General features: G+C 72.9%; 45 protein-coding genes and 1 riboswitch (2 of these 46 only partly in view). Of the genes, 26 read left to right on the top strand and 19 right to left on the bottom strand.

The window, feature by feature from the left end; all coding sequences use genetic code 11:
- Positions 1–1,119, top strand: the 3' portion of a protein-coding gene (locus tag OHA99_RS07960; RefSeq protein WP_405694934.1) for a salicylate synthase. The gene continues 309 nt to the left of window position 1, outside the view; the window shows 1,119 of its 1,428 coding nt (coding positions 310–1,428); its start codon lies off the left edge, out of view; it ends in the stop codon at positions 1,117–1,119.
- Positions 1,120–1,218: 99 nt separating this feature from the next.
- Here the strand turns inward: OHA99_RS07960 and OHA99_RS07955 are convergent, their stop codons facing one another.
- The 4 genes from OHA99_RS07955 to OHA99_RS07940 form a co-directional block, all read right to left on the bottom strand.
- Positions 1,219–2,406: a GTP-binding protein gene (locus OHA99_RS07955; RefSeq protein ID WP_405694932.1), complete on the bottom strand. Its 1,188-nt coding sequence runs from the start codon at positions 2,404–2,406 to the stop codon at positions 1,219–1,221.
- A 7-nt stretch (positions 2,407–2,413) separates the two neighbouring features.
- A complete protein-coding gene (gene rpmF, locus OHA99_RS07950; protein ID WP_007387878.1) occupies positions 2,414–2,584 on the bottom strand; it encodes a 50S ribosomal protein L32 in 171 nt (56 codons plus the stop codon).
- 181 nt (positions 2,585–2,765) lie between these two features.
- The gene (locus OHA99_RS07945) at positions 2,766–3,263 is read right to left on the bottom strand and encodes an FBP domain-containing protein (protein ID WP_153177495.1); all 498 of its coding nucleotides are present in this window, start codon (positions 3,261–3,263) and stop codon (positions 2,766–2,768) included.
- Positions 3,264–3,319: 56 nt separating this feature from the next.
- Positions 3,320–4,867: an MFS transporter gene (locus OHA99_RS07940; protein ID WP_405694930.1), complete on the bottom strand. Its 1,548-nt coding sequence runs from the start codon at positions 4,865–4,867 to the stop codon at positions 3,320–3,322.
- 728 nt (positions 4,868–5,595) lie between these two features.
- On the opposite strand from OHA99_RS07940, the gene OHA99_RS07935 reads away from it, so the two are divergent.
- The 3 genes from OHA99_RS07935 (at position 5,596) to OHA99_RS07925 (ending at position 8,182) form a co-directional block, all read left to right on the top strand.
- Positions 5,596–6,258: a DedA family protein gene (locus OHA99_RS07935; protein ID WP_405694928.1), complete on the top strand. Its 663-nt coding sequence runs from the start codon at positions 5,596–5,598 to the stop codon at positions 6,256–6,258.
- Positions 6,259–6,347: 89 nt separating this feature from the next.
- Positions 6,348–7,547: a sensor histidine kinase gene (locus tag OHA99_RS07930; protein WP_405694926.1), complete on the top strand. Its 1,200-nt coding sequence runs from the start codon at positions 6,348–6,350 to the stop codon at positions 7,545–7,547.
- Positions 7,547–8,182, top strand: a complete 636-nt coding sequence (locus OHA99_RS07925; protein ID WP_153181711.1) for a response regulator transcription factor — start codon at positions 7,547–7,549, stop codon at positions 8,180–8,182. The genes OHA99_RS07930 and OHA99_RS07925 overlap by 1 nt, the downstream gene beginning before the upstream one ends.
- Positions 8,183–8,238: 56 nt before the next feature.
- On the opposite strand, the gene OHA99_RS07920 is transcribed toward OHA99_RS07925, so the two are convergent.
- Positions 8,239–8,634 carry a RidA family protein gene (locus OHA99_RS07920; protein ID WP_405694925.1) on the bottom strand — a complete coding sequence of 132 codons (396 nt, stop codon included), beginning with the start codon at positions 8,632–8,634 and terminating at the stop codon, positions 8,239–8,241.
- Between the two features lie 140 nt (positions 8,635–8,774).
- Here OHA99_RS07920 and OHA99_RS07915 point away from each other — a divergent pair, with 140 nt between their 5' ends.
- Positions 8,775–9,749 carry a helix-turn-helix transcriptional regulator gene (locus OHA99_RS07915; RefSeq protein WP_381503217.1) on the top strand — a complete coding sequence of 325 codons (975 nt, stop codon included), beginning with the start codon at positions 8,775–8,777 and terminating at the stop codon, positions 9,747–9,749.
- 148 nt (positions 9,750–9,897) lie between these two features.
- Here the strand turns inward: OHA99_RS07915 and OHA99_RS07910 are convergent, their stop codons facing one another.
- Positions 9,898–11,337, bottom strand: coding sequence for an endo-1,4-beta-xylanase (locus OHA99_RS07910; RefSeq protein ID WP_153177490.1), 1,440 nt, complete (start codon positions 11,335–11,337; stop codon positions 9,898–9,900).
- A 492-nt stretch (positions 11,338–11,829) separates the two neighbouring features.
- Here OHA99_RS07910 and OHA99_RS07905 point away from each other — a divergent pair, with 492 nt between their 5' ends.
- Complete coding sequence (locus tag OHA99_RS07905) at positions 11,830–13,257, top strand: non-reducing end alpha-L-arabinofuranosidase family hydrolase (RefSeq protein ID WP_366472455.1); 1,428 nt, start codon at positions 11,830–11,832, stop codon at positions 13,255–13,257.
- 598 nt (positions 13,258–13,855) lie between these two features.
- Here the strand turns inward: OHA99_RS07905 and OHA99_RS07900 are convergent.
- Entirely contained in the window at positions 13,856–15,061 is a 1,206-nt protein-coding gene (locus OHA99_RS07900; protein WP_366472456.1) for an acyl-CoA dehydrogenase, read from the bottom strand.
- A 25-nt stretch (positions 15,062–15,086) separates the two neighbouring features.
- Complete coding sequence (locus OHA99_RS07895; protein WP_153177487.1) at positions 15,087–16,652, bottom strand: class I adenylate-forming enzyme family protein; 1,566 nt, start codon at positions 16,650–16,652, stop codon at positions 15,087–15,089.
- 189 nt (positions 16,653–16,841) lie between these two features.
- Here OHA99_RS07895 and OHA99_RS07890 point away from each other — a divergent pair, with 189 nt between their 5' ends.
- Positions 16,842–17,438, top strand: coding sequence for a TetR/AcrR family transcriptional regulator (locus OHA99_RS07890; RefSeq protein ID WP_153177486.1), 597 nt, complete (start codon positions 16,842–16,844; stop codon positions 17,436–17,438).
- Here the strand turns inward: OHA99_RS07890 and OHA99_RS07885 are convergent.
- Complete coding sequence (locus OHA99_RS07885; RefSeq protein WP_405694921.1) at positions 17,405–18,871, bottom strand: MFS transporter; 1,467 nt, start codon at positions 18,869–18,871, stop codon at positions 17,405–17,407. The genes OHA99_RS07890 and OHA99_RS07885 overlap by 34 nt on opposite strands.
- 104 nt (positions 18,872–18,975) lie before the next feature.
- Between OHA99_RS07885 and OHA99_RS07880 the strand changes: the two genes are divergently transcribed.
- The 3 genes from OHA99_RS07880 (at position 18,976) to OHA99_RS07870 (ending at position 22,928) form a co-directional block, all read left to right on the top strand.
- Positions 18,976–20,151, top strand: coding sequence for a serine hydrolase (locus tag OHA99_RS07880; RefSeq protein WP_366472459.1), 1,176 nt, complete (start codon positions 18,976–18,978; stop codon positions 20,149–20,151).
- A gap of 228 nt (positions 20,152–20,379) precedes the next feature.
- Positions 20,380–21,792 carry an MFS transporter gene (locus OHA99_RS07875; protein ID WP_153177483.1) on the top strand — a complete coding sequence of 471 codons (1,413 nt, stop codon included), beginning with the start codon at positions 20,380–20,382 and terminating at the stop codon, positions 21,790–21,792.
- Positions 21,789–22,928, top strand: coding sequence for an FAD-dependent monooxygenase (locus OHA99_RS07870; RefSeq protein WP_405694919.1), 1,140 nt, complete (start codon positions 21,789–21,791; stop codon positions 22,926–22,928). The genes OHA99_RS07875 and OHA99_RS07870 overlap by 4 nt, the downstream gene beginning before the upstream one ends.
- On the opposite strand, the gene OHA99_RS07865 is transcribed toward OHA99_RS07870, so the two are convergent.
- Positions 22,915–24,396 (bottom strand): MFS transporter, encoded by a 1,482-nt coding sequence (locus OHA99_RS07865; RefSeq protein ID WP_405694917.1) that lies wholly within the window; start codon positions 24,394–24,396, stop codon positions 22,915–22,917. The genes OHA99_RS07870 and OHA99_RS07865 overlap by 14 nt on opposite strands.
- Positions 24,397–24,553: 157 nt before the next feature.
- Between OHA99_RS07865 and OHA99_RS07860 the strand changes: the two genes are divergently transcribed.
- Positions 24,554–25,165: a TetR/AcrR family transcriptional regulator gene (locus OHA99_RS07860; RefSeq protein WP_153177480.1), complete on the top strand. Its 612-nt coding sequence runs from the start codon at positions 24,554–24,556 to the stop codon at positions 25,163–25,165.
- Positions 25,166–25,312: 147 nt separating this feature from the next.
- On the top strand, positions 25,313–27,610 hold the full coding sequence (locus tag OHA99_RS07855; RefSeq protein ID WP_405694914.1) for a glycosyl hydrolase family 18 protein: 2,298 nt from the start codon (positions 25,313–25,315) through the stop codon (positions 27,608–27,610).
- A gap of 66 nt (positions 27,611–27,676) precedes the next feature.
- On the opposite strand, the gene OHA99_RS07850 is transcribed toward OHA99_RS07855, so the two are convergent.
- Positions 27,677–28,111, bottom strand: coding sequence for a hypothetical protein (locus tag OHA99_RS07850; protein WP_153177478.1), 435 nt, complete (start codon positions 28,109–28,111; stop codon positions 27,677–27,679).
- Positions 28,112–28,264: 153 nt separating this feature from the next.
- Here OHA99_RS07850 and OHA99_RS07845 point away from each other — a divergent pair, with 153 nt between their 5' ends.
- Together OHA99_RS07845 and OHA99_RS07840 are read left to right on the top strand one after the other, a co-directional pair.
- On the top strand, positions 28,265–28,912 hold the full coding sequence (locus OHA99_RS07845; protein ID WP_405694912.1) for a TetR/AcrR family transcriptional regulator: 648 nt from the start codon (positions 28,265–28,267) through the stop codon (positions 28,910–28,912).
- A gap of 144 nt (positions 28,913–29,056) precedes the next feature.
- Positions 29,057–30,676, top strand: a complete 1,620-nt coding sequence (locus tag OHA99_RS07840) for an MFS transporter (RefSeq protein WP_405694911.1) — start codon at positions 29,057–29,059, stop codon at positions 30,674–30,676.
- Positions 30,677–30,707: 31 nt separating this feature from the next.
- Here the strand turns inward: OHA99_RS07840 and OHA99_RS07835 are convergent, their stop codons facing one another.
- The 6 genes from OHA99_RS07835 to OHA99_RS07810 form a co-directional block, all read right to left on the bottom strand.
- The gene (locus tag OHA99_RS07835) at positions 30,708–31,574 is read right to left on the bottom strand and encodes an ATP-binding cassette domain-containing protein (protein WP_228126084.1); all 867 of its coding nucleotides are present in this window, start codon (positions 31,572–31,574) and stop codon (positions 30,708–30,710) included.
- A complete protein-coding gene (cbiQ, locus tag OHA99_RS07830; protein WP_153177475.1) occupies positions 31,571–32,320 on the bottom strand; it encodes a cobalt ECF transporter T component CbiQ in 750 nt (249 codons plus the stop codon). The genes OHA99_RS07835 and cbiQ overlap by 4 nt, the downstream gene beginning before the upstream one ends.
- A complete protein-coding gene (locus OHA99_RS07825; RefSeq protein WP_405694908.1) occupies positions 32,321–32,677 on the bottom strand; it encodes an energy-coupling factor ABC transporter substrate-binding protein in 357 nt (118 codons plus the stop codon). It lies immediately after the preceding gene.
- Positions 32,674–33,378 carry an energy-coupling factor ABC transporter permease gene (locus OHA99_RS07820; RefSeq protein WP_153177473.1) on the bottom strand — a complete coding sequence of 235 codons (705 nt, stop codon included), beginning with the start codon at positions 33,376–33,378 and terminating at the stop codon, positions 32,674–32,676. The genes OHA99_RS07825 and OHA99_RS07820 overlap by 4 nt, the downstream gene beginning before the upstream one ends.
- Positions 33,379–33,407: 29 nt before the next feature.
- Positions 33,408–33,594: riboswitch (cobalamin riboswitch) on the bottom strand.
- 177 nt (positions 33,595–33,771) lie between these two features.
- Positions 33,772–34,344 carry a potassium channel family protein gene (locus OHA99_RS07815; protein WP_153177472.1) on the bottom strand — a complete coding sequence of 191 codons (573 nt, stop codon included), beginning with the start codon at positions 34,342–34,344 and terminating at the stop codon, positions 33,772–33,774.
- On the bottom strand, positions 34,341–35,702 hold the full coding sequence (locus OHA99_RS07810; protein WP_405694906.1) for a chloride channel protein: 1,362 nt from the start codon (positions 35,700–35,702) through the stop codon (positions 34,341–34,343). The genes OHA99_RS07815 and OHA99_RS07810 overlap by 4 nt, the downstream gene beginning before the upstream one ends.
- A gap of 280 nt (positions 35,703–35,982) precedes the next feature.
- On the opposite strand from OHA99_RS07810, the gene OHA99_RS07805 reads away from it, so the two are divergent.
- Positions 35,983–36,447, top strand: a complete 465-nt coding sequence (locus tag OHA99_RS07805; RefSeq protein ID WP_007390148.1) for a hypothetical protein — start codon at positions 35,983–35,985, stop codon at positions 36,445–36,447.
- A 4-nt stretch (positions 36,448–36,451) separates the two neighbouring features.
- On the opposite strand, the gene OHA99_RS07800 is transcribed toward OHA99_RS07805, so the two are convergent.
- Positions 36,452–39,583 carry an FAD-binding and (Fe-S)-binding domain-containing protein gene (locus tag OHA99_RS07800; protein WP_405694905.1) on the bottom strand — a complete coding sequence of 1,044 codons (3,132 nt, stop codon included), beginning with the start codon at positions 39,581–39,583 and terminating at the stop codon, positions 36,452–36,454.
- Between the two features lie 208 nt (positions 39,584–39,791).
- Between OHA99_RS07800 and OHA99_RS07795 the strand changes: the two genes are divergently transcribed.
- From OHA99_RS07795 to fxsT, 10 genes are all read left to right on the top strand, one after another.
- On the top strand, positions 39,792–40,184 hold the full coding sequence (locus OHA99_RS07795) for a cell division protein SepF (protein WP_194279894.1): 393 nt from the start codon (positions 39,792–39,794) through the stop codon (positions 40,182–40,184).
- 177 nt (positions 40,185–40,361) lie between these two features.
- Entirely contained in the window at positions 40,362–41,663 is a 1,302-nt protein-coding gene (locus OHA99_RS07790) for an AAA family ATPase (RefSeq protein ID WP_405694902.1), read from the top strand.
- Positions 41,660–42,019: a nucleotide pyrophosphohydrolase gene (locus tag OHA99_RS07785; RefSeq protein ID WP_153177467.1), complete on the top strand. Its 360-nt coding sequence runs from the start codon at positions 41,660–41,662 to the stop codon at positions 42,017–42,019. Before OHA99_RS07790 ends, OHA99_RS07785 begins: the two co-directional genes overlap by 4 nt.
- Positions 42,020–42,196: 177 nt before the next feature.
- Positions 42,197–42,667: a DUF6099 family protein gene (locus OHA99_RS07780; protein WP_153177466.1), complete on the top strand. Its 471-nt coding sequence runs from the start codon at positions 42,197–42,199 to the stop codon at positions 42,665–42,667.
- Positions 42,668–42,748: 81 nt separating this feature from the next.
- Positions 42,749–43,672: an LLM class F420-dependent oxidoreductase gene (locus tag OHA99_RS07775; protein WP_153177465.1), complete on the top strand. Its 924-nt coding sequence runs from the start codon at positions 42,749–42,751 to the stop codon at positions 43,670–43,672.
- Between the two features lie 164 nt (positions 43,673–43,836).
- Positions 43,837–45,315, top strand: coding sequence for a 3' terminal RNA ribose 2'-O-methyltransferase Hen1 (locus tag OHA99_RS07770; protein WP_405694899.1), 1,479 nt, complete (start codon positions 43,837–43,839; stop codon positions 45,313–45,315).
- Complete coding sequence (locus tag OHA99_RS07765) at positions 45,312–47,885, top strand: polynucleotide kinase-phosphatase (protein ID WP_405694898.1); 2,574 nt, start codon at positions 45,312–45,314, stop codon at positions 47,883–47,885. Before OHA99_RS07770 ends, OHA99_RS07765 begins: the two co-directional genes overlap by 4 nt.
- A 144-nt stretch (positions 47,886–48,029) precedes the next feature.
- Positions 48,030–49,577, top strand: a complete 1,548-nt coding sequence (locus tag OHA99_RS07760; protein ID WP_381608887.1) for an effector-associated domain 2-containing protein — start codon at positions 48,030–48,032, stop codon at positions 49,575–49,577.
- Positions 49,574–50,698 (top strand): AAA family ATPase, encoded by a 1,125-nt coding sequence (locus OHA99_RS07755; protein ID WP_153177462.1) that lies wholly within the window; start codon positions 49,574–49,576, stop codon positions 50,696–50,698. Before OHA99_RS07760 ends, OHA99_RS07755 begins: the two co-directional genes overlap by 4 nt.
- The gene (gene fxsT / locus OHA99_RS07750) at positions 50,699–55,327 is read left to right on the top strand and encodes an FxSxx-COOH system tetratricopeptide repeat protein (RefSeq protein ID WP_405694895.1); all 4,629 of its coding nucleotides are present in this window, start codon (positions 50,699–50,701) and stop codon (positions 55,325–55,327) included.
- A 54-nt stretch (positions 55,328–55,381) separates the two neighbouring features.
- Here fxsT and OHA99_RS07745 read toward each other — a convergent pair whose 3' ends face one another.
- The gene (locus tag OHA99_RS07745; protein WP_405694894.1) at positions 55,382–56,689 is read right to left on the bottom strand and encodes a cation:proton antiporter; all 1,308 of its coding nucleotides are present in this window, start codon (positions 56,687–56,689) and stop codon (positions 55,382–55,384) included.
- 146 nt (positions 56,690–56,835) lie between these two features.
- On the opposite strand from OHA99_RS07745, the gene OHA99_RS07740 reads away from it, so the two are divergent.
- A protein-coding gene (locus OHA99_RS07740; RefSeq protein ID WP_405694892.1) for a hypothetical protein crosses the window boundary here: on the top strand, positions 56,836–57,671 show its 5' portion. The gene runs 346 nt beyond the window's last position; 836 of the gene's 1,182 nt are visible here — the first part of the coding sequence; it begins with the start codon at positions 56,836–56,838; its stop codon lies beyond the right edge, outside the window.

Here is a 57,671-nt window from a genome sequence, read left to right as displayed (position 1 = left end):
GCGCACGACGGCGGACGCCGTCACTTCTACGGCTGGGCGGCCTTCGAACTGGCCCACCTCCTCCACGCCGACCCCGGGGCCGCCGGTGACGGACCTCTGCTGCACGCCCTGATCCCGGCCGTCGAGGTGACCCTCACCGACGACCGGACCGTGGTCCGCGCGGTGGACGAGGCGTGGCTCCGCAAGGTCGCCGACCTGCTGGCGGAGCCGACGCCCCGGCAGCTCCCGCCGGACGGGACGACTCAGGACGGGACCACTCCGGACGGGACCACTTCGGACGTGACCGAGCGGATCGTCGCGGCCGGCACCGCCGCCTACGGCGGCGCGGTGGCCCGAACGGTCGAGGACATCCGTGCCGGGCTCCTGGAGAAGGCCGTCGTCTCCCGGAAGGTCCCGCTGCCCGCCGGACCACCCGTGGACTTCCCCGCGACGTACCTCGCCGGCCGCCGGGCCAACACACCGGCCCGCTCCTACCTGCTGGACCTCGGCGGCCACCGGGCGGCCGGGTTCAGCCCGGAGACGGTCCTGGAGGTCGGGGAGAACGGCCGCGTCAGCACCCAGCCGCTGGCCGGCACCCGCGCCCGCGGCACGGACCCGGCGGAGAACGAGCGCCTGCGCGCGCAACTGCTCGCCGATCCCAAGGAGATACACGAGCACGCCGTGTCGGTACGCCTGGCCTGGGACGAGATGACCGCCGTGTGCCGGCCCGGGTCCGTCGCCGTGGAGGAGTTCATGGCGGTCCGGCCGCGCGGTTCGGTGCAACACCTCGCCTCGCGGCTGACCGGCCGGCTGCGGCCCGAGGCCGGACCGTGGGACGCCTTCGCCTCCCTCTTCCCCGCGATCACCGCCACCGGTGTCTCCAAACGCTCCGCCCTCCAGGCACTGGCCCGCCATGAGCAGGGACCCCGCGGTCTCTACGCCGGCGCGGTCTTCCGGGGGAGCACCGACGGCGACCTCGACGCCGCCCTCGTCCTGCGCACCCTCATCGGTGAGGGCGACGCGACGTGGCTGCGCGCGGGCGCGGGAGTCACCGCTCAGTCCAGCCCCGAACGCGAGATCGAGGAGACCTGCGAGAAACTCCGCAGCGTCGCCCCGTACCTGAGGTACACCACGGGCTGACCGCGGTCCGCCGACGGAGTCGCCGCTGTGCTCCCGTCGAACGGGCCTGCGCGCGAGACCGCCCGGGCAAGGGGCCCGGGCGGTCTCGCGCGGTGGGGTTCAGCGTCCCGTCACGGTGGTGAGGGGGTCGTGCTCGTGCGCGCAGCTCTCGTCGAAGCCGTGCGTGTCCCAGGCGGGGAAGGGGTCGGAAGCGGGCAGGGCTTCGCCTTCCCGGACGAGGCAGTCGGTCAGGGCGGCCCGCAGCGGCTCCGCGTCCAGCCGGGTACCGATGAACACGAGTTCCTGGGCGAAGGGGCTGTCGGCGTCACGTGCGGAGGAGGGCTCGAAGCGCGCCACCGACCCGGCCTGCGACCACAGTCCCGTCACACGGGGCCGGCTGGCGAGGGTGAAGAAGCCCTTGGACCGGAGGACCTGCCCGTAGGCGCCGCCGTCCAGCGACTCCGTCACGAACGTCCACAACCGCCCGGGGTGGAAGGGCGTTCCCGAGCGGAAGACGGTCGACGAGATGCCGTACTCCTCCGTCTCGGGAACGTGGTCGCCGTTGAGCTCCCTGACCCAGCCCGGGGCCTGTTGTGCCCGCTCCAGGTCGAAGCGGCCGGTGCCCAGGACCTCGCCCACCGGTACGCGGCCCCGCACGGCCGGCACCACGCGGGCGGCGGGGTTGAGGCGGGCGAGGGTGGCCAGCAGCCGGTCGGCGGACGCGGTGTCGACGAGGTCGAGCTTGTTGAGGACGATGACGTCGGCGAACTCGATCTGGTCCATCAGCAGGTCGCTGACCGTCCGTTCGTCGCCGTCGTACTGGTCCAGGCCCCGCTCGGCCAGCTCGTCGCCTCCGGCCAGCTCCGGCAGGAAGTTGGCGGCGTCCACGACCGTGACCATCGTGTCCAGCCGAGCCAGGTCGCCGAGGGTGGCGCCGTCGTCCCGGGCGAAGGCGAAGGTGGCCGCCACCGGCATGGGCTCGGAGATGCCGGAGGACTCGATGAGGAGGTAGTCGAAACGCCCCTCGCGCGCCAGCCGGTCCACTTCCTCCAGCAGGTCGTCGCGCAAGGTGCAGCAGATGCACCCGTTGGTCATCTCGACCAGGCGTTCCTCGGTGCGGGACAGGGCGGCCCCGCCGCCACGCACCAGAGTGGCGTCGATGTTGACCTCGCTCATGTCATTGACGACGACCGCGACGCGCAGACCCTCGCGGTTGCCGAGGACGTGGTTGAGCAGGGTGGTCTTTCCGGCGCCGAGGAACCCCGACAGGACGGTGACGGGGAGGCGCCGCGAGGGGGCGTGGGTCATGCCGGGGTCAGCCTTCCGGACGGAGGAGACCGCGCTCGTACGCCTTGGCCAGCCGCTGCGGAACGAGGTACGGCACGCCGTCCACCGTGACCGTCACCAGCTGCGGCGTCGTGGCCTTCCACTGGGCGCGACGGTGCCGGGTGTTGCTGCGCGACATCTTGCGTTTGGGTACGGCCATGGGAACCTCCGGTGCGATCGGTGAGCGAGGCAGAGGCTACATGAAAATGGATGTCATTACGATCGCCGGATCGGCGAGGACCTTCGGACGGGGCCGAAGAAGTGCCGCTCCAGGTTCCGCTGCCCCTTGAGGGCGAGTGGACGGGGGCCCGGCGACGACGGCCGCCGAGCCCCTGCCGGCGTCAGTGGAAGAGCTTCTCCACGAACGCGTCGAGGTTGCCGCGCAGGCGCTCGATCTGCTGCCCGACGGTGAGGGACTCCTCCATGCGTCCGCCCGGGGCGGCCTTCTTCCTGCCCCGTACGTACAGCGAGCAGTCCAGGTCGGAGCAGATGTACAGGCCCACCGAGTTGCCTTCGCGGCCGGCCGGGCCCGCCTTGGCGGCGGTCATGAGGGACACACCGCTGCCGGGATGTGTGGTCAGGCACAGCGAGCACAGGCTGCGGCGCAGGAAGCCGCGGTTGCCCGAAGTGGTGCGCAGGGACAGGCCGACGAGTTCATCGGCGCGTTCGACGACGAGATACCTGCGATCGGGCGCGGAGAGATCGAACCAGCCCAGGAAGTCCAGGTCGTCCCAGTGGTCCAGGTCCGCCAGGTTCTTGGGCAGGGGCATGCGCTTGGCCTCGCCCTTGGAGCAGTTGACGAACGAGGTACGGATGTCGTGCTCGGTCAGGGGTTTCACGGAGGGATCCTTCGAGGGAGTGAGAGGGACGGTGGTGGGACACGGCGCCCGGCTCGCTAGGCCGGTGCGTCGTCTCCGGCGTGGCGCGGCGTCGTCCTGCGCCGCACGACGAGGCCCGCCACCAGGGCGGCGAGCAGCAGGACGCCCGCCGAGCACCGGTAGGCGACGGAGAAGCCGTGCACCATGCCCGCGTCGAGGGCCGCGCCACCGGGGGCCGGATCGTGCGCGTGGACGTAACGGCCGGTGGCGCCGGTGGCGACGGTGTTGAGCAGTACGGTGCCCAGCGAAGCGCCCATCTGCTGAACGGAGTTGAGGACGGCCGAGGCCACCCCGGCGTCCCGCGCGGGCACGCCGGCGGTGGCCGTCGCGTAGACCGGCATGAAGGTCAGGCCCATGCCCAGGCCGAGCAGCAGCAGGGCGGGCAGTACCTGCGGGACGTACCGCGCGTGCACGGTCAGGTTGCTGAGCAGCAGCATGCCGGCGGCGGCCAGCACCATGCCGGACGACATCAGGGCGCGCGGCGCCGTGCGGGGCAGCAGGCGGGCCGCGATCTGGGTCGAGCCGACGACGATACCGGCCGAGATCGGCACGAAGGCCAGGCCCGTCCGCACCGGCGGATAGCCGAGGACGACCTGAAGGTAGTAGGTCAGGAAGAGGAAGACGCCGAACATGCCCACGGTGGCCAGGCCCATCGTCGCGAGCGATCCGGCCCGCACACGGTCCTTGACGATGCGCAGCGGCAGCAGGGGATGCGCCGCACGGCTCTGCCACCGCACGAAGGCGGCGAGCAGGAGCACGCCGGCCACGAGCAGCGTGACCACGGACGGGCTGGACCAGCCGCGGGGTTCGGCCTCGCTGAAGCCGTACACGAGGGCGACGAGCCCGCCGCAGCCCAGCAGCGCGCCCGGCACGTCCAGGTGCCCACCGCGGCGGCCGGAGCGGTCGCGCAGGAAGACCGGTGCGCCGAGCAGGGCGGCCAGCGCGATGGGCACGTTGACGTACAGGGACCAGCGCCAGGTCAGGTACTCGGTCAGCAGGCCGCCCACGACCAGTCCGACCGCGCTGCCGCCGCCGGCCAGCGCACCGTAGACCCCGAACGCCCTGGCCCGCTCCTTGGGGTCGGTGAACGTCGTCGTCAGCAGCGACAGGGCCGAGGGCGCCAGGATCGCCGCGAACGCACCTTGCAGGGCCCGGGCCGCGAACAGCATCCCGGGACCGGCCGCCGCGCCGCCGAGCGCGGAGGCCGCGGCGAACCCGGCCAGGCCGATGACGAAGGTGCGCCTGCGGCCCACCAGATCGGCGATCCGGCCGCCGAGCAGCAGCAGCCCGCCGAAGGCCAGCGTGTAGGCGGTGATCACCCACTGCCGGTCGGCGTCCGACATGCCGAGCGCGCTCTGTGCGGAGGGCAGCGCGATGTTCACGACGGTGCCGTCGAGGATCACCATCAGCTGGGCGAGGGCGATGACGGCCAGCGCCCACCAGCGCTTCGGATCCGGTGCGGGTGCGGGTGCCCCGTGGTCCGGGGAACGGTCGGTGGACGTCGCACCGGTGGCCCTGGGTGCGAGGGACGGGAGGGATTCCCCTCCGGGACGTTTCCTGCTCATGGAGATCACGCACGTTTCGTGTCGAAGTGCCGTCGGGACAGCCGGCCGGGGACGGTCGCGGTGGTGACGACGGGCCGGTGCACACAGCACGGGGACACGGCAGGGCGGTGGGGCAGCGGGAACCGCGGACAGCACCCGGGGCCTGCCTCACCGGCCGTGTGTCGTCCACGCCGGAGCTCTTGACGGCCGTGAGGCGGGAAACGCCGGATCACGGGATCAGCAAGAGAAGGGCCCGTCTTCGGGCACGCGCCCCCGCGGTCGGCGCGGCGACGAACCGCGCGGGCCAGGACGTCTCGTGACGCGGCGTCTCAGGAAGACACCGAGGACAGGAAACGGGAGGGGGGAGGAGTTACCGCGTGCCGCAGAGGAGGGAGGACACACGGCCGGAGACAACTATGGCCGCAACGCAGTCTGCACGGTCCATGTCTCTCGCCTCCTTCCGGGCAGGGCACGCGGTGCGTGTCGACGCCGAGCGCGCCGAGCGGGGCGGCAGTCAACCTGCCGCGCGGAATCCCGCACAGCGTATCCCACCGGCCGAACCGCGCGACCGGATTTTCCGACCGGTCCCGGCACACCCCGAGCCCGCGGAAAACCACAGGGGCCGGGGTGCGGGAAACCGTACGAGTCCGACGGCTACCCGCATACCGGCACTGAGCAGGGACTTCTAGCTTGACCAATGGATCGCGGCACCGGCTCGCGGCGTGCGCTTCGTACTTGGAGACCTCGACATGAACCACATCACCCTGGCGCTGCCACAGGAACCCGCCGACGGCATCGCGGGATGGGCCGCCGACCTGGTGGACGCCATGGGCGGCCCGGGCGCGGGCCTGGCCATCGCCCTGGAGAACCTCTTCCCGCCGCTGCCGAGCGAGGTGATCCTGCCGTTGACCGGTTTTGCCGCCGGACAGGGTGTCATCAGTCTCTTCTCGGCCCTGTTCTGGACCACGCTCGGGTCCGTGCTGGGTGCCGCCGTCCTCTACTGGATCGGTGGGCTGGTCGGCCGTGAGCGGATGTACGCGATCTGGTCCGTGCTGCCCCTGGTCAAGACCTCCGATCTGGAGCGGACGGAGGCGTGGTTCGCCAAGCACGGCACCAAGGCCGTCCTCCTCGGCCGCATGGTGCCGATCTTCCGCAGTCTGATCTCCGTACCGGCCGGCCTCGAGCGCATGCCGCTGCCGACCTTCCTGACGCTGACCGCTCTGGGCAGCCTGATCTGGAACACCGTGCTGGTCATGTGCGGTTACTGGCTCGGCGACCAGTGGGAGACCGTCGGTGACTACGTCGGTGTGGCCAGCAAGGGTGTCCTGGTACTGGTGCTCGCCGCACTGGCCTTCTACGTCGCGGTCCGGTTCCGTTCCCGCGGCACCGCTCAGCACCGCCGTACGTCGTGACCGGCCCCGTTCTCGCACCGACCGAACGATCTTGCCCGGGGTGCGCGGCGCGACTACGCTCGGCGACCGTGCAGGGGGAACCGGCGGACATGACCACCCAGCACTTCCCGACGGCCCCAGGAACCACGCTGCCGGGCGGTGAGACCACGGCGGATCCGTCGCCTGCGCTGCCCCTGCGGGTGGCCGGAGTCCTTCTCGGCTGCCCGACCGCGCTGTTGGGACTGCTGTACTTCGTCGTCGCCGGCACCCTGCTCGGTCCGGCCCTGCTGTGGCCGCGCACCCGGCGGCGGGCGTTCGTCGTCCTCACCGCCGGGGCCCGACGGCTGACGGCCCTCGAGCGGCGTCGCCGTTCCGCCTTCTTCGGGGACCGCTTCCCCGCGCGGCCGGTGCCCGACCAGCGCGTCCTGCGCTACCTGGCCGCCCGCACGTACGCCGGCCTGATCACCGGCGTCGTGGTCGGCCTGCTCGGGTTCGGCGTCCTCCTCGCGGGCCTGCTCGTCGCGTCCCTCGTCCGGGGCACCCTGGGCTGGTGGGAACTGCTCGGCCAGGTCCTGCTCGGCGGGGTGCTGCTCTTCCTGGACGTGCAGGGACTGTTGTCCCTGGGGGCCCTCGACGCGCGGCTGGCCCGGGAGTGCTTCGGCCCCTCGGAGCGCGAGCTGATGGAGCAGCGCATCGACGAACTGGCCACCAGCCGGGCGGCGGTGCTCCAGGCCGTCGACACCGAGCGCCGGCGCATCGAACGGGACCTGCACGACGGGGTGCAGCAGCGTCTGGTGGCGCTGGCCATGCTCCTCGGACGAGCCCGCCGCGGCGGCCGTACGCCCGAACAGGCACGCAGTCTGGTGGAGCAGGCCCACCGGGAGTCGCAGGAGGTCCTGACGGAACTGCGGGAAGTGGCCTGGCGGGTGTATCCGACGGCGCTGGACAACCTGGGGCTCCGGGAGGCGCTGGCCGGGGTGTCGGAGCGGTGCGGCATTCCGCTGCGGACCGAGTTCGCGCTCGACGGGCCCCTGCCCGCCTCCGTGGAGACCGCCGCGTACTTCGTCGTGTCGGAGTCGGTGACCAACGCCGCCAAGCACTCCGCCGCCACGGAGATCCGGGTGAGCGTCCGCACGTACGGGCCGGTCCTCGTCGTCCGGGTCGAGGACGACGGCGTCGGCGGCGCGAGGCCGGAGGGCAGCGGGCTGACCGGGCTGCACAGCCGGGTCCGCGCCCTGGACGGCCGACTGCACGTCCACAGCCCCCTCGGGGGGCCCACCACGATCACCGCGGAGCTGCCGTGCGCGTAATGCTGGCCGAGGACTCGACCCTGCTGAGAGAAGGGCTGGTCCGGCTGCTCACCGAGGAGGGCCACGAGGTCCCCGCCGCGGTGGGCGACGCCGTCGCCCTGCTGCGCGAGGTCGAGGCCCAGCCGCCGGACCTGGTCGTCGTGGACATCCGGATGCCCCCCACCCATACGGACGAGGGCCTGCGGGCGGCGCTGGAGATCCGCGAGCGGTGGCCCGGCGTCGGGGTCCTGGTCCTGTCCCAGCACATGGAGCGCAACTACGCGGCGCAGCTGCTGACGTCGAACGCGGAGCGGGTCGGGTACCTCCTGAAGGACCGGGTCGCCCAGGTGGAGGAGTTCCTCGACGCGCTGGAACGCATCCGGGCGGGCGGCGCCGCGCTCGACCCGGAGGTCGTACGGCAGTTGGTGATCCGTACCACGCACACCGACCCGCTGGCCCGGCTGACCCCCCGCGAGCGCAGCGTCCTGGAGACCCTGGCGCAGGGGCACACGAACGCGGCCATCGCGGAGAAGCTGCACATCTCCCTGAGCGCGGTGGAGAAGAACCTCAACATGATCTTCGACAAGCTCGAACTGGCGCACACCACCGGCTACAACCGCCGGATCCTGGCCGTACTCCGGTACCTGGAGTCCTGACGCCCGGCATGCCGGGCGCACTCGACATGCCGGGCGCCGGAGAGTGGGCGGTCACGTCATGCGACGGCGGTGCCCTCGAGCTCGACCGTCTGGCCGGGGATCGCCAGCCGCGTCACCCCGAGCATGGTGGTGGTCGGCGCGACGCCGGCGGCGCCCAGACGGCCCGCCAGCACACCGTAGTGCTGGAAGAGCAGATCGACGTCGGTCGTGTAGACGTTCAGCCGGACGAGGCTCGAGAGGGTCATGCCCGCCTCGGCGAGCACCGCCTCGACGTTGTCGACGGCCAGCGCCAGCTGCGCCGCCATGTCTCCGTCGTGCTCGGGCCTGCCTTCCTTGCTCATCGCCGTCTGGCCCGAGATGTACAGGGTGCGCGAGTGCCCGGAGACGACCTCGCCCTGGTTGAATCCCATCCCGACCGACCACGACACCGGGTTGACCGCGTTGCGTTGCATCGCCGTATCCGCTCCGTTCTTCTCACGGCACCGCGCATGCCGCCCATCGCTTGGGCGACCGCCGTGCTCTGACGTCGTGCGACGAACCCTGGCAGGAATACGTGACACCTTCGGTCATGTATTTCGCTACGGTTTCCCCCATGCGCGCCGACCGGTTGGTCTCCCTGGTCCTGTTGCTGCGTCAGCGCGGCCGGACGACCGCGGAGACGCTCGCCCGTGAGCTGGAGGTGTCGACCCGGACGGTGCTGCGCGACATGGAGGCCCTCTCCGCGGCGGGGGTCCCGGTCTACGCGGAGCGCGGGCGGCACGGCGGGTTCGCGCTGCTGCCGGACTTCCGGACAGCGCTCACCGGCCTGAGCCACGACGAGGCGCTCGCCCTCGTGGTCGCCGGATCACGGCGCGGTGCGCAGCTGTTCGGTCTGGGATCGGCGCTCGCCTCAGCCGTGCTGAAAGTGGTCGACGCGCTGCCCGAGGGGCTGCGGGACACCGCCGCCGGAGCGGCCCAGCGGCTGCTCATCGACCCGGAGACCGACCTCCTCTCGCGTCGCGTGGTCCCCGAGGAGGTCCCGGACTCCATCGCCGCGGAGGTCCGGCGGGCGGTGTTCGCCGGGCACAGACTGCGCATCTACTACGAGGCAGTCGGCCGGCCCCCGACGTGGCGCACGGTGGACCCGATCGGCCTGGTCACCGTCAGGGACCAGGGCTACCTGCTGGCCAAGCGGGGCACCGAGGACCGCACCTACCGGTTGAGCCGGGTCCTGGCGGCCGAGGAACTCGGCGAAGTCGCGCAGCGTTCGGACACGGTCGACCTGGACCGGGCCTGGCGCGAACGCAACGTGCGGTTCCGGACCGGCGGCGACACCACCGTCGTGGTGGTCCGCGTGGATCCCGCCCGCCGGGAGCACCTGGTCGCGACCGCCCTGGAAGTCCTCTCCGAGGAGACCGACGAGGACGGCCGGCTCCGGCTGCACGTCGTCTTCCAGGACGCACGGCACGCGGAGTGGGCGCTGTGGGAGCACGCCATGGACGCGGAGGTGGAGGCCCCGCAGTGGCTGCGCGCTGCCCTGCGCGACCGCGCGACGGTGATCGCGGCCCGCTATCGGTCACCGACCTGAGCTCTCCCCACCCCTGCGAGGGCGCCATGTTGGTCACCAGCCTGGTGATCGTCAGCAAACCGGCAGGTGCCCAGCCGTGGCTGGACGGCCCCGGGCCACCGCCGCCGTTGCGGCGGTGGCCCGGGGCCGTCAGCGGTGTCGTGCTGGATCAGGTGAGGGTCCAGCGTTGGTTGCTGCCGTTCGTGCAGGAGTAGAGCTGGATCTGCGTGCCGTTGGCGGTGCCGGTCCCGACGGCGTCGAGGCAGAGCCCGGACTGGACGCCGACGATGGATCCGTCGGAGTTGACGCGCCACTTCTGGTTGTCGCCGCCCCAGCAGCTGTAGATCTGGACCTTGGCGCCGTTGCCGGTGCCGGCGGCGTCCAGGCACTTGTCGCCGTAGACCCGGAGTTCACCGGCGTCGGTGTACGACCACTGCTGGTTGCTGTTGCTGTGGCAGTCCCACAGCTGGACCTGGGTGCCGTCGCTCGTGCTGGCGTTGGGCACGTCCAGGCAGCGGCCCGAGCCGACGCCCTTGATCTGTCCGCCTTCCACGGGCGGCTCCGGCTCCGAGGAGCCGCCGCCGTTGAGCGCGTCGAGGACGGCGGTGTAGGCGGCCTTCTTGCTGCCGTCGTTGTTGAACAGCAGCGGCGTTTGCTCCGAGCGCCAGGAGTCGCTGTCGCGCACACCCCAGACGGTGATGCCGAGGCAACGCGACACGGCCAGGCAGTCGTTGACCACGTTGGCGTAGGTCGTGGGCGAGGCACCCTGGATGTCGAGCTCGGTGACGGCCACGTCGACGCCGAGGGCGGCGAAGTTCTGCAGGGTGGTGCGGAAGTTGCTGTCGTAGGGACTGCCGCTGTTGAAGTGCGACTGGAAGCCGACGCAGTCGATCGGCACGCCGCGCTGCTTGAAGTCCCGCACCATGTTGTACATGGCCTGGGTCTTGGCCCAGTTCCAGTTCTCGACGTTGTAGTCGTTGTAGCAGAGCTTGGCCGACGGGTCGGCCGCGCGGGCCGTGCGGAAGGCGACCTCGATCCAGTCGTTGCCGGTGCGCTGCAGGTTGGAGTCGCGCCGGGCGCCCGAACTGCCGTCGGCGAAGGCCTCGTTCACCACGTCCCACTGGGCGATCTTGCCCTTGTAGTGGGCCATCACGCCGTTGATGTGGCCGATCATCGCCTGGCGCAGATCGTTGCCGCTGAGGTTCTGCATCCAGCCGGGCTGCTGGGAGTGCCAGGCCAGGGTGTGACCGCGCACCTCCTTGCCGTTCTGCACCGCCCAGTTGTAGACGCGGTCGGCGGCGCTGAAGTTGAACTGGCCCCGCTGCGGTTCGGTGGCGTCGATCTTCATCTCGTTCTCGGCCGTCACCGAGTTGAACTCACGGTTCGCGATCGACGCGTACGTCGAGTCGCCCAGCCTGCCCGAGGCGACGGCGACACCGAAGTAGCGGCCGCTCTGCGCCGCCGCTGCGCCGAGCGTGCTCTCGGCGGCCTGTGCGGTCGACGGCGTGACCAGTGCGGTGGCCGTAGCGGTGGCGCCGACGACCAGCGCCAGCAGCAGGCCACGGAGTTTCCGCCGGACGGCGGATCTGGGGAGGGCGTACGAGCCCATTGACGTGCCTCCAAAGTGGACATCACGGAAGGACTGGAGCGTGGGGCGGGCCCGGCCGGTACGGATTGCCCCGAGGGCTTGCGCTGTTCGGGATGCCGATCTGCGGCCGGGGTTCCAGACAGGATGATTGAGCTGTTGATGATGCATCGTCAAGACTTGTTGCGGGAAAAGTTTCTGTTCTGGACCCGAAACTTTCGAAAGCCTGGCAAGTCGGTTGCTGAACCCTGGAGATCACCCCTGATGGGCGTCGCTGGGTCAAGTTGATGGGTCACGTATCAGCCATCGGGTGGCGTGACGTGCGACGTTCTGCCCGCAGAATCTCACGAATGTTTCGACATCGATGTCGACGTGTGCGAGGGGTATTGACGTCATTCGCCGGCTCTCTATCATTCAGGCTGCTCGACACTTCGACAGACATTCGATATGTCGAACAAGTGACATGCCCCTGACAGGATTCGGTGCTCTCTTCGTCTCGAGGTTGAGGAAGTCCCCATGCTCAGAGGAAGTTTCAGCCGCAGACGTCCGTCTGTGGCGCTCGCCGCCGTGGTCGCGGTCCTGACCGCGGTGGCGGCGATGCTCGTCGCCACCGCCCCGGCCCGGGCGGCTGACAGCGGCGCCCTGCGCGGCGCCGGTTCGGACCGGTGTCTCGACGTGGTGGGCGCCGAGCAGACCAACGGCACGTACCTGCAGATCTACGACTGCTGGGGCGGGACCAACCAGCAGTGGACGCTGACGGATTCCAGCCAGTTGACCGTGTACGGCAACAAGTGCCTGGACGTCCCGGACCACGCCGCCACGGCCGGTACCCGGGTACAGATCTGGAGCTGCTCCGGCGGTGCGAACCAGCAGTGGCGGGTGAACTCCGACGGCACGGTCGTCGGCGTGGAGTCCGGGCTGTGCCTGGACGTGAAGGACAACGGCACGGCCAACGGCGCGGCGGTGCAGCTGTGGACGTGCAACGGCGGCAGCAACCAGAAGTGGACCGGTCTGACCGGGACGCCGCCGACGGACGGCACGTGCGCCCTCCCGTCGACGTACCGGTGGTCCTCGACGGGGGTCCTGGCCCAGCCGGCGAACGGATGGGCCGCGGTGAAGGACTTCACCACCGTGACGCACAACGGCAGGCACCTGGTCTACGCGTCGAACGTGTCGGGGTCGTCGTACGGCTCGATGATGTTCAGTCCCTTCACGAACTGGTCGGACATGGCGTCGACCGGCCAGACCGGGATGAGCCAGGCCGCGGTGGCGCCCACGCTGTTCTACTTCGCGCCCAAGAACATCTGGGTGCTGGCGTACCAGTGGGGTGCGTGGCCCTTCATCTACCGCACGTCGAGCGACCCCACCAACCCCAACGGCTGGTCCGCGCCGCAGCCGCTGTTCACCGGGAGCATCTCCGGCTCCGACACCGGGCCGATCGACCAGACGCTGATCGCCGACGGCCAGAACATGTACCTGTTCTTCGCCGGTGACAACGGCAAGATCTACCGGGCGAGCATGCCGATCGGGAACTTCCCGGGCAACTTCGGCTCGTCGTACACGACGATCATGAGCGACACTAAGGCCAACCTGTTCGAGGGCGTACAGGTCTACAAGGTCAAGGGCCAGAGCCAGTACCTCATGATCGTCGAGGCGATGGGTGCGAACGGGCGCTACTTCCGCTCCTTCACGGCATCGAGTCTGAACGGCTCGTGGACCCCGCAGGCCGCCGGCGAGAGCAACCCCTTCGCGGGCAGGGCCAACAGCGGCGCCACCTGGACCAACGACATCAGCCACGGTGACCTGGTCCGCGACAACCCCGACCAGACGATGACCATCGACCCCTGCGACCTGCAGTTCCTCTACCAGGGCAAGGACCCCGCGGCGGGCGGCGAGTACAACCGGCTGCCGTGGCGGCCGGGCGTCCTCACCCTGCGGCGCTGACCCGCGTCGTCCATGGTGGGAGGCACCCCGGCCGGCCGCCTCGGCCGGGGTGCCTCCCACCGCGCCCGGGCGCGGTGGTCATGTCGGCCGAGCCCTCGGCCCGTGCGGAGGCTGGACTCGCTCGGTGGCGACAGGCCTCTCGCAGGGTGCGGGGGCTCGCAGTGCCACGACGGCCACGTCGTCGCCGTCGGCGGGGACCGTTGCCAGGAGGGTGACCAGACTGGCGTACCGCAGCAAGGCGCGTCGGCGTTCCTCGGCGGGCGCGTTGGTGCAGGCGATCCGGTGCTCGGTCCGTGCGTGATGGCGACGGCCGTGAGCGCCGCGTCGAAGGCTTCGAACCGATGGTCTTCAGGGGCCCGTCCTGGCTCATGCGCACCACCGATACCGGTTGGTCACCAGCCTCGCCGTCAGTTCCGACGGGAGTGGGTCCTCCGACGGGTCCCGCGATGCGGCCGACCGGGGCGCGGTGACACCGGGCCGAACCCGTCCTTCATGGTCACGCCGACCGTGACGGGCTCCCTCTCGGCCGCGGGTTCGAGTCGTCCCTCGGTGCGGGGCGGCGGCGCCCTTGGACTTCGGTCGGACCGGACGGGCGGGTTCAGTGCTGGAAGGCGAGGAGCTTGGCGATGCCGTTGCGCTGGATCTCGGAGGTTCCGGTCAGCACGCGGAACATGCGGATCTTGCGGAACAGGTACTCCACCTCGTTGCCCTGCGTGAGCCCCTCCTTGCCGTGGATCTGCACGGCCTGGTCGAGGATGCGGAAGGCGGCCTCGCCGACGAACAGCTTGCACATGAACGCCTCGGCGGGGACCTCCCGGCCCTGGTCGAGGGCGGCGAGCGCGGCGTAGGTCATGGAGCGCGCGGCGTACAGCTCGGTGGCCATGTCGGCGACCTTGTGCTGGATGGCCTGGAGCATGAGCAGGGGCCGGCCGGAGACCTGGCGGGTGCGGGTCCGGTCCAGGGTGAGCCGGAGGGCGCGGCGGGTGGCGCCCAGCACGGTGGGGCAGTGCAGCAGGCGGTTGGTGGTGACGCGGCCCAGCGCGATGCGCATGCCCGCGCCCTCCTCGCCCAGCAGGTTCGCGGCGGGGACGTAGCAGTCGTCGAGGACGACGTCGCTCTCGATGTGCTCGCCGGACATCGGCGTCGCGCCGTCCTCGACGCGGCAGCCGGGGCTGTCGAGATCCACGAGGAAGGCGGAGAAGCGGGGCTTGTCGCCCTCCTGCTCGCCGGTCCCGGCCATCCGGGCGACGACGATCGCGAAGTCGGCGAAAGGGCCGGCGGAGGAGAACACCTTGTGCCCGGTCAGCCGGTAGCCGTCGCGGTCGCCGTCGGTGTCGCGCACGGCGACGGTGCGCATGGAGCGGACGTCGGACCCCGCGTCGGTCTCGGTGAGGGAGAAGCAGCAGGCCCGTTCGCCGCGGATCAGTGGCCGCAGGTAGGTGTCCAGCTGGTACGCGGTGGCGTGCTTGAGGATGTCGCCGGCGCGCAGCGGCCCGCCCATGTCGCCCAGCACACAGTGGGACAGGACGCGTCCGGACGCGCCCACCTCCTCCTTGAGGGCGGCCAGTTGGGTGTACGTGAGGGCCTGGCCGCCGTACTCCTCGGGCAGGTGGATGCCGTAGAACCCCAGTTCGCGGCTGCGCCGCCAGACCGGTTCGAGGTCGGCGCGGGTGAGGCGGGTGGCGCGGGTGATGCCGCGGTCGCGCTCGTAGTCGGCCAGCTCGCCGTCCAGGTAGTCGCGCAGGCGCTCGACCAGTTCGGCGGTGCGCGGGTCGTCGTGGGTGGGGTGCAGGGAGAAGGTCACTGCGGAACTCCAGGGGAGGTGCGGATCAGTTGACGCGGAGGGCGGTGTCGGCCCAGTACGGTTCGCGGACGGCCTTGCGGTCGAGCTTGCCGTTGCGGTTGTGGGGGAGCGAGGCCGTGAACTCGACGGAGCGCGGCTTCTTGAAGCGGTCCAGGCGGTCGGCGCAGAAGGCGATCAGCTCGTCCGCGGTGGCCCCGGACCCGGCCCGGCGGACCACGACGGCCTTGACGGCCTCGCCCCACTGCTCGTCCGGGACGCCGACGACACACGCCTCCTGGACGGCGGGGTGCTCGTAGAGGGCGGCCTCGACCTCGGTGCAGTAGATGTTGAAGCCGCCCGAGATGATCATGTCCTTCTTGCGGTCGACGAGGAAGAGATAGCCGTCCTCCCGCATCCACGCCAGGTCGCCGGTGTGCACCCAGCCGTCGCGGAACGTCTCGGCCGACAGCTCCGGCTCCCGCCAGTACTCCCGTACGCAGTCGGGTCCGCGCACGATGACCTCGCCGACCTCGCGCGGGGCCAGCTCCCGGCCCGCCTCGTCGACGACGCGCAGCTCGGTGTCGTACATCGCCCGGCCGCACGACTGGAGCAGCTCCGCGTCCTCCTTCACGGCATGCGCGATCTCCGCGCCGCTCAGGCCCGCGACCACGCTGGTGGTCTCGCCGAGGCCGTAGCCCTGGGCGAGAACGGGGCCGAAGAACTCGACCGCGTCGCGCAGGCGTCGCGGGGAGATGGGCGCGCCGCCGACGCGCACGCTGGTGAGGGAGGAGAGGTCGTGGCCGCCGGCCCCGGGGTGGGCGAGGACCGTGTTCACCATGGCCGGCACGAGGAAGGTGGCGGTGATGCGTTCCCGCTCGACCGTCTCCAGGAAGGCCTTCGGACTCCAGGCCGGCAGGACGTACGTCGTCGAGCCGCCGAAGACGCCCGCCAGCAGGCCCATTCCGGTGGCGTGGGTGATGGGGCCGCAGGCGAGGTAGCGGGTGCCGGGGCGGGGGCGGGACTCGTCGGACATCAGCAGCTTGCGCATGTTGGCGAGCCGGTTGCCGACGGTCTGCACGGCGGCCTTCAGGGCCCCGGTGGACCCGGAGGTGAAGTTCAGGACGCAGGGCGTGTCCTCGTCCACCTCCACCGGGCCCCCCACGTCGTCGCCCTCCTGGAGGAGGGCCGGGTACGGGATCTCGTCCGGGTCCTGGTCCGCCGGTGCGTCCAGCGGTACGGGCAGGCAGCCGGTGCCGGACGCGGCGATGGCGGCGAGGGCGTCCTCGCGGTGGGCCGCGTCGAAGATCAGGGCGCGGACCGGGGCGTAGCGCAGGATGTGCTCCACCTCGCCCCGGCCGAGGCGTGCGTTGATCGGCGCGCGGGTCAACCCGGCCTTGTACAGGGCGAACTCCACCTCCACCAGCTCGCCGCGGTTCCAGGCGAGCGAGGCCACCGCGTCGCCGGGGCGCAGGCCGCGGGCGGCGAGGGCGGAGGCCAGGCGGTCGGTCGCACGGTCCAGTTCCGCGAAGGTCCAGGAACGGTCGCCGCAGACGAGGGCCGGGGATTCGGGCCAGTAGCGGGCACTGCGGGTCAGGTAGGTGCCGAGATTCATGGGGCCTGCTTCCGTGAACGAAGACGGAGACTTCTGGGCTTCTGGGCCTCTGTGTTGAGGTGCTGCGAGACCTCAGGAATTTAACAATGAGGCTGTTTACATACAGAGTGTTCAATAACTTCTGGAGTGTCAAGAGTCTCCTACACTGGGCACCGCACCGCACCGGGCCGGACGATCGAGGAGGGGCTCATGGCCGAGGACAGACGGACGAGGCGGTCACGCCGTGCCCTGGGGGCGGCCCTGATCGAACTGGTCCTGGAGCGCGGCTTCACCGCGCTGACGGTGGAGGACATCACCGAGCGGGCGGACGTGGCCCGCGCCACCTTCTACGCCCACTTCCGGGACAAGGAGGACCTGTTCGCCCGCGTGACGGCCGACCTGCTGGCCGGGCTCTCCGAGCGGCTGGCCCCCGCGGTCGCCGACAGCGCGGTCGGCTTCACCGGCAAGCCGGTCCTGGAGATGCTGCGGCACGCGCGCGAGGAGCGCGACCTGTACCGGATCGTGCTGCGCGGCGAGGGCGACGGCAAGCCGCTCCAGATGTTCTCCGACGCCTGCGCACGCGCGACGGCCGAGGAGTTCGGCGCCCGAGCGGAGCGCAACGCCGTGGAGCCGCGCATCGACCCCGAGCTGCTCGCCCGGGTGTGGGTGGGCGAGCAGCTCGGCGTGCTGCGCTGGTGGGTGGAGCAGGAGACGCCGTCCCTGCCCGCCGAGGAGGTCGTGCGGATGCTGCTCGACCTGGCGATGCGCGGACGCTACTGGGCCAGCGGCTTCGAACCCTCCGTCTGAGGAGCCGGGTTGGGGCGCCGCGCGTCGCGCTCCGGCCGGATGGCGGCCAGGGCGAGGAGCCCGCAGACCAGCATGACGGCGGCGGACAGCAGGAAGGCGTGGGCGTAGCCGGCGCCGGGGGAGTCGGCGGAGTCCAGCAGGTGCCCGGTGACATACGGGGCGACGAGGCCCGGGAGGGTGCCGGTCGCCGCGACGACGCCGAACACCGCCCCGCGCTGCACCGGCGGGACGACGGCGGACGCGGTCATGTAGTGCAGCGGGAAGACGATGGCGTGGCCGCCGAACGCCAGGCCGAGCAGGACGAGATGGGGCGCCGGGCCGTCGACGAACGGAAGGGCGGCCATGGCCAGGGCCGCCAGGAGCACCGCGATCCCCTGCGGGGCGCCGCTCGTCCAGCGGGCGGAGCGGCCTCGGCGGCGCAGCCGGTCCACCAGCGGTGGCACCGACAGCAGCAGCACCAGGCTGAACGCGGAGATCGCGCTGATCACGGCGGCGGCGCCGCCCGGCGTCAGTTCGAGCCGGGTGCGCAGGTAGACGGGCAGCCAGGCGTGGCTCAACGCCAGCGCCCAGGAAGCGCCGAACGCCCCGGCGATGCTGCCGAGCACCGTGCCGTTCAGCAGCAGCCGCCGGTACGGCAGCCGCTCCGGCGGTGCCGGGGCCGGGGCTGAGGCCGGAGCCGGAGCCGGAGCCGGAGCCGGAGCCAGGGTGCCGTCGCGGTCGTGCGGAGCGGGGGCGTGGTCGCGCGGAGCGGAGGCGTGGTCGCGCGGTGCCCGGGTGCCGGGGCCCGGCGCGCGGTCCTCGCCGTAAGGGCCGTCGTGCCCCACCTTCCACCAGACCAGGCTCCACACCGCGCTCGTCACCGCGAGCACCACGAAGGCGGAGCGCCAGCCGAAGGCGGTGATCAGCCAGGTCACGACCGGCGCCGCGAACAGCGTGCCCAGCGCCGCACCGCTGATCTGCAGTGCCGACGGCAGGCCGCGCAGGTTCGCGGGGAACCACTTGTACAGGGCGTGCATCGACATCGAGGCCGCCGGGCCCTCCGCCGCGCCGAGCAGCACCCGCCCCGCCACCAGCGCGGGCACCGACGCCGCGAACAGCACCGGCAGTTGGGCGACGGCCCAGACGGCGGCCATCGTGAACAGCAGGACCCGGCTGGAGACGCGCGCCGACACGAAGCCGACGACCAGCCCGGACAGGCTGAACAGCAGGGCGAACGAGCTGGAGATCATCCCGTACGTGCTGTTGCTGATCCCCGGTTCGTCCATGATCGGCACGGCCGCCAGGCCCAGGACGGACTTGTCCGCGTAGTTGATCAACATGAACGCGACGATCATCGCGGTGATCAGCCAGGCCCGTCGGCGGTCGAACGCCGGGCGGCGCGGGGGTGCCGTGACGGGCTCACGCGGCGGCGCGGGCGTGGACGGTTCGACCATGGGGCTCTCCTGCGGTTCTGGAGGAGGGACTCTGTCCCCCGATGTCGAACAGGTTGTACGTTAGTGGCGTCATTGTTCAAGACCCTGGAGTGGGGGAGTTGTCCATGAACGGCACGACGCGGCTGGGTGATCTCCGATGGACCCGCGGCTACACGGACCCCGCCTGGATCCGCCGCTTCACGTCCGCCGGCCGTGAACTGGCCCCCAGCCGCCGCGTGTGGCGCGGCGCGGAGCCCGCCCGTGCCCTGCCCGAGCGCCCCGTCGACCTGCACGCGCCCGACACCGAGCCGGGCGGCGGCACCACCACGCTGGAGGACCTGTTCGCCGCGGCCGAGACGGACGCGCTCCTGGTGCTGCACCGGGGCGCGGTCGTCCACGAGACGTACCGGCACGGCACCCGGGCGCACACCCCGCACTTCAACGCCTCGGCGGCCAAGTCGTACGTCGGACTGATGGCGGCGACCCTGGCCCACCAGGGTCTCCTGGACCGGTCGGCCCCCGTCCACGGCTACGTCCCCGACCTCGCGGGGACCGCCTTCGGCGACGCCACCGTCCAGGACCTGCTGCACATGGGCACCGAGGTCGCCTACGCGGGCCGGCCCTTCGACAAGGCGATGGAGGCCCAGCGGTACCACGCCGTCATCGCCCCGCAGCTGCGGCCGTTCGGCTACACCGGGCCCACCACCATCCGCGAACACCTGCTGACCGCCCGCGCCACCGGCCGGCCGGGCACCGGGTTCCGCTACGAGAACGGCAACGTCGAGGCGCTCGCCGAGGTTCTGCGCCGGGTCACCGGACTCACCACCTCCGCCCTGCTCAGCGAGCTGATCTGGTCGAAGATCGGCGCCGAGGAGGACGCCTACTACATCCTCGACGGCGAGGGCGTCGAGGCGGCCTGCGGCGGCTTCAGCGCCACGGCACGCGACGTCGCCCGCCTCGGAGAGATGCTGCGCCGCGGCGGGGCGGTGGGCGACCGGCAGGTGGTGCCCGAGGAGGTGGCGACGACCATCGCCGTCGGTGTCCCCGACGGCTACCCCCGCCGGGTGCGGTTCCCCGCCGCGCCGAGAGACTCCCCGGCCACGCTCTCCTACCACGACCTGTGGTGGATCCCCAACGACCCCTACGGCTCCTACCTGGCCAGCGGCATCCACGGCCAGCGGCTGCTCGTCTCGCCCGGACTCGACATGGTCGCCGTCCACTTCGGCTCCCAGGTGGTCTCCCCGGCGGTCCCCGCCGTGCCGCTGCTCCAGGCCCTCCTGCGGATCGGCACCCGGCTCTGACCGGCCGGCCCGGTCACCGCCCCCACCCCCTACCCCGGTAGCACCCCCACCTTGGCTCCCCGGTATGACGCCCGGCGCACGGGCGTCACCGCACTCTGCCTCCCGTCGCCCAGGGACCGCCGTACCGCCCGCGGACGGGGCCCGCACGGACAAGGAGGCAGAGATGACGACCCGACAGGAAGAGCACGACACCGGTGCGCCGGCCGGCGCGACCGCGGCCGGGCGCCCATGACCACCAACGCGACCACGCCCACTCTCGCGCCACCGGCCCGCATCGGGAAGGCCGCGGTCGGGGCGCTCGGCCTGCTGGCGCTGTCCACCGGCGCCCTGGAGTCGGTGGTGTCGCCCACCATCCCGCTCCTGGAACGCGAACTGGACATGAGCCAGTCCGAGGGGGCGCTGCTCAGCATCGTCCTCCTCATCACCGGCGCGCTCGTCACCCCGCTGGCGGGCAAGTTCGGGGACCGCTACGGCGGGAAGCGGGTCCTGATCCTGCTGATGGCGGTGGTCTCGGCCGGCGGCACGGTGTCCGCCCTCGCCCCGAACCTGCCCGTCCTGCTGCTCGGCCAGGTACTCCAGGGCGCGATGGTCGGGGCGCTGCCCCTGTCGTTCATCGTGGTCCGCAAACACCTCCCCGCGGGCGAGTCCAAGGTGGCCATCGGCGTGGTCAGCGGCCTCTTCGTCGGGGGCGGCATGGTCGGCATGCTGTCGGCCGGGCCGGTGGCCGAACAGCTCTCCCGGCACTGGATGTTCGCCCTGCCTACGATGGCGGTCGTCGCGACCACGCTGCTCGTGCACCGGCTGATGCCGGCCGACCCGCCGGGCCGGACCGACGGCGCCGGGATCGACTGGCCCGGCCTGCTGCTCCTGAGCGGCATGCTGGTCACGCTCATGCTCGTCCTCGCGCTGGCACCCGAGGCGGCCTCGCAGCCGCTCGTGCTCGCCGCCCTCGTGCTGGCGCTGGCCGCGTTCGTCACCGGCTGGGTACGGGTGGAACGGCGCGCCGCCTCGCCCATGATCGACCTGCGCATGCTGGCACGGCCCGCGATCTGGAAGGCCTGCGTGCTGACCTTCGTGATCTGCCTGGGCACCGCGATGGCCGTGTACCTCGTCCCCCAGCTCCTCGACGAGCGCGGCGACGGCTACGGCTTCGGGGCGAGCGCCACCGAGATCGGCCTCTTCCTGCTGCCCGGCGCCGTCGCCGCGACGCTGGCCGGACCGCTCGGCGGCATGGGGGACCGGCGTTTCGGCTCCCGGGCCGTCGTCACCACCGGCGTCGTCACGATGGCCGTCTCCCTGGTCGTCCTGGCGGCCGTGCACACCGAGGTCTGGCACCTCGTCGTCGGCAAGGCGCTGATCGCGCTGGCCAACGGGCTGTGCGTCACGGCGATGATGACCAGCACCGCCACCGCCGTCGACCGGAACGACACCGGCATCGCCACCAGCCTGATCCTGGTGAGCCGGGTCCTCGGCTACGCCGTCGGCGGCCAGCTCGGCGGCGCGCTGCTCACCGCCGCCACACCCTCCGGCTCGGACGTCGCCGCCGAATCGGCCTACGTCACCGGATTCGTCGTCGCCGGCGTCGTCACGTCGCTGGCCCTGCTCGTCACCCGCACCCTCCGCAAGGGAGTCACCGCATGACCCGCACCGCGCCCACGCCCAGGCCCACGGCCCTCGTCTCCGGGGCCAGCGTCGCCGGTCCCGCCCTGGCCTACTGGCTCAACCGCCACGGATACGAGGTCACCGTGGTCGAGAAGGCCCGCACGATCCGCAGCGGCGGCTACCCCGTCGACGTACGCGGCACCGCACTCGACGTGGTGGAGCGCATGGGGATTCTGCCGCGACTCCGTGACGCGCACATCGACCTGCGCCGCCTCACCTTCCTCCACGAGGACGGCAGCGAGGTCGCCTCGCTCCACCCGCACGCCGTCACCGGCGGCGCCACGGGGCGGGACCTGGAGATACGGCGCGGCGACCTGACCGACGCGCTGTACACGGCCGTCCGGGACGACGTGGAGTTCCTGTTCGACGACTCCGTCGACACCCTCCACCAGTCCGGGCACGGCGTCGACGTCACCTTCCGCGGCGGCGGCAGCCGTACCTTCGACCTCGTCTTCGGCGCGGACGGCATGCACTCGCGCACCCGGGAGACGGTGTTCGGCCCGGAGGAGCGGTTCCGCCGGTACCTCGGCCACTGCTTCGCCGTGTTCACCATGCCCAACACCCTCGGCCTGTCCCACGAGACGGTCATGTGGAACACCCCGGGCAGGACCGCCGCGCTCTACGCCGTGGGGGACGACGACGAGGTCCACGCGTTCCTGAACTTCGCCCGGCCCGAACCGCCCCACGACGCCTTCGGCGACCCGCGGGCCCAACGGCACCTGGTCGCCGAGGTGTTCGCCGACGCCGGCTGGAAGGTGCCGGACATCCTGAGGGCCCTGGACGACGCGGACGACGTGTTCTTCGACGCGGTGAGCCAGATCCGCATGCCCCGCTGGTCCAGCGGCCGGGTCGCGCTGGTGGGCGACGCCGCGCACGCACCCTCGTTCCTCACGGGCCAGGGCACCAGCCTCGCCCTCGTCGGCGCGCACCACCTCGCCGGTGCCCTGGCCGACGGGGACCACGGGGCGGGCTTCGCCGCGTACGAGCGCGCAGCGCGTGACCTCGTGACCCGCACACAGGACCGGGTCGGCGGGGGCGGCGGCACGCTGTTCCCGGCCACGGGCGAGGCCCTGGAGCGGCGCAACGAACGGCTGCGCGCGCTCAGCGGCCGATAGGGCGGGACGGTGCGGGCCGAGGCGCGTCCACCGGCTGGACCGCGCCGGAGCGGTCCCGCAGGAAGAGCGCGGCGACGGCCACGCCGAGGAGGACCAGGGCAGCGTTGACGGCGATGGCCGTGGTGACGCCCTGGTGGATGGCGGAGGCGGTGGTCGCGCCCGCGGTGCCGGTGGTGACGACGGCGGACATGAGGGGCGTCCCCAGTGTGATGCCGACCTGCTGGGACATCGACGCCAGGCCGGTGGCCAGGCCCTGTTCGGCGTCCGGCAGTCCGCTGGTGGCCGTGACCATGAATCCGACGATGACGAGCATGTTGCCGACCCCGCCGAAGAAGGTGGCCGGCAGCAGCAGGGCGAGGGACGCCCCGGTCGTCGTACCGAGGAGGAGCAGCGCCGCGGTGAAGACCGCCTGGACGAGACCGCCGCCGACCAGGACGGTCACCGTGGACGTCCTGGAGAGCAGCCTGGGGGCGAGCAGCCCCCCGACGACGGTGCCCGCGCCGAGGACGCCGAAGGTGACGCCGGCCGCGAGAGGGGAGAAGCCCAGGGTCTTCTGGAGGTACAGGGTGAGCAGGTAGACCAGCGAGGTCTCGGTGACGAACGCGAGCAGCCCCAGCAGGTTGCCCCAGGCCACGGTGCGGCGCCGCAGCGTCCCGAGCGGGACCAGCGGAGCGGCCACCCTGCGCTCGACCAGGACGAACACGGCGAGGAGGAGCACGCCCGCGGCCAGTCCGGTCAGCGCGTGCGGGTGGGTCCAGCCGTGCTCGCCCGCCTGGGTCGTGCCGTGGACGAGACCGAGCAGACCGAGGGTGACCGTGAGCGCGCCCGGCAGGTCGAGGCGGGGTCGGCCGGCGGGCCGGGACTCCTTGATGACGGCCGGGGCGACGAGCACGACGGCGAGCGCGACGGGCACGTTGACGAAGAACGCCCAGCGCCAGGAGAGCAGGTCGGTCAGGACACCGCCGAGGATCGCGCCGGTGGTGAAACCGGCCGACATCAGCGCGCCGTTGATGCCGAGTGCCTTCTGCCGCAGGGGGCCCTCGGCGAACGAGGTCGTCAGCAGGGACAGGCCCGCCGGGGTGGCGGCGGCGGTGGCCAGACCCTGGGCGACGCGGGCGGCGAGCAGTACCTCGGGGCTGGTGGCGAGGCCCCCGGCCAGCGAGGCGACGCCCAGCAGTCCGAGGCTGCCGATGAAGATCCGCTTGCGGCCGATCAGATCGCCGATGCGGCCGAAGAAGAGCGTGAAGCCCGCGGCCGACAGCGCGAACGAGGTGGCGACCCATTGCAGGTCGGCGAGGGAGAAGCCGAGTCCGTCGCCGATCGCGGGCAGCGCGACGTTCAGGATCGAGAAGTCGACGGCCAGCATGAACTGGGCGACCAGCAGGACTCCGAGGACCAGCTTCGACCGGCCGGTGAGCCGTTGCGGTTCGCTCTCGCGGTCGGCGGCGACGGTGGTGGCGGGGGGCATGACGTTCCCTTCCCATGCTCACTAATGGGTCCATGGTTCCGTTACGGCGGAGAACGTAGCACGGGTCGGAGCGGTAAAGGAACCGCGGTTCCGATAAGGTGGGTCTCTGTTGCCGCTGGTGAGAAGCGCGCGTCGTGAGTGAGGAGAGGTAGTCGTCATGCCGGACTCAGCCGCCCCGGGAACCCGGCGCCCAGGAGGCCGTACCGCCCGTGTCCGCGAGGCCGTCCTCCAGGCGGCGGGCGACACGCTCGCCACCGAGGGCTTCGACATGCTCGACCTGGGCGAGATCGCCCGCCGGGCCGGCGTCGGCAAGACGACCGTCTACCGCCGCTGGGGGAGCCCGGGGGGCCTCGCCGCCGACCTGCTCGCCGACATGGCGGAACAGTCCCTGTCCCGCGCCGACACGGGAACACTGGAGGAGGACCTCCGGGCGAACGCGCGCCTTGTCGTCAAGACGCTCAACGACCCTCGTCAAGGGCGCCTCTTCAAGGCGCTGATCGCGGCCTCGCTCTGCAACGAGCAGGCGGCCGGGGCCCTGCACCGCTTCTACGCCGTACGTGTCGAGGAGTGGGCCGGCTGCGTACGGGACGCCGTCGCGCGGGGTGAAGTCCCCGACGGCACCGACCCGCACGGCGTCGTGGCGGCCGTCTCCGCCCCGCTCTACTACGCGCTGCTCAATACCGGCCGCCCCCTCACCGAGGCCGACGCCGACCGCGCGGCGCGCGCGGTGGGCACCGCGGCACGTGCGGGCGTATGGGTGGCGGGGTGACACGGGGGGCGCGGGGTGGCTCGCGCGGATCAGTCCCGACCGCACCGTTGACGCATTGGTCCAGACCATCTAGGTTGTGGGCGCTCAACTCCCTCACGTGCACGGTTCATCTCACCCCTGTACCACCCCACCACCACAGGGAGAGCCATGTACCACAGGCGCAGACCACCGACCGGTACTCGATCGCGCATCGTCGTCCTGCTGACCGCACTGCTGCTGCCGCTCGCGGCACTCACCGCGCTCGCGACGCCCGCGCAGGCGGCCGGGACACTGACGGCGAGCTTCACCTCCCAGAGCAACGGGTCAGGATGGACGGGCAAGTACGTCGTCCACAACAACGGCACGGCCGCCTCCGACGGCTGGACCCTGGAGTTCGACCTGCCGCCCGGCGTGTCCGTGAGCGGGCACCTCTACGGCGAGGCCACGGTCACCGGCAGCCACGTGACCGTCAAGAACGCCTACTACAACGGCAGGGTCCCGGCCGGCGGCACCACCGAGCCCTACAGCTACCAGTTCTCGGCCACCGGCCCGGTCGGCACCCCGACGGGCTGCACCGTCAACGGCGACAAGTGCGACGGCAGTCCCGACGTGCCGCCGGCCGCCCCCGGCGCACCGGAGGCGACCGCGGTCACCGCGCACACGGTCGCGCTGACGTGGGCCGCGGCCAAGCCGGGTGACCACCCCGTCACCGCCTACGAGGTGCTGGAGGGCACCGAGACGGTCGCCACCACCAGCGGTACCTCCGCGACCGTCACCGACCTGACCCCGGCGACGCGTTACACCTTCACCGTCCGGGCCACCGACAAGCGCGGCAACGTCGGACCGGCCAGTGCCCCGCTCGCCGTCGAGACGGTGGACCCGTCGACCGACCCGACGCCGCCGACCGCGCCGGGCAACGCGCGCTCCACCGGCAAGACCGCCTACAGCGTCGACCTGGCCTGGGACGGGGCCACCGACAACGTGGCCGTGGCCGCCTACGACGTCTACCGCGGCGGCACCCTCGTCGGGACCGTCGGCGCGGACACCACGACCGCCACCGTGGACGGCCTCTCCCCGGCCACCGCCTACACCTTCACCGTCAGGGCCCGGGACACCGCCGACAACTCCTCTGCGGCCTCCGAGGCGGTGCGGGTGACCACCGACGACATGGCCGGCGAGGGCAAGCAGCTCAAGGTCGGGTACTTCGTGCAGTGGGGCATCTACGGACGCCAGTACTTCGTGAAGAACCTCGACACCTCCGGTGCCGCGAAGCAGCTCGACGTCATCAACTACGCCTTCGAGAACCTCGACCCGACCAACCTCACCTGCCAGGCGGGCGTCACCAAGGGCACCTCCGGCAATCCGCAGGACCCCGACGAGGGCACCGGCGCCGGTGACGCGGACGCCGACTACGCGCGGCCCATGTCCGCCGCCCAGTCCGTCGACGGGGTCGCCGACGACGGCTGGGGCAAGCTGCGCGGCAACCTCAACCAGCTGAAGAAGCTCAAGGCCAAGTACCCGCACCTCAAGGTCGTCGTGTCGCTCGGCGGCTGGACTTACTCGAAGTTCTTCTCGGACGCCGCCGCGACGCCGGAGTCCCGGAAGAAGTTCGTCGAGTCCTGCATCGACGTGTGGATCAAGGGCAACCTGCCCGTCTACAACGGCGCCGGCGGTCCCGGCACCGCGGCCGGCATCTTCGACGGCATCGACATCGACTGGGAGTGGCCCGGCTCCGAAGGCCACCCGGGCAACCACTACGGCGCCCAGGACAAGGACAACCTGACCGCCCTGCTCGCCGAGTTCCGGGGGCAGCTCGACGCGCTCGGCGGCGAGCACCGGCTGCTCACCGCGTTCACCCCGGCCGACCCGGCGAAGATCGAGGCCGGCTGGGACCTGACCAGGATCTTCGACTCCCTCGACTACGCCAACGTGCAGGGGTACGACTTCCACGGCTCGGGCAGCGACAACTCCTGGGAGCCCAACCGCACCGGGCACGCGTCCAACCTCTACGCGGACGCGGAGGACCCTTACCCCTTCCACTTCAGCATCGAGAACGCGATCCAGACGTATCTCGACGCCGGGGTCAACCCGCGCAAGCTGACGGTCGGCTTCCCGTTCTACGGGCGCGGCTGGCAGGGCGTCGGCGAGGGCGGCGCGGCCGGTGAGTGGCAGGACGCGAACGGCGCGGCGCCCGGCCAGTTCCCCGCCGAGGCCGGGGTCCGCGGCTACAGCAACCTGATCGGCAGCTACCCGTCCATGACCGTCCACCACGACGAGGAGTCGGTGTCCACGTTCGGCTACACCGGTCCGGGCGGCCAGTGGTGGTCCTTCGACGACACCTGGTCGATCGGAAAGAAGACCGACTGGGTCAAGTCCAAGGGACTGCTGGGCGGCTTCGTCTGGGAGATGTCCGGCGACACCGCCGACGGCCGGCTCATGACCGCGCTGGACAACGGACTGGAGTGATGCCAACCGGAGCGGCTTGACGCCCCACCGGCCCTGCCGCCCCTCGCCGGGGGCGGCAGGGCCCCTTCACGCCGCCAGGACGGTGCAGCCCAGGGCGAGCAGGGCGAGGACCTTCACGATCTCCAACGCGACGTAGTAGAGGTGCGCGCCGGAGCGGTTCTCAGCCGGGTCCTCGCCCGCGAGCACCGCGTCGGAGCGCCGGTTCAGGCGGGGGCGTACGGCGCCGAGCTGCACGGCCAGCACGGCCACCGCGACGGCGGTGAGCGCCACGACCGTCGCCGAGGGGCCGCCGGTGGCGACCGCGACGGCCACGGTGACGGCGAGGGCGGCCTCGGCGAGGTTCAGGGCGCGGAAGACCATGCGGCCGATGCCGAGCCCGATCGGGATCGTCACGCCGGGGGCCCGGAACTTCAGCGGAGCCTCCAGGAAGGAGATCGCCAGTACCATGCCGAGCCAGAGGAAGGTGACGGCACCTGCCACGGCCGCCGACGTCGTGTCCATCGCGCAGACCTCGTCCTTCTCGATGTTCTTTCCAGTGTTCTTTCCGGTGTTCTTCTCGGTGTCCTGCCGGGAAGTGCCCCCGTGCCAGAATGTACGACCACGTCCACGCCGCCCGCCCCGCGCCCCCCCGCATCGTCCCGCCCCGAGGTTCCCGTGACCAAGCCCGTCGCCCGTGAGCCGCAGCGCCGCAACGCGCGGTCGAACCGGGCGCGCATCCTGGCCACCGCCCGCCGGGAGCTGGGGCGGAACCCGGACACCACGCTGGAGGAGCTGGCCCGGGCCGCCGGTGTCGTACGGCGTACCCTTTTCGGCCACTTCCCGGGGCGTGCTGCGCTCCTGGAGGCCCTCGCCGAGGAGGCGTCCGAGGCGCTGCGGGACGCGATGGCCGACGCGGTGGGCCCCGACGAACCGGCCGACCGGGCGCTCGCCCACTTCACGCTGCTGATGTGGCCCGTGGGCGACCGCTACCGCATGCTGCTGGCCCTGGCCCGCCACGACCTGGGCGTCGAGCGCGTGGCCGAGATCCTGGCCCCGGCCCGCGCCGAGGTCACCGCCGTCCTGGAGCGCGGCCGGCGGGACGGGGTCTTCCCCGCCCATCTGCCGCCCGCCGTGCTGAGCGCGGGTCTCGAAGCGATGGTCGTGGCGCTGCTCGAGCAGGTCAACACGGGTGCCCTGGAGGACGACGGCACCCGGGCCGCCGTCGCCATCCTCATCGCGGCCGGGGTGCCGGAGGGGCGCGCCCGGACCGTGGTCGAGGGCGTGAGCCCGGCCGTGCTCGCCAGGTCCGCCCCGGTCGACTAGGCCACCCCTCTCTCGGTTCGACAGGCGCTCCCCGACCCGGTCGGGGGGCGCCTTATTTGCACGTCCGTGTGCAACAAATTACGCTGCTCCTGTCTGCTCACTCATGGGCAATTAACTCGCCCTCGCTTGTCTCCGGGAGCCCCCATGCCCCTACTGGCCACCACCCCCGTCGAGAAGATGCCCGGGCCCTACGCCCGGCGCTGGTGGGCTCTCCTCGTGCTCTGCCTGGCTCTGCTGATCGTCGTCATGGCCAACACGTCCCTGATCGTGGCCGCCCCGGACATGACGGCCGACCTGGGGCTGAGCAGCAGCGACCTGCAATGGGTCATCGACGGCTACACGGTCCCGTACGCCGCGCTGATGCTGGTGCTCGGTGCGATCGGCGACAAGTACAGCCGCCGCGGCGCCCTGGTCACCGGTCTGGTGATCTTCGCGGGCGGTTCGGTGATGGGCAGCCTGGTCCACGAGACGGGGCTGGTCATCGCCGCCCGCGCCGTCATGGGCGTCGGCGCCGCCGTCGTCATGCCGGCCACGCTGTCCCTGCTGGTGGCGGTCTTCCCGAAGGGGGAGCGGGCCCGCGCCATCACGGCCTGGACCGCCACCTCCGGACTCGCCATCGCCGTCGGGCCGCTGGTCGCCGGCTGGCTCCTGGAGGACCACGCCTGGGGATCGACCTTCCTGGTCAACGTCCCCGTCGCGGTCCTCGCCGTCGTCGGCGCCCTGATCCTCGTACCGCCGTCGAAGGCGGCCGGCGCGGGCCGCATCGACTATGTCGGCGGGCTGCTCTCCATCGTCTCCGTCGGCAGCCTGGTCTACGCGACCATCGAGGGCCCGCACTTCGGCTGGGGCGCCGGTCCCGTCACCGCGGCCGTCGTCGCCGCCGTCGGCCTGACCGGCTTCGTGGCCTGGGAGCTGCGCCACCCGCACCCCATGCTGGACGTGCGCAGGTTCCTGCTGCGGCCCTTCAGCGGCTCCATGCTCGCGGTGCTGTTCTTCTTCTTCGGCACCTACGGCGCCATCTACTACGCCACGCAGTTCCTGCAGTTCGTGCTCGGCTTCGGCGCGCTGGAGACCGGCGTACGGCTGCTGCCGCTGGCCGGTGCCGTGTTCGTCGGCGCCGCGGTGACCGGGCGGCTGACCCCGAAGCTCGGCGTGCGGGCCACGGTCGGCTCCGGCATGGCGATCGGCACGGTCGGCGTCTTCCTGCTCGTCCTGATCGACCAGGGCTCCACCTACGCCGACTTCCTCGCCCCGATGCTGCTGCTCGGCCTCGCCATCGGCCTCAGCGTCTCCCCGGCCACCGACACCATCATGGGCTCCTTCCCGGAGAGCGAGCTGGGCGTGGGCGGCGGCGCCAACGACACCGCCCTGGAACTCGGCGGCTCCCTGGGCATCGCCGTCCTGGGCTCCCTCCTCGGCACCTCCTACCGGGACGAGCTGTCCGGGCTCGTCGGCGACCGGCTTCCGGCCACCGCCCTCGACACCGCCCAGGACTCGGTCGGCGGCGGACTCGCCGTCGCCGAGCGGCTCGCCACGAACCCGGCCGCCGGACCCGAGCAGGCGCAGGCCCTCGCCGACGCCGTGAACAGGGCCTTCGCCCACGGCGTCTCGACGACCAGCCTCGTCGGCGGCGTCATCATGGCCGTCGGCACGGCCGTCGTCCTCGCCGTCCTGCCCGGCCGCCGGGCCCGGCGGGCGGCCGAGGCCGAGGCCGACACGACAGAGGCAGCCCGGGGCACCGAACTCAGCCGGTCCGGGAGCTGAACCGCCCGCACCCCGCTCCGGCCCCGCCCGGTCAGTCGGCCAGCGCAGCCAGCTCCTCCGCCGTACGCGGGCCGGGCGCCGAGTCGGGCAACAGCCCCCGCGCCCGCAGCAGTCCGGCCGCCGCGACGCCCCACGGCAGCCGCAGACCGGCCCGGCGCAGCAGGTCGGTGCGGGCCAGCGTCGGGGCGGTCGGGCCGGTGCGGACACCGTCCGGGGTGAGCAGGGCGGCGTCGTCCGACCAGCGCAGGGCCAGGTCGACGTCGTGGGTGGCCATCACCACGGTGGTGCCGGCGGCCCGCAGCCGGTCCAGGGTGGCGAGCAGCCGCTCCTGCCCGTCCGGGTCGAGCCCCGCGGTCGGCTCGTCGAGGATCAGCACCCGGGGCCGCATCGCGACCGCCCCGGCGATCGCGGTCCGCTTGCGCTGCCCGTACGACAGCAGGTGCGTGGGCCGGTCGGCCAGCGCCGCGATGTCCAGGGCGGTGAGCGCCTCCGCCACCCGGGACCGGACCTCCGCGTCGGGCAGCCCGAGGTTCAGCGGCCCGAAGGACACGTCCTGGCCGACCGAGGCCGCGAACAGCTGGTCGTCCGGGTCCTGGACCACCAACTGCACCGCGGTCCGCAGCCGGGTCAGCCCCTTGCGGTCGTACGTCACCGGCTCCCCGCCGACCGCCAACGTGCCCGCGCGCGGCCTCAGTCCGCCGCTGAGCAGCCGCATCAGCGTGGTCTTGCCACTGCCGTTGCGGCCGAGCAGCGCCAGCGCCCGCCCCTCGCGCACCGCGAAGTCCAGGCCCGCCAGCACGTCCGGCCCCTCCTCGTAGGCGAACGACGCGCCCCGCAGGGCGACCAGGTCCGGGGCCGGGTCCGCGGCCGGTTCCGGTGACCGCACCGGTTCACTCACGACAGGGGTCCTTCCAGTACGAGGGTGAGGCCGGCCAGCGCCGCGAGGAGCGCGAGGCTCGCCGCCGTGAACGGCACCGACACGCGGGCCTCGGGCACCAGCACGCGCAGGGTGCCGTCGTAGCCGCGCCCGGCGAGCCCCGACTGGAGCCGCGCCGCCCGGTCGAAGGCCCGTACGAACGCGGTGGCGCCGAGCCCGCCGAGCGAACGCCAGGCCGCCGCCCGCGTGGTGTGGCCCAGCCGCGCGGCCTGCGCCTGCCGGATCCGGTGCACGGAGTCCAGCAGCAGGAAACTCATCCGGTACGTCACCAGCGCCACGTCCACGACCGGCGCGGGCACCCCGGCCCGCACCAGCCGGGGCAGCAGGTCGGACATCGGCGTGGTGAACGCGAACAGCAGCACCCCCAGCGAGGCCGCCGAGGTGCGCAGCAGCAGCTCACCCGCGCGCACCGCACCGCCGTCGGCCGCCGACAGGAACCCCTCCGGGCCCCCGACCTGCACGAGGAGCGGCAGCGCCCCCGTCACGCAGAAGCCCAGCGGCACCCGGTAGGCCCGCCACAGCCGGCGCCCCGGCACGCCCGCCGGACCGAGCAGCACCGTCAGCGCCGCCACCAGCACCAGCGCCGCGCCCGGCCAGGGCGGCAGCGAGATCGCGAGCACGGTCAGACCGAGACCGAGCACGGCCTTGTCCACGGGATGGCGGCGGCGCCACCGACTGGCGTGCGCCGCCGCGTCGATCGGCAGCACTCAGTCCCCTTCGGGGGTGTTCCCCGGTGCCGTCGCGTCCCCGGAAGCCGCCAACGCCCGCTCCTCGCCCTGCCGACGGCCCCGGCGCAGGCCGAAGTAGTACGCCAGCACGCCCGCGCCGAGCGCGGCCTGGAGGGCGAACAGCGCCGACTCCACCTCCCCGGACGGCGGTTCGTACAGCGGGGAGAACCACGGCTCGTAGTCCGGCTCGATCTCGGTGATCGCCGTCTCCGCCTCCGCGTCGGACCCGGCGAACGGCTCCTCCTTGTGGTCGCCGAGCCCCAGCGCCAGCGGCAGCACCGCCAGCGCGGCCACGGCGAGCAGCAGCAGGGCGTTGATCCTCGCGTTCCGGCTCATCGGGCCACCGCCCCGGACTTGGCGCCCGCGGTGGCCGTCTTCGTCAGCAGCACGCCCAGCCGCGTCAGTTCGCCCCTGCTGGACTGCACGAGCAGCCGCATCACGATCACCGTGAGCAGGCCCTCGCTCACCGCCAGCGGGATCTGCGTGACGGCGAAGATCGAGCCGAACTTGCCGAGCGCGCCCAGGAATCCGCTGCCCGGGTCGGGGAAGGCCAGCGCCAGCTGCACGCTGGTGACGCAGTACGTGGACAGGTCGGCGACGAACGCGCCGAAGAACACGGTGACCATCAGCGGCACGTCCCAGCGGCGCAGCAGCCGGTAGACGCCGTACCCGGCCCAGGGGCCGACGATCGCCATCGAGAAGACGTTGGCGCCGAGCGTGGTCAGCCCGCCGTGGGCGAGCAGCAGCGCCTGGAAGAGCAGCGTGATGGTGCCGAGCACCGCCATGATCGGCGGCCGGAACAGGATCGCGCCCAGACCGGTGCCGGTCGGATGGGAGCAACTCCCGGTGACGGACGGCAGTTTCAGGGCCGACAGGACGAACGTGAAGGCTCCGGAGGCGCCGAGGAGCAGTGTGCTCTCCGGATGCTCCCTGACCTCACGGGTGAGTGACCGTACTCCGTGGACGACGAACGGCGCGGACGCGACACCCCAGGCGATCGCGTGCGCCGGTGGCAGAAAGCCCTCGGCTATGTGCATGGCTCAGCAGACCCTCTCCAGCACCTCGTGGATGGACGACGCGCCTTGGCCGGTCTCCTGGCTTACGGGTACCACCGCCCGTGCTCCGCCTTCCCGGATCGCAAGCGATCCAGTGGCTGCCCGCCAGGGCCGGAGCCGGACTTCCCGATTCACAGTGGCGAGGGCCGCACCGGCATCACACCGGATTTCCCGTTCACCAAGGCGTGGCGACAGTAGTGCTCCCACAGGGGTGCGCACAACCACGCCCCGGGCCCGCCCCGCATCCGGCCGGATCGCCCGGCAGGCCCCGGGGCTGCGGAAACGCCCGGCCCCGCCGGTCCGGCGGCCGCCGTCGCCCGTCCTCGCCCGGGGTGGCGAAGATCTCCCCGCGCCTGTGGTGCGGGGCACCCCGCCTCAGCGGGACCGGCCCCGCTCGGGCCGGCGGACCACCACGTCCCGCAGCCGGGTGGTCAGCGCGGTCGCCGCGGCCGTGAGGAAGACGAAGCTGTAGACGATCTGAAGGACGGTCACCAGTCGCGCGGCCTGGCCCCGCGGGGTGATGTCCCCGTACCCGACGGTCGCGAGCGTCACGACGGTGAAGTACAGCGCGTCGAGCCGGGTGTGCAGTCCGCTGAACTCGCCCGGCTGCTTGGCGAGGGCGTAGTACGTGGCCGAGAAGACGTGCACGGACAGCACGATCAGCAGCGAGATGACCACCCCCGGCCGGCTGTCCGGACGGTCCAGGAGGACGTGCCGGATCTGCCGGAGCAGCAGTACGGCCACGACGGTCAGCAGCAGGGCGAACAGCGTCCAGCTCAGCACGGGCCGCTGCGGACCCAGGTGGTCCAGGGGGAGCAGGAAGTAGGCCACGACCACGGCGACCGCGATCCCGGCCCGTACCAGCCAGGGCCGGACGGCGTCCCAGCCGGTACGGCGGCCGGCGCGCGGCCGGGGCTCGAAGCGGGGCGCGGGCCGGCGGCCGGTCACCGTGCCGCTCCCGGCGCCGGTGCTCCGCCGGGCGCCGCCCCGCCCGCCTCCGGCTTGGTCCGGCGCACCAGCTGGGCGACCACGAAGGCGACGACCGACGCCATGACGATCAGCGGCGTCTGGTCGTGGGCGTCCCGGCCCATCAGCAGCACCGCCAGGACCGCGCTGGCCAGGGGCAGTCCCGTCACCGCGGCCGCCGCGGCGGAGATGCCGAGGGCGAGGGCCGGGGTCGCGCCGAACCCGGGCAGTCCGGAACAGGCCAGGGCGGTCGCCGCGCCCAGCAGCACGGACGGAAAGATCGGGCCGCCGCGCAGCGCGCCCAGCGCGATGCCCCAGGCCAGGCCCTTGCACACGACCAGCGCGACCAGAGCCCCCACCGACCAGGCATGCGGGTGCGCGGCGAGCTGGGCGAGGGTGGCCTGGCCGGACAGCGCCGCCTCGGCCGGGGAGCGGCCGGTGATCAGCGCGTACGCGGCGACACAGACACCGACCGCCGTGGCGCAGGCGACGGTGCGGGCGGCCGTGCGGTGCCGGGTCCAGGCCACGGTGCGGTGCCCCAGGCCGCGGGCCAGCGTGACCAGTACGGCGATCAGGGCGGCGGTGGGCAGGCCCCACAGAAAGTCGCCCGAGTCCGGACCGGCCTGCGGCGGCAGCTCGGGCAGGGCCAGCGCGCCGATCTCGAGCCCCGTCCACTGCCCGAAGCCGGTGAACACCAGGGCGCCCGTCGCGCTGGCCAGCAGACAGGGCAGCAGCAGGGCGACCAGCTGGGTGCCGGCCAGTCCCGCGCCCTCGATGAGCAGCACCGCCGCCGCGATCGGGCCCCCGAGGATGGTGGAGATCGCGGCGGTGGAGCCGGCCGTGGCGAGGATCGCGCCCGCCCGCTGGTCGCCGCCCGCGCCCGCCCGCCGCAGCGCCAGCAGGGCGAGCCCGCTGCCGACGGCCATCAGCGGAGCCTCCGGGCCCAGGACCACGCCCAGCGGCAGCGTGGCCAGCGCGGCGAGCACCGCGCCGGGCAGCGCGCGGGGGCCGACGGGCGCGCCGCCCAGACCGTTCACCGGCAGATGGCCGCCACCGCCCGGCATCCGGGTCACGATCGGCGCCAGGACCAGCCCGGCGAGCACCAGCGCGGGCAGCGGCCACCACCACGGCGGGGCGTCGTAACCGGCCGCCTCGGGCAGCGAGGTCCACACCCAGTGCTGCAACTCGTGCTGGAGTCCGACGAAGAAGAAGCAGGCCAGCGCGATGGGAACGCCCAGCAGCACGCACAGCAGCAACAGCCGCCGGTAGCCGGGGCTGAGCAGGGTCTGCCGCAGGGACTGCTCGGCCCGTTCCGGGACGGCGTTCGCCGGCGCGGTCACGGAACCCGCCTCCGCGGGCCCCGCCGGGGCAGCGGCCGACTCGTCACACGCCCTCCTTCTTCCGCCCCGAGGCCCGTCGGTCACCCGTGGTCCTCGGGTGCCGTTCAGTTAACGCGAGGCCGGGGACGCCCGCACGCGCACGCCCGGTGCGCGGTTCACCCGTCCGGCGGACCCACGTGGCCGGGGAGCGCGGTCGCCCGCAGGCTCTGAACGACCCGTCGGTGCCGTCGGCGCCGGTGGGCAGCTGCCCCGTACGGGGGACACAGAAAGGACTCCGCTCATGAGCCAGCACGCCGAACCCTCTCCCGGCCGGCCGTCCCACGGCGGCGACGCCTCCTGGGCCCAGCGCTCGGGCGACCGCAGCAGCGGCTGGGTCACCGGCGGTGTCGTCTTCGCGGGCGTACTGCTCCTGCTGAGCGGTGCCCTCGCCGTCCTGCAGGGCATCGCGGCCATCGCCGAGGACGACGTGTACGCCCGGATCGGCACCTACGTCTACGAGATGAGCCTGACCGGCTGGGGGATCGTCCACGTCATCCTGGGCGCCCTCGTGTTCGTCACCGGGTACGGCCTGCTCAAGGACATGACGTGGGCGCGCATGGCGGGCATTGTCCTCGCCTCGCTGAGCCTCATCGCCCAGTTCCTGTTCCTGCCGTACTCGCCCGTCTGGTCCGTGATCATGATGGCGATCGACGTGTTCGTGATCTGGGCCCTGGCCAGCCGCCAGGACAGCGCCTCCCGGGCCTGAGACCTCAGCGGCGGCGCAGGCCGCGGGCCAGTGCCGCCGCCCCCGCGGTGCCCGCGACGGCGGCCACCGCCGTGCCCGCCAGGGCCAGCACCCGTGCCCGGCGGCCCGGGGCCGCCGGCCGGGCGCCCGGCGCGGTGCCGTACGCGCTGCCCGGGACCTCGGGGCCGGCCGGCAGCGCCGACGCCAGCAGCTCCGCCAGGTGCACGCCCTCGTGGCCGCCGCTGTCGAACTCGTGGATCTGGGTGCGGCAGCTGAACCCGTCGGCGAGGACGACGGTCGACTCGTCCTCCTCCCGCAGCCGCGGCAGCAGCACCCGCTCCGCGCACGCCTCGCTGACGTCCAGGTGACCGCGCTCGAAGCCGAAGTTGCCGGCCAGCCCGCAGCAGCCGGAGTCCAGCCGCTCCGCGTCCACCCCGGCCCGGCGCAGCAGCTCCCGGTCGGCCTCCCAGCCGAGCACCGCGTGCTGGTGGCAGTGCACCTGGGCCAGCGCACGCGCGGAGCGGTCGGGGACCCGCGGCGGCTCGTAGCCGGGGGAGTGCTCGGTGAGCAGCTCCGAGAGGGTCACCGTCTGCTCGGCCAGTCGCAGCACGTCCTGGTCGCCGGGGAACAGCTCCGCCGCGTCCGCCCGGAACACGGCCGTGCAGCTCGGCTCCAGCGCCACCACCAGGCCGCCCGACCGCACGTGGCCGGCCAGGGCGCGCACGGTACGGGTGAGGACCCGCTCCGCCGTGCCCAGCTGCCCGGTGGAGATCCAGGTCAGCCCGCAGCACAGCGGCTCGTGCGGCAACTCCACCCGCCAGCCGGCATGTTCGAGGACCCGTACCGCCGCCCGGCCGATGTGCGGGTGGAAGTGGTTGGTGAAGGTGTCCGGCCACAGCAGAACCGGCCCGCGGTGCCCGTCGCCCTCCGGCTCGTGGTCCGCGAACCACTGCTCGAAGGTCCGCTCCGCGAACAGCGGCACCTCCCGGTCCGCGACCCCCGCCACCAGCCGCGCGACCTCCGACAGCAGCGGCGCGTGCGTGAGCGCGTTGACGGCCGGCCCGAGCCGGGTGCGGCCCACCACCTGCGCGAGCGCCGGCAGCCAGCCCATCGACCAGTCCGAACGCGGCCTGCGCCACGGCCTGCCTTCGTAGTGATGGGACAGGAACTCCGCCTTGTACGTGGCCATGTCCACGTCCGCCGGACAGTCCTTCTTGCAGCCCTTGCAGGCCAGGCACAGATCGAGGGCGTCCTTGACCGCCTCCGAGCGCCAGCCGTCCCCGAGCGCGCCGTCCCCGTGCCCGTCGAGCATCTCGAACAGCAGCCGCGCCCGGCCCCGCGTCGAGTGCTCCTCCTCCCGCGTCACCTGGTACGACGGGCACATCACCGTGCCGTCGCTGGTGTGCTGCCGGCACTTCCCGACGCCGACGCAGCGGTTGGCGGCCTGCGAGAACGAACCCCCGTCGTGCGGGAACCGGAAGTGCAGGTCACGCGGCTCGAACGGGGCCCAGTCACCACCGAGCCGCAGATTCTCGTCCAGCCCGTACGGTGCGACGACCTTGCCCGGGTTCATCCGGTTCCCCGGGTCGAAGACGGCCTTCAGCCGCCCGAACGCCTCGACGAGCCGGTCGCCGAACATCCGGGACAGCAGCTCCCCCCGGCTCTGCCCGTCCCCGTGCTCGCCGGAGAGCGAGCCGCCGAACTCGACGACGAGGTCCGCCGCCCGCTCCATGAACCTCCGGTACGTCGCCACCCCGTCGGCGGTGTACAGGTCGAACGGGATCCGGGTGTGCACGCAGCCCTGCCCGAAGTGCCCGTACAGACTCGGACCGGTGTCGCTCAGGTACCCGAACTCGTCGAACAGGGCCCGCAGTCGCCGCAGGTAGTCGCCCAGCTTCTCCGGGGCGACCGCCGAGTCCTCCCAGCCCTCGAAGGTGTCGGGCTTGCCCGGGATGTGTGCGGTGGCGCCGAGCCCGGCCTCGCGGACCTGCCACAGGTCCTGCTCGTGCGACGGGTCGTCCAGGAACGCGCAGTCGGCGTCGTGCTCGGAGCGGTGCAGGGCCTCCAGCAGCCGGTGCGAGCGCGCGTCGGCCTCGTCGACGGTGTCCCCGCCGAACTGCACCATCAGGTAGGCGTTGCCCTCGGGCATCTCGGCCAGCGCCTTCGGGTTGAGGTGCTTGATCCGCTCGTCGCGGACCAGCCGGGCGTCGACCCCCTCCAGCGCGATCGGCTCGTGCGGCAGGATGTCGGGCACCGCGTCGGCGGCCTTGTCGATGGTGTCGAAGCCCAGGACCAGCAGCGAGCGTTCCTTCACCACCGGCACCAGTTCCAGCTCCGCCCGCACCACCGTGACCAGCGTCGACTCGCTGCCCACCAGCAGCCCCGCCACGTCGAAGCCGTACTCCGGCAGCAACGAGTCCAGGTTGTAGCCGGAGACCCGGCGCGGAACGTCCGGGAACCGGCGGCGGATCTCGTCCCCGTAGGTGTCGCGCAGCGTCCGCAGCCGCCGGTAGACGGTCGCCCGCAGATCCCCCCGCCGTTCGATCTCGGCGTACTCCTCGTCGCTCGTCTCGCCGCACCAGAAGCGGGTGCCGTCGTACAGCAGCACCTCGAGACGGGCGATGTTGTCCACCACCTTGCCGTGCGCCTGCGCGGTGGCACCGCAGGAGTTGTTGCCGATCATCCCGCCGAGGGTGCAGTTGGGGTGGGTGGCGGGCTCGGGCCCGTAGCGCAGGCCGTACGGCGCGAGCCGCCGGTTCAGGTCGTCGAGCACGATGCCGGGCTGTACGACGCAGGTGCGGGCGTCGGGGTCCACCGACTCCAGCCGCGTGCAGTACTTGGACCAGTCGAGGACCACGCCCGCGTTGGTGCACTGCCCGGCCAGGCTCGTCCCGCCGCCGCGCGAGAGCACGGGCGCGCCGAACTCCCGGGCCACGGCCACCGCCCGGGCCCCGGCCTCCGGGGTGCGCGGGACGACCACGCCGATGGGTGTCTGGCGGAAGTTGGAGGCGTCCGTGGAGTAGGCGGCCCGGCTCCCGGCGTCGAAGCGGATCTCGCCGTCCACCCGTGCGCGCAGGGCCGCCTCGAGCGCGGCGGTGTCGACCGGCGGCGGTGCCCCGTCGCGCGTGACGGGCTCGGGCAGATCCAGTGCACCCATGGGCACTCCTCCGTGTGACGGCGTACGTCCGTCGGCACGGCGGCGGTGTCCGCCCGCGCGCGACGGCGGTCGCTGAGTACCCGGCCCCGCGCCGCACAATCACCGGACACGGAGCGTCGCCAACCGTGTCGCTGTTGGGCCGAACGGGTGACTTGGCGTAAGAATTGGCTGGTGCAGGCAATGAAGGCGAGTGAAATCGGGGGAGCCGGTGAACAGCCACGACGTCACCGATGAACAGTGGGAAGGGCTCGCCCAGGTCGTTCCGCTGCGCGGGCGCGATGCCTGGCCGTCGGCGGTCGGCCACCGGGCGATGCCGGAGGCGGAGACGGAGCGGCGCCGCCGGTTCGTCGTGCTGCGGATCAACGTGTTCGCGGACGCCCGCGAGGTCGCCGAGACCCTGATGGCGGGCATTCCGGTCCTCCTCGACCTGACCAGCGCGGAGGGCGACGTCGCCAAGCGGGTCCTGGACTTCAGTACCGGCGTCGTCTTCGGCCTGGCCAGCGGGATGCATCGGGTGGACCGCAACGTGTTCCTGCTGACCCCGGCGGGGACCGAGGTGAACGGGCTGATGGAGGGCGCGGTGGGGGTGCCGGGGATGTGACGGCACGCGGGCGGGGACAGGGGCGTGGCCCCGGGCCGGGAAGGGGGCTTGGCCGGTGAGGGCGGTGGTTCCGGGGAGTGACGGTCGCTCCCGGCCCTGACCGCCCGGTCCCCCGATCGTAGGAAAGCCGTCCGGGCAAAACGGTTCGCCCGTCCCGCGGAGTCCTACGGTCCGCATATGGCAGCGTCACCTGCGTCCTCCCCGTCACCGGCGTCCGCCGGGTCCACCGCGTCCGCCGCGTTATTCGGATCAGCCGCGTCACCCGGATCAGCCGCGTCACCCGGGTCCGCCGCGTCGCCGGCGTCCGTCGCGGCGCACGCCGACCGGCCCCGTGTCACCCAGTTGAGGCTGGCGGCCTTCGCCGGGCACCGGCGCGCCGTGCTGCGGCTCGGTCCGCTCACCCTGCTCGCCGGGCCCAGCGGCAGCGGCAAGACCAGTGCGCTCAGGGCGTACGACGCGCTGGCCCGGCTCGGCGGCGGCGCGGAGCTCGGCGCGGTGTTCCCGGACGCCGGTGCCTGCGTGCCCGAGCGGGCCCGGCCCGACGCCCAGCGCCGCCGGGGCTTCCGCATCGGCTGCACGGCCGACGGGGCCGAGGGACCGGTGCACCTGGACGTCGCCGTGCAGGCCGAGCCCGAGCTGCGCATCGTGGGGGAGCGGCTGTCTGCGGACGGCGTCGTGCTCCTCGAGACGGCCCTGCGCGACCCGAGCCGCCGTGCCGTGCAGGCGGCCTGGCACACCGCGGGGTCGGCGCCCGTGACCCGTGCTCCCCTGCCGGACGACCGGCTCGGCACCCCGCTGCTGCCGCTGCGGGTGGCCGGCAAGACGGACGGGCAGCGCAGGGTGCTCGCGGCGGCCGAGCAGATGGTGGTGGCCCTGCGTTCCGTCTTCTCCTGCGACCCGCGCCCGGAACGGATGCGCGAGCCCGTGCCCACCGGCTCCGGACACCTGCTCGGCGGCTGCGACAACCTCGCCGACGTGCTGCGGCGCACCCGCGCCGAGTGCGGCCGGCGGCACGCGCAGTTCGTCGCGGCGGTGCGCACCGGATGCGCGGGTCCGGTCGAGGACGTCCTGGCCGAACCGGACGCCGGCGGCGTGGTCCGCGCGCTGATCGACCGGGGCGACGGCACCCGCACCGGCCTCGCCCGCCTCGGCTACGGCGAACTGCGCTACCTCGCCCTCGCGCTGGTGCTGTTCACCGGCCCCGGCGTACTGGAGGTCGATCCGGCCGGCGAGGTACCGGCCGCTTTGCAGACGCTCACCGTCCTCGCCGACGGCTTCGACCGCGGCCTCGACGTGTGCCAGCGCGCCGAACTGCTCCGGCTGGCGGCGCGGATGTGCGACCGCGGGCACATCCGCCTCCTCGGGGCCGTCGCCGACGCGTCGTGGGCGGAGCGGGCGGTCGGGGAGGCGGCCGGGGAGGCGGGGACGGCAGGGAGGAGCGGGCCGGGCGGTGTCACGGTGGTACACCTGAGCCCGTGACCGATGATCCCCGTGACCTCGTGGCCCTGCGGCGCAGGCTGGCCGAGTTCGCCGCCGCGCGCGACTGGCAGCCGTACCACACCCCCAAGAACCTGGCCGCTGCCCTCAGCGTGGAGGCCTCCGAACTCCTGGAGATCTTCCAGTGGCTGACGCCCGAGCAGTCGGCCCGCGTGATGACCGACCCGGACACCGCCCACCGGGTCCGGGACGAGGTCGCCGACGTGCTGGCGTACCTCCTCCAGTTCTGCGAGGTGCTCGGCGTCGACCCGCTGGCCGCGCTGGAGGCGAAGATCGAGCGCAACGAGAGCCGCTTCCCCGTGGCGGGCGAAACGGGCGGACCGGAAGGCCGAGCCTGAGGAGTCCACGACTCCGTTATCACTCTCCGCAGTCATGATTCGGCCACAAATCACAAAGGTGTCCGAAGATTTCCGCCTTCCTCTAGCTTTTCGTCCCACACACCTTCACTCTGGGTAGTGGACAACGGAGTTCGGGCGGACGCGCCGCGCGCGCGTCGGAAAAGACGGGGGCAGCGCATGGACGCTGTGCGGCTCATCGTGACGAGTGGGCGTGCCCTGGCCGCCGGCGGCGAGGTGCCGGAGGTCCTGACGGAGGTGTGGCAGGTGCAGGCACTGGCGCAGGCGATCGGCACCCGGCTGGCGGTCCACGGACCACCCGAACTGCGCGGCGAGGCCATCGGGTTGACCGAGCTGGCGGGCCGGGGCTGCGGGGTGCTGCGCACACCGGAGCTGGCCCCGGGTGAGCTGCGCGCCTCCCAGCTCACCGAACTGGGTGACGCCCGGCAGGCTCTGATGCGCCTGGGCACCCTGCTCGGCGAGACCGGCATCGCCCTGGTGGCCGTCGCCTGCGCCGCCGACGACGAGGCGACGTACTGGCAGTGCATGGAGGCCATCGACGCGGCGGACGAGTCACGGGACCGCGTCCTGGAGATGCTGCGCAAACTGGCCGACCGCGACGCGCACTTACCGGAGCGGGAGGCGGGATAGGCCCCCGGAGGCCCCCGCGTTCCGCGCGCCGCGACCGGAGCCTGTGCCGTACCCCCGCGCCGAGCAGGCAGGATGGGAGACATGGATCTCCGTATCTTCACCGAGCCCCAGCAGGGGGCCACGTACGACACCTTGCTCACCGTGGCCAAGGCCACCGAGGACCTCGGCTTCGACGCCTTCTTCCGCAGCGACCACTACCTCCGCATGGGCGCCGCCGACGGCCTCCCCGGCCCCACCGACGCCTGGATCACCCTCGCCGGACTCGCCCGGGAGACCAAGCGCATCCGCCTGGGCACCCTCATGACCGCCGGCACCTTCCGGCTGCCCGGCGTCCTCGCCATCCAGGTCGCCCAGGTCGACCAGATGTCCGGCGGCCGCGTCGAGCTGGGCCTGGGCGCCGGCTGGTTCGAGGAGGAGCACAAGGCGTACGGCATCCCCTTCCCGAAGGAGAAGATCGGCCGGCTGGAGGAGCAGCTGGCGATCGTCACCGGTCTGTGGGCCACCGAGGCCGGCAAGACCTTCGACTTCCACGGGAAGTTCTACGACCTCACCGACTCGCCCGCGCTGCCCAAGCCCGCGCAGGCCAAGGTGCCCGTGCTCATCGGCGGTCACGGCGCCACCCGCACCCCGCGGCTGGCCGGTCAGTACGCCGACGAGTTCAACATGCCGTTCGCCTCCATCGAGGACACCGAGCGCCAGTTCGGCCGGGTACGGGCCGCCGCCGCGGCGGCCGGCCGCGGCGCGGACGCCCTCACCTACTCCAACGCCCTCGTCGCCTGCGTCGGCAAGGACGACGCCGAGGTCGCCCGGCGCGCCGCCGTCATCGGCCGCGAGGTCGAGGAGCTGAAGGCCAACGGCCTGGCGGGCTCCCCGGCGGAGGTCGTCGAGAAGATCGGCCGGTACGCCGAGGCCGGCGCCCAGCGGATCTACCTCCAGATCCTCGACCTCGACGACCTGGACCACCTGGAGCTGATCTCCTCCCAGGTCCAGTCGCAGCTCTCCTGAACCGTCCCTGCCGCACGGCCGAATAACCGAAGGCGCCGGTCACCCGCCCTGTGCGATCGTGTGACCGGCGTCCTGCCGGAGCCCTCGGGGTACCGCCCCGAGGGCTCCCGCACGTACGGCGCCGGCAAGCGTCCGTCGCACCACCGACCCGGCCGGAGAGGCCCATGTTCCTGACCGTCACCACCACCGGCACCCCCGAGCACCCCGCGACCGATCTCGGTTTCCTGCTGCACAAGCATCCCGACCGGGCGCAGGCGTTCTCCACCTCCTTCGGCACGGCCCACGTGCTCTACCCCGAGGCGGAGGAGCAGCGCTGCACGGCGGCGCTGCTGCTGGAGGTCGACGCGGTGGCGCTGGTCAGGCGCGGCAAGGGCAAGGGCCGCGGCGGCGCCCCCGACGCCGCGCTCGCGCAGTACGTCAACGACCGCCCGTACGCGGCCTCGTCCCTCCTCGCCGTCGCGCTGAGCAACGTCTTCTCCAGCGCCATGCGCGGCGTGTGCAAGGCCCGCCCCGAGCGCGCCGCCCGGCCGCTCCCGCTGCGGATCGAGATCCCGGCGCTGCCCGCCCGCGGCGGTCCCGACCTGGTACGGCGCCTGTTCGAGCCGCTCGGCTGGGCGGTCGCCGTCGAGACGGTCCCCCTGGACACCGAGTTCCCCGAGTGGGGCGACTCGCGCTACGTCCGGCTCGTGCTGGAGTCCGAGACCCTCACCCTCTCCGACGCCCTGCGCCACCTGTACGTCCTCCTCCCCGTGCTCGACGACGCCAAGCACTACTGGGTCGCCCCGGACGAGGTCGACAAGCTGATGCGGGCCGGCGGTGCCTGGCTGTACTACCACCCCGAAGTGAAGCTGATCACCAGCCGGTACCTCTCCCGCCGCTGGTCCCTGACCCGCGAGGCGATGGACCGGCTGGAGCTGATCCGGCTGGCCGAGACCGACGACAGCGAGGTCGAGGAGATCGACAACGCGGTCGAGGCGGAGGCCGAGCAGGAGCCGAAGCCGACCCCGCTGGCCGTGCACCGCCGCGAGGCGATCCTCACCACGCTGCGCGACCGCGCCGCCGCCCGCGTCCTCGACCTGGGCTGCGGCGAGGGGCACCTGGTGCGCGAGCTGCTCAAGGAGCCGCGCTTCACCGAGATCGTCGGCGTGGACGTGTCGGTGCGCGCCCTCACCATCGCCTCCCGGCGGCTCAAGCTGGACCGCATGGGCGAGCGGCAGGCCGCGCGCGTCCGGCTCTTCCAGGGCTCCCTCGCCTACACCGACAAGCGGCTCAAGGGCTACGACGCCGCCGTGCTGAGCGAGGTGATCGAGCACCTCGACCTGCCGAGGCTGCCCGCCCTGGAGTACGCCGTCTTCGGCTCGGCCCGCCCGCGCACCGTCGTCGTCACCACCCCCAACGTCGAGTACAACGTGCGCTGGGAGACCCTCCCGGCCGGTCACGTCCGCCACCGCGACCACCGCTTCGAGTGGACCCGCGAGGAGTTCCGCACCTGGGCCGGGGCGGTCGCCGAACGGCACGGCTACGACGTGGAGTTCCGCCCCGTGGGGCCCGACGACCCCGAGGTCGGCCCGCCCACGCAGCTCGCCCTGTTCACCCTGACCACTACCGCAACCGCCACCGAGAAGGAGGCGAAGGCCGCATGAGCACCGCAGACACCACCGGCACCACCGGAGCCACCTCCGTGCGGGCCCGCGCCCTGCCCGTCACCGACCTCTCCCTCGTCGTGCTGATCGGCGCGTCCGGCTCCGGCAAGTCCACCTTCGCCCGGCGCCACTTCAAGCCGACCGAGGTCATCTCCTCCGACTTCTGCCGGGGCCTGGTCGCCGACGACGAGAACGACCAGAGCGCCAGCCGCGACGCCTTCGACGTCCTGCACTACATCGCGGGCAAGCGGCTCGCCGCCGGCCGCCGCACCGTCGTCGACGCGACCAACGTGCAGCAGGACGCCCGGCGTCAGCTGATCGACCTGGCCCGGACGTACGACGTGCTGCCCATCGCCGTCGTCCTCGACGTGCCCGAGCAGGTCTGCGCCGAGCGCAACGCCGGCCGCACCGACCGCGCCGACATGCCCCGCCGGGTCATCCAGCGCCACACCCGCGAACTCCGCCGCTCCCTGCGCCACCTGGAGCGCGAGGGCTTCCGCAAGGTGCACGTCCTGCGCGGCGAGGCGGAGATCGAGCACGCCACCGTCGTCACCGAGAAGCGGTTCAACGACCTCACCCACCTCACCGGCCCCTTCGACATCGTCGGCGACGTCCACGGCTGCGCCGCCGAGCTGGAGACCCTGCTCGGCAAGCTCGGCTACGGCACCGACGGCGTCCACCCCGAGGGCCGCACCGCCGTCTTCGTCGGCGACCTCGTCGACCGCGGCCCGGACAGCCCCGGCGTGCTGCGCCGCGTGATGTCCATGGTCAGGTCGGGCAACGCCCTGTGCGTCCCCGGCAACCACGAGAACAAGTACGGCCGCCACCTCAAGGGCCGCAAGGTCCAGCACACCCACGGACTCGCCGAGACGATCGAGCAGATGGACGGCGAGAGCGAGGAGTTCCGCGCCGAGGTACGGGAGTTCATCGACGGCCTGGTCAGCCACTACGTCCTCGACGGCGGCCGGCTGGTGGTCTGCCACGCCGGTCTGCCCGAGAAGTACCACGGCCGCACCTCGGGCCGGGTCCGCAGCCACGCCCTCTACGGCGACACCACCGGCGAGACCGACGAGTTCGGCCTGCCCGTGCGCTACCCGTGGGCCGAGGACTACCGGGGCCGCGCGGCCGTCGTCTACGGCCACACCCCGGTCCCGGAGGCCACCTGGCTCAACAACACCATCTGCCTCGACACCGGCGCCGTGTTCGGCGGCAGGCTCACCGCGCTGCGCTGGCCCGAGCGGGAGATCGTCGGCGTACCGGCCGAGCGGGTCTGGTACGAGCCGGCCAAGCCGCTGCGCACCGAGGCGCCCGGCGGACACGACGGCCGCCCGCTGGACCTGGCCGACGTCCAGGGCCGCCGGACGGTGGAGACCCGGCACGCCGGGCGGATCACCGTGCGCGAGGAGAACGGCGCGGCGGCCCTGGAGGTCATGAGCCGCTTCGCCACCGACCCCCGCCTGCTGCCGTACCTCCCGCCGACCATGGCACCGACCGCCACCTCCGGGGTGGACGGCTACCTGGAGCACCCGAAGGAGGCCTTCGCGCAGTACGCGGCGGACGGCGTCGAGCGGGTGGTGTGCGAGGAGAAGCACATGGGCTCCCGGGCGGTGGTCCTGGTCTGCCGCGACGCCGACGCGGCCCGCACCCGCTTCGGCGTGGACGGGCCCACGGGCTCCCTCTACACCCGTACCGGCCGCCCGTTCCTCGACGACGCGTCGCTCACCGAGGAGATCCTCGACCGGCTGCGCACCGCGATCGGCGAGGCCGGCCTGTGGGACGAACTGGCCACCGACTGGCTGCTCCTCGACACCGAGCTGATGCCCTGGTCGCTCAAGGCATCCGGCCTGCTGCGCTCCCAGTACGCCGCCGTGGGCGCCGCCTCCGGCGCGGTGTTCCCGGGCGCGCTGGCCGCGCTGGAGGGCGCCGCGGCGCGCGGCGTCGAGGTGAAGGACCTCCTCGACCGCCAGCGCGACCGGTCCGCCGACGCGGCCGCCTTCACCGACGCCTACCGCCGCTACTGCTGGCCCACCGACGGCCTGGACGGCGTCCGCCTGGCCCCGTTCCAGATCCTCGCCGTCCAGGGCCGCAGCCTGGCCGCACTGCCGCACGACGAGCAGCTCGCCCTCATCGACCGGATCGTCGAGCACGACGGCAGCGGCCTGCTGCGGACCACCCGGCGGCTGTACGTCGACACCGGCGACCCGGAGTCGGTCGCGGCGGGCATCGACTGGTGGCTGGAGATGACCGGCCGCGGCGGCGAGGGCATGGTCGTCAAGCCCGTCGGCGCCCTGGTGAAGGACGGGAAGGGCCGCCTGGTGCAGCCCGGCATCAAGTGCCGCGGCCGGGAGTACCTGCGGATCATCTACGGCCCCGAGTACACCCGCCCCGACAACCTCGCCCGCCTCAGGCACCGGTTCCTGAACCACAAGCGGTCCCTGGCGGTCCGCGAGTACGCCCTCGGCCTCGAGGCCCTGGACCGCCTCGCGGACGGCGAGCCGCTGTGGCGCGTGCACGAGGCGGTGTTCGGGGTGCTGGCGCTGGAGTCGGAGCCGGTGGACCCGCGCCTGTGACGCACGTTTTCGGCCGAGTCGGCCACGAGGGGCGGCTCGGCCGGACCGACGCCGCCCGAACCCCACATGTCCCTGGTTAACCGTCAGTTCCCGTGCTAACTTCGCAGGTCGGTCAGGGACGTACCGACTCATGGGGGACAGTCGGTGGAGACAGCCACGGGATTCGGCGGAGCCGAGGGCGATTCCGGGCATGCACGCGGGCTGGCACTGCTGCTGGAGCTGACCGACGCACTGTGCGCACTCGGCTGCACGGACGACCCGCAGGGGCGGGTCCAGTTCGCCGCGGTGCTCGGGGACCAACTGGGCCGCACCGTCGACCTGCGCGGTGTCAAACAGCGCGAGGACGTGGTCACCCTGGTCCGCGCCGCGCTGAACGTGGCGGGCGGGGAACGCGTACTCGTCGGCGTGGTGCGCCTCCTCGAAGGACCGCTCGCCGGCGACGAACTGGACCGGCTGATCGCCCCCGGCCAAGCCGCCGGCCCCGACGCACCGCCGGGCCCGCTGGGCAGCGACGACGAGGCCGCCGCGCGGGCCGTCTTAGCCCGGGGCGAACTGCCCGCCGGCCGGCTGCGCGACGACCTCGCCGAGGAACTCAACGGCCTCGACCTGCCGAGCGGGCTCTTACCCGAACAGCTCTTCCTCCACGTCCTCGCCTGGAACACCCAGCCGGACGGCCTGCCGCCCGCCGTCCTCCTCCTCGACCGTGCGGCCCCGCTGGCCGCCACGCGAGGCCACCGCACCGCGCTGACCGACTGGGTCGACGACTGGGTGAAGCGGGCCGGTCTCCCGCGAGAGCTGGAGCGGCGCCGGCAGGCCCGCGCCCACGTCGTGCAGGACCCCGACATCCCCCGCGCCCTGATCGTCGCGGTCGAGCCCGCCCGGGACGGCTCCGACGACGTCGTCGTACGGCCCTGGCTCAACACCGCTGCGGGCCGGTGGGATCCGCAGCCCGGCGCGCCGGCCGTGACCACCCTGGACGCGCTCGGACCGGCCGTCGACGACGCGCTGCGGCAGGGCGCCCGGATGTGGACCGGGCCGGGGGACCCGGCCTCCGGTGGACGCGGGCAGCCGTCGGCGTACGTGGAGTTCGTCCTTCCGTACGACCTCCTCAACCACGATGTGGCGAGATTGACGTACCGCGTCGGCGACGGACGCCCGTTGCCGCTCGGGCTGAAGTACGGGGTGCACCTACGCAGCCTGGAGCGGATGCGCACCGACGACGCCCTGGTGCGGCACCAGTGGCAGGAGCGCTGGCACGCGCTGCGCCGGCACGGGGTCGGCGTGCACGGCTGGAGCGAACCGGACGCGCGACGGCTCGACGCGTGGCAGGCGACACTCGCGGGGGACACCAGGCACACGGCGGTGGTGCTCGACGCACCGGCCCACGACCCCGCCATGGAGGCGCTCAAGGCCGCCATAGCCGAAGGCATCGGCCTGGCGGTGTGGGACCGCAGGGGAGCCTTCCCCGAGGAGCGGCGCGAGGTGGTGACCGCCGTGTTCGCCGCGGTGCCCAGGCCCGGACAGATCCCGCTCGCCATCCACCGCCTGCGGCAGAACGCCGAACTGAACCAGCAGGGCCCCGGCCGTCTTCTGGGCCGCCACATCGGTTTCTTCTGGGACGATCCCACCCGAGTCGTCGACATGCACACAAACGACCCCGGCGAGAGCGCCGGCGAGGAGGCACCGGCATGAACACGCAGGAACAGACGTCCCCGAACGGCTGGCGCGTGTTCCACGGCACCGGCCGGCCGCCGGCCGTCGCGCCCCCGCTGCCCGAGGCGCCGCCGTGGCGGCGCTTCCTCGGCGTACCGTCCCAGCCCGCCCCGCCGGACGAACCGGAGGCCGCGGTGCGCCGGCTGGGCCCGGGCGACGTCACTCCCCAACTGGGCCCCGACGAGATCGACACTGTCAACGCGGCGCTGCTGCTGCGCCGGCCGCTGCTGATCACGGGGCCGCCCGGCATCGGCAAGTCCACCCTCGCCTATGTGATCTCCAGGGAACTGGGCCTCGGCAGAGTCCTGGAGTGGAGCATCGTCAGCCGGACCACGCTGCGGGACGGGCTGTACACCCACGACGCCATGGGCCGGGCCCAGGCCATCGCCGCCTGGCAGGCCGGACCGCGCGGCACCGCGGCCCCGGAGGCGGACGCGACCGGACCGGCGGCGGCCCGCCCGGAGGGTGCGGACCCCCTGGCCGGCGACGCCGACCCGTCAGTCGTATCAACACACAGTCAACTGCCGCCTGTTCTGGGGAACTTCATCACCCTCGGGCCACTGGGCACCGCGCTGCTGCCCTACGATCGGCCCCGGGTGCTCCTTGTCGACGAACTCGACAAGAGCGACATCGACCTGCCGAACGACCTGCTGCACGTACTGGAGAACGGAAGCTATGACGTCCCGGAGCTGGTGCGCGACGCCGCCGACACCGCGCGCGTCCACACCAGCGACCCCAGCGGCCAGGCGCTGGTGCGAAGCGGCCGCGTCGAGTGCCGGGAGTTCCCGGTCGTGGTGATCACCAGCAACGGAGAACGCGAGTTCCCCGCCGCCTTCCGCCGCCGCTGCCTGCCGCTGGAGCTGCGCATCCCCGGCCGTGAGCAGCTGCTCGCCCTGGTCGAAGGGCACCTGGGAGTCCGGCCGGAGGGCACCGAGCTCCTGGTGGACGAGTTCCTGGGCCGGATCCGGTCCGGCGGCACCCACTCCCTGGACCAGTTGCTCAACGCTGTCCAGATGACTACCGCGGGTGGTTTCCAGGCGCACGGTGACGGGCGTAAGCTCGTGGAAATGCTGCTCCGCGACCTCGCGAAGGGCCGCTGAATGACCGGCTTTCCCAGGGAGCGCGCATCCGGACCGGGCGACGGTGACGCCGTATCAGGGACGTCGCCTCCGTCGGCGTTCGCCGAGTCCGTCGAAGGCGCGAGTGGGCACGGAGCGGCGCACACCTCTGCCCTGCCCGAGGGACCGGCCGTCCGCGAACAGCGGGGCGCGGACGCCCCGGAGCCGGCCGACGCGCACTGGCGGGAGGTGGCAGAGGCGGTCTGGCTCGCAGCGTACTGGGACCGCCACGGCGGCCCCGGCACGGTCCCCCCGGAACCGGCGACGGGACCCGACGCCGTACGCCCGGCCCACCCGGCCCCCACCCCGTCCCACGGCGACCCCCGGCCCGCGAGCGACGCCGGGGACGCGGCCCCACCGGTGCCGTCCCCGGCGGCGGACGGCGCGCGTGCCGCCGACGCCGCGCCGCTCCCACGGCCGGACGTTCCCGGCCAGGGCCCACACACCCGGCCCGCACCGACGTCCGACCGCACGGACCGGAGCACGTCCATCGGCCCGCCGACCGCGGTGGCCGCCGAACGAGCCGCCCAGCCGCGGCTGTTACCCGACCCCGAAGGCACCTTCACCCTGCACGCCGGGCGGCCGCTGCTGCCCCCCGAGGAGCGCCCGCAGCCCGGCCCCGGCCGCACCACCGCGCTGCTCGCCCGAGCCCTGCACCAACTCGCCCGGCGCATTCCCTCCCGCCACACGCTCGAGCTCGACGAGGAGGCCACCGCCGAACAGGGCCTGTCGGACGGTCTGTGGCTGCCCTTCCTGCGCCCCGCCCGGGCGACCGCCTTCGACCTCGTCCTGCTGATCGACGACGCCCCGACCATGCGGATCTGGCAGGAGACCTGCGCCCGGCTCACCGAGGCCGCCGAACACAGCGGAGCCTTCCGCGGTGTCCGCGCCGTCCGGGTGCACGTACCGCGCACCGGGTCCGCCACCCTGCGCCGTTCCGACGACGGAGCCGCCGACCCCGCCGAACTCCTCGACGGCCGCGGGGGCCGGGTCTTCCTGGTCGTCACCGACGGACTCGCCCACGGCTGGGCGGCTCCCGCCGCGGACGACCTGCTCGGCCGCCTCGGCCACGCCGGCCCGACGGCACTGGTCCACCTCCTGCCGCCGCACCTGCGCCACCGCACCTCCCTCTACCCGTACCAGGCGGTCCTGGAGGCCGGCGGGTTCGGCGCCGCCAACGAGGGCCTCGGGCACTGGGCGCCGCCCGGCGGCCCCGACCCGCTGCGCCCGCTGCCCGAAGCCGGAGACGGCTCGGTACCGGTGCCGGTGCTCTCCCTCAAACCCGGCTCCCTCGGCACCTGGGCCGATCTCGTCACCGGCGAGCGGGGCGTGCGCCGGTCCCTGCCCGTCGTCCTCGCGGGCGCCCTCGCCAAGGGCGCGCCGGCGCCCGGTCTGCGCGCCCCGCGCCTCTCGCGCGCCGCCACCGCGGCCGTACGGCGCTTCTTCACGCTCGCCACTCCCGCCGCGCGCCGCCTCGCCACCCAACTGGCCGCTATCCCGTTCGAGTTCGACCTGGTGGAACAGATGCGGCGGCGCACCATGCCGGAGACCGGCCCCGACCACCTCGCCGAGATCCTCATGGGTGGCCTGATCGACTGGGACAGCGGCGGCGAAGGCCGCCCCGAGTTCGCCGACGGGGTGCGCGAGGCACTGCTCGCCACCACGACCCGCAGCCAACTCGCCCGCACCGTCAGCATGGTGGGCGAACTGCCGGCGGCGGGCCGGCGCGGCGTCGCCCTGCGCGCGGCGCTGCACGACCCGGCCGGGGCCGCGCTGCCCGACCCCGCCGAGCGCGGCTGGGTGCGCAGTGAACTGGCCGTGATGCGCGCTCTCTCGGGGCCCTACTCCGAACGGGCCAGGCGCATCGAACCCCGAATCTCCGGGCGCCGGTCGCCCGGTGCGGCCGAACGGGTGGGCGCCGGTTTGCCCGCGGGTACACCCACTGAGGTGAACCCTGCGGGCGGCGGGGGATCATCCGGCGGCCGAGAAGGCAGTGATCCAGCGTCAGGCAACCCCGACGACCCTGGAGACCACGTGCCGCCCCTGGTAACCGACGCGACACCACTCGAAGCCCCGGAGGCTGAGCAGCTCATGCAGAGCACCACGACTGCGACGTCCGCCCTACTGGTGAACGTTCCCCTGCGGAACACCTCGTTCGTCGGCCGGCAGGGGCTGCTGAGGGCCGTGGAGGAACAACTGAGTGACCAGGACACGGCCGCGGTCCTTCCGCACGCGCTGCACGGTCTCGGCGGCGTCGGCAAGTCCCAGCTCGCCCTCGAGTACATCTACACCCACCAGCACGACTACAAGGTGATCTGCTGGATCCCCGCCGAGCAGGAAAGCCTCATCCTGGCCGCGCTGGCCAACCTGGCCGGCCGGCTGGGCATCGCTCCGTCCGGCCACGAGCGGGGTGCCCCGGCCGCGAACACCGCGGTCCCCGCCGTGCTGGAGGCACTGAGTGCCGGCACCCCGCACGCCGACTGGCTGCTCGTCTTCGACAACGCCGAGGACATCGACGTGGTGCGCCAGTACTTCCCCGCCAACGGGCCCGGGAAGGTCATCGTCACCTCCCGCAACCGCGGCTGGGAGCGGGTCGCGAACCCGCTGCCGGTGAGCGTCTTCGAGCGGTCGGAGTCCGTCGAGCTGCTCCGCAGGCGCTCGCCCCACCTGACGACCGAGGACGCCGACCGGCTCGCCGAGGCCCTCGGCGACCTGCCGCTGGCCGTGGAGCAGGCGGGCGCCTGGCGCGCCGTCACCGGCATGCTGGTCGACGACTACCTCGACCTGCTCGCCCAGCGAAGCCCCGAAATCCTGGAACTGGACCCCAATCCCGACTACCCGGTCTCCGTCGCCGCGGCCTGGGACCTCTCCCTGGAGCGCATCCAGCAGAACAACCCGGGTGCCAGGCAGCTCCTCGACATCTGCGCCGGCATGGCCCCCGAGCCGATCCCGCGCTCGATCCTGCGCGGCAGCCGCGGCGTCAGCATCACCGCCGAGATCGACCCGCTGCTGCGCGACTCGATCAAGCTCAACCGCGCCATCCGCGACCTCAGCCAGTTCTCCCTGATCAAGGTCGACACCCGCTCCAACACCCTCCAGATGCACCGCCTGTTGCAGACCGTGCTCCTGGCCAAGCTCGGTCCGCAGGAGCGGGAGCGGATGCGGGGCGCCGCGCACCAGCTGCTGTCGGCCGCCAAGCCGGGACCCTACGGCTCTCCGCTGGAATGGTCCGAGTACCAGTCGCTGCTGCCCCACCTCCGTGCGTCGCACGCGGTGACCAGTACCGACACCTGGGTACGGGACCTCGTCGCCGACAGTGTGTGGTTCCTGTACTACTGGGGTGACCACGACGGTTCCGCGGAGTTCGCCCGGCAGACCTACAGCGCCTGGCTCGCGGCCTCCGGCGAGGAGGACATCCACGTCATCCGGATGGCCAAGTGCCTGTCCTTCCTGCTGCGGCAGACCGGGCACGTGCCGGAGTCCATCCCGCTGGTGGAGAAGGCGCTGGAGACGTCCCGCGGGCTCGGCGTCGAGCCCGAGGAGCTGATCGACTCACTGTGCGAGACGGCCGACGCCCGCCGCTACCAGGGCCGGCTCCAGGAGGCGCGGAGGCTGAGCCAGGAGGCCACCGAACTGGCCCGGTCCCTGTTCGGCCTCGACGACCCCTCCACCCTCCGCGCGACCCACTCGTGGGGGGTCGACCTGCGGCTGTGCGGAGAGTTCCGGGAAGCACTGCCGCTGGACCAGGAGAACGCCCGGCTGCGCGACGTGCACTTCGGGTCCACCAGTTTCTACACGCTCAACACCCTCAACTGCGCCACGATCAACACGCGCGAGAGCGGCGACTATCCCGGTGCCCGCGAGGCCCAGGAGGACGTGTACCGCCGGGCGTGTGCCGCGCTCGGTGACGAGCATCCGCTCGCCCTGCGCACCGCCCGCAACCTCGCCGTGTGCCGACGCCGGGACGGAGCGCTGGCAGCGGGTGCCGAGCTGGCGCGGGAAACCCTGCGGCACTTCGTCAGCCGCTACGGAGAGGATCACTTCGACTCGCTGGCCACGGCGACCAACGTCGCCGTCGACCTGCGCCTGGCCGGGGACCTGGAGGGCTCCCGGGAACTGGCGGAGCGCACCGTGCGGCGCTATGTGCAAAGGCTCGGCGAGAACCACGTGTGCACCCTGCTGGCCAGGGTCACCCTGGCCGCGACGCTGCGGACGCTCGGAGCCCTGGACGGCGCGCAGGAGGAGGAGGACGGTGCGGCACGCCGGCTGACCGAGACGGTGGGGGAGCGGCACGTCGTCAAGCTGACCGCCGACGTGGGACGGGCCGGTACGGCCTACGCACGCCTGGACTTCGACCGGGCCCGCGACATCGACGAGGCCAATCTGCCCCTGCTCGCGGAGGTCGCCGGCGAGGACCACCCGGTCACCCTGTCCTGCATGGCCAACCTCGCCCTCGACCTGCGCGGTCTGGGCAGGGGCGCGGAGGCCGACGAGTTGCAGCGCAAGGCCGTCGAGGGCTTCACCCGCGTGGTCCGTGCCGACCACCCCTGGCTGCTGGCGGCCCGTCAGCGCCGGCGCATCGAGTGCGACATCGCGCCGGTCCCGATGTAACCGGCCGCCCGGCCGCCCGCCCGGCCGCCCGCCCGCCCGGGCAGCCGGGTTCGCTCAGTTCACGTCCGCCGCCGGCGCCGTCGACGTCCCGTCCTGGGGTCGCGGGGCCGCGGGGGACCCGTGCCCGGGGTGTGCGGGCCGGCTCCGCTCGGCCAGGCGGCGGGTCAGGAGCAGAAGCGGCTGGGTGAACAGGGTGGTGGCGAGGGCCATGAAGACCAGCACCGTGTAGAACGGGGCGCTCAACAGACCCGCCTGGAGCCCCGCTTCGAGAGCGATCAGCTCAGTGAGGCCCCGGGCGCTGAGCAGTACGCCGACGGTTCGCGCGTCGTGCCGGTCCAGTCCGCCGAACCGGGCCGCGAGCGTCCCGCTGCCGATCTTCGTCGTGACGGCGAGCACGGTCACCGCCAGCAGGACGGCCCAGCCCGTGCCGTTCATGCTGTTCAACGCCACGGACTGCCCCGAGACCACGAAGAAGAACGGCAGCAGCAGCGAACTGACGTCGTGCAGTGGTCGCAGCAGGTCCGCCTCGAGCGTGCCGCCCTCCTCGCGCGGGACCACCACCCCCGCGAGCAGGGCACCGAAGATCACATGCAGCCCGAGGGAGTGCGTCACCCACGCGGACCCGAGGGCGAAGCCGATGAGCAGCGCCAGCCGCAGCGAGGGCTCCATCCGCGTCCGCCACAGCAGCCGGCGCAGCACCGGCCGGGCCGCGAGCGCCATCACGGTGACGAAACCGACGGCGAGCGCCACCCGCCACGGCCAGTCGAGCGCCGCCTCCCCGCCGCCGCTGTGGATCAGCGCGGCGGCCAGCACCACCCAGCAGACCGCGTCCAGCACCCCGGCCGCCGCGATCGCCACCACACCCGGCACGGAGCGGGACAGTTCGTTCTCCCGCACGATGGCCGTCAGCACGGGTACCGCCGTTATCGACAGGGCGACCCCGGCGAACACCACCATGCCGGGGGAGAGGTCCCTCGGCATGCCCAGCTCGTGCAGCCGCTCGCCGAACAGCAGCGCGCCCCCGCAGCCCACGGCCATCGGCACCGCGAACGAGGCGAGTGCCACGGTCAGCGAGGCGCGGGCCCGGTCGCCGAGGATCTTCAGATCCAGCTCGTAGCCCACCGCGAACAGGAAGACCACCAGCGCGAACTGCGCGAAGCCGGTCAGCGCCGGGGCGATCTCCTCCGGGAACAACGACGCGTACGCGTTCGGCGCCACCGTGCCGAGCAGGGAGGGGCCGAGTGCGATGCCCGCCGACAACTGGCCGACGATGTACGGCTGTCTCAGCCGCCGGGCCAGCCACCCGGCGGCGTGGGCGGCCACCAGGACGAGAGCCGAGGCACCCACGAGGTGCGTGATCATCGCGTCCGGGCTCAACTGTGCCTCCGCAGAGTTCACTTGTTCGCGGGGCAACCTCCGCCCGCTTGCGCCAACCTCCCTAGACTGAGGGAGGCGTGGCATCTCGTCGAAGGTCGTACGGCGGTTTTCACCAGGAGCACGGGGGGCACATGACGGCGGTCGTCTTCATCCACGGCACAGGGGTCCGCGAACCGGGCTTCTCTGCGCTCGCGGGGCGCTTCTCCGTTGGAGTGACGGGGCTGCGCGACGGACTGCGCGTCGTGCCGTACTACTGGGGCGGCGAGCACGGGGCGACGCTCGCCGCCGACGGGGCGAGCCTGCCACCGGTCTCCGGTGCCGCCCGGCGCGGCCCTTCCGTACCGGGCGCCGGTGACGACGACACGGAAGCCTGGGCCGCGCTCTACGCCGACCCGTACGCCGAACTCGCCCTCGCCGCCGGCTCCGGGACCGCTGCCGGAGCCGCCTCGGCGGCCGAGCTGCCCCCCGGTTCCCTGCCGCCGGACCAGCACCTCAGGACCCGGCTGGCCGACCTCGCCGCCCAGGGCGACGCACCGGCCGCGGACCTGGGACCCGGGCTGGCGAGGGCCGCCGCCGGCCTCGCCGCCCACCCGCTGCTCGGCGCCGCGGCGGCGGCCCTCGCCCCCCAGGACCTCCCCGGCCTCGCCGCCCGCTGCCTGACGGCCCAGGTCGTCGCCCAGGTCCTCGACGACGACCTGCCTCTCGTCCCGGCCGGCGCCACCCGGGACGCCGTCACCGACCGGCTCGCCCGGGCCCTCGGCGCACCGGCCCCCGGTACGGAGCGCGGCGTGCGCTCCCTGGCACTGCGGGTCGCCGGCTCCGCCGCCTCCCGCGCCGTCGTGCGCCGCCGCCGCGCGCTCACCGAGGCCGCGCACCCGGCCGCCGGTGACGTCCTGCGCTACCTCAGCCGCGGCGAGGCGGTCCGCGCCGGACTGCGCACCCTGCTCGCGGGGCTGGCGCCGCCCGT

Source organism: Streptomyces coelicoflavus, from assembly GCF_045041415.1.
Taxonomy (GTDB): Bacteria; Actinomycetota; Actinomycetes; order Streptomycetales; family Streptomycetaceae; genus Streptomyces; species Streptomyces coelicoflavus.
The sequence above is the reverse complement of the archived record's forward strand: the minus strand, read 5'-3'. Positions and strand labels throughout refer to the sequence as shown.

What these genes read in the sequence shown, in the direction of transcription:
- OHA99_RS07955 (WP_405694932.1), bottom strand. Translation starts at nt 2,406, where the DNA reads ATGACCCACGCCCCCTCGCGGCGCCTCCCCGTCACCGTCCTGTCGGGG.
- rpmF (WP_007387878.1), bottom strand. Translation starts at nt 2,584, where the DNA reads ATGGCCGTACCCAAACGCAAGATGTCGCGCAGCAACACCCGGCACCGT.
- OHA99_RS07940 (WP_405694930.1), bottom strand. Translation starts at nt 4,867, where the DNA reads ATGAGCAGGAAACGTCCCGGAGGGGAATCCCTCCCGTCCCTCGCACCC.
- OHA99_RS07935 (WP_405694928.1), top strand. Translation starts at nt 5,596, where the DNA reads ATGAACCACATCACCCTGGCGCTGCCACAGGAACCCGCCGACGGCATC.
- OHA99_RS07930 (WP_405694926.1), top strand. Translation starts at nt 6,348, where the DNA reads ATGACCACCCAGCACTTCCCGACGGCCCCAGGAACCACGCTGCCGGGC.
- OHA99_RS07925 (WP_153181711.1), top strand. Translation starts at nt 7,547, where the DNA reads ATGCTGGCCGAGGACTCGACCCTGCTGAGAGAAGGGCTGGTCCGGCTG.
- OHA99_RS07920 (WP_405694925.1), bottom strand. Translation starts at nt 8,634, where the DNA reads ATGCAACGCAACGCGGTCAACCCGGTGTCGTGGTCGGTCGGGATGGGA.
- OHA99_RS07915 (WP_381503217.1), top strand. Translation starts at nt 8,775, where the DNA reads ATGCGCGCCGACCGGTTGGTCTCCCTGGTCCTGTTGCTGCGTCAGCGC.
- OHA99_RS07910 (WP_153177490.1), bottom strand. Translation starts at nt 11,337, where the DNA reads ATGGGCTCGTACGCCCTCCCCAGATCCGCCGTCCGGCGGAAACTCCGT.
- OHA99_RS07905 (WP_366472455.1), top strand. Translation starts at nt 11,830, where the DNA reads ATGCTCAGAGGAAGTTTCAGCCGCAGACGTCCGTCTGTGGCGCTCGCC.
- OHA99_RS07895 (WP_153177487.1), bottom strand. Translation starts at nt 16,652, where the DNA reads ATGAATCTCGGCACCTACCTGACCCGCAGTGCCCGCTACTGGCCCGAA.
- OHA99_RS07890 (WP_153177486.1), top strand. Translation starts at nt 16,842, where the DNA reads ATGGCCGAGGACAGACGGACGAGGCGGTCACGCCGTGCCCTGGGGGCG.
- OHA99_RS07885 (WP_405694921.1), bottom strand. Translation starts at nt 18,871, where the DNA reads ATGGTCGAACCGTCCACGCCCGCGCCGCCGCGTGAGCCCGTCACGGCA.
- OHA99_RS07880 (WP_366472459.1), top strand. Translation starts at nt 18,976, where the DNA reads ATGAACGGCACGACGCGGCTGGGTGATCTCCGATGGACCCGCGGCTAC.
- OHA99_RS07875 (WP_153177483.1), top strand. Translation starts at nt 20,380, where the DNA reads ATGACCACCAACGCGACCACGCCCACTCTCGCGCCACCGGCCCGCATC.
- OHA99_RS07870 (WP_405694919.1), top strand. Translation starts at nt 21,789, where the DNA reads ATGACCCGCACCGCGCCCACGCCCAGGCCCACGGCCCTCGTCTCCGGG.
- OHA99_RS07865 (WP_405694917.1), bottom strand. Translation starts at nt 24,396, where the DNA reads ATGCCCCCCGCCACCACCGTCGCCGCCGACCGCGAGAGCGAACCGCAA.
- OHA99_RS07860 (WP_153177480.1), top strand. Translation starts at nt 24,554, where the DNA reads ATGCCGGACTCAGCCGCCCCGGGAACCCGGCGCCCAGGAGGCCGTACC.
- OHA99_RS07855 (WP_405694914.1), top strand. Translation starts at nt 25,313, where the DNA reads ATGTACCACAGGCGCAGACCACCGACCGGTACTCGATCGCGCATCGTC.
- OHA99_RS07850 (WP_153177478.1), bottom strand. Translation starts at nt 28,111, where the DNA reads ATGGACACGACGTCGGCGGCCGTGGCAGGTGCCGTCACCTTCCTCTGG.
- OHA99_RS07840 (WP_405694911.1), top strand. Translation starts at nt 29,057, where the DNA reads ATGCCCCTACTGGCCACCACCCCCGTCGAGAAGATGCCCGGGCCCTAC.
- OHA99_RS07825 (WP_405694908.1), bottom strand. Translation starts at nt 32,677, where the DNA reads ATGAGCCGGAACGCGAGGATCAACGCCCTGCTGCTGCTCGCCGTGGCC.
- OHA99_RS07820 (WP_153177473.1), bottom strand. Translation starts at nt 33,378, where the DNA reads ATGCACATAGCCGAGGGCTTTCTGCCACCGGCGCACGCGATCGCCTGG.
- OHA99_RS07805 (WP_007390148.1), top strand. Translation starts at nt 35,983, where the DNA reads ATGAGCCAGCACGCCGAACCCTCTCCCGGCCGGCCGTCCCACGGCGGC.
- OHA99_RS07800 (WP_405694905.1), bottom strand. Translation starts at nt 39,583, where the DNA reads ATGGGTGCACTGGATCTGCCCGAGCCCGTCACGCGCGACGGGGCACCG.
- OHA99_RS07790 (WP_405694902.1), top strand. Translation starts at nt 40,362, where the DNA reads ATGGCAGCGTCACCTGCGTCCTCCCCGTCACCGGCGTCCGCCGGGTCC.
- OHA99_RS07780 (WP_153177466.1), top strand. Translation starts at nt 42,197, where the DNA reads ATGGACGCTGTGCGGCTCATCGTGACGAGTGGGCGTGCCCTGGCCGCC.
- OHA99_RS07775 (WP_153177465.1), top strand. Translation starts at nt 42,749, where the DNA reads ATGGATCTCCGTATCTTCACCGAGCCCCAGCAGGGGGCCACGTACGAC.
- OHA99_RS07770 (WP_405694899.1), top strand. Translation starts at nt 43,837, where the DNA reads ATGTTCCTGACCGTCACCACCACCGGCACCCCCGAGCACCCCGCGACC.
- OHA99_RS07765 (WP_405694898.1), top strand. Translation starts at nt 45,312, where the DNA reads ATGAGCACCGCAGACACCACCGGCACCACCGGAGCCACCTCCGTGCGG.
- OHA99_RS07755 (WP_153177462.1), top strand. Translation starts at nt 49,574, where the DNA reads ATGAACACGCAGGAACAGACGTCCCCGAACGGCTGGCGCGTGTTCCAC.
- fxsT (WP_405694895.1), top strand. Translation starts at nt 50,699, where the DNA reads ATGACCGGCTTTCCCAGGGAGCGCGCATCCGGACCGGGCGACGGTGAC.
- OHA99_RS07745 (WP_405694894.1), bottom strand. Translation starts at nt 56,689, where the DNA reads ATGATCACGCACCTCGTGGGTGCCTCGGCTCTCGTCCTGGTGGCCGCC.